Annotated in this window: 50 protein-coding genes, 2 tRNA genes and 1 pseudogene (1 of these 53 only partly in view); 23 read left to right on the forward strand and 30 right to left on the reverse strand. The window is 68.8% G+C overall.

The genetic code is table 11. The features are described 5' to 3' along the window. Window positions 1-103: 103 nt before the first annotated feature. On the reverse strand, window positions 104-1,330 hold the full coding sequence (locus tag ACFVIV_RS28040; protein ID WP_379201329.1) for an Ig-like domain-containing protein: 1,227 nt from the start codon (window positions 1,328-1,330) through the stop codon (window positions 104-106). 346 nt (window positions 1,331-1,676) lie between these two features. Here ACFVIV_RS28040 and ACFVIV_RS28045 point away from each other — a divergent pair. Next, window positions 1,677-1,749 (forward strand) — tRNA-Lys (locus tag ACFVIV_RS28045). Between the two features lie 293 nt (window positions 1,750-2,042). On the opposite strand, the gene ACFVIV_RS28050 is transcribed toward ACFVIV_RS28045, so the two are convergent. The 13 genes from ACFVIV_RS28050 to ACFVIV_RS28110 all read right to left on the reverse strand — a co-directional run bounded on the left by ACFVIV_RS28050 (window position 2,043) and on the right by ACFVIV_RS28110 (window position 14,678). Then, the gene (locus ACFVIV_RS28050) at window positions 2,043-2,522 is read right to left on the reverse strand and encodes a hemerythrin domain-containing protein (RefSeq protein ID WP_379201331.1); all 480 of its coding nucleotides are present in this window, start codon (window positions 2,520-2,522) and stop codon (window positions 2,043-2,045) included. 176 nt (window positions 2,523-2,698) lie between these two features. Further along, entirely contained in the window at window positions 2,699-4,387 is a 1,689-nt protein-coding gene (locus tag ACFVIV_RS28055) for a CocE/NonD family hydrolase (RefSeq protein ID WP_379201333.1), read from the reverse strand. Next, the gene (locus ACFVIV_RS28060) at window positions 4,384-4,662 is read right to left on the reverse strand and encodes a hypothetical protein (RefSeq protein ID WP_379201335.1); all 279 of its coding nucleotides are present in this window, start codon (window positions 4,660-4,662) and stop codon (window positions 4,384-4,386) included. The genes ACFVIV_RS28055 and ACFVIV_RS28060 overlap by 4 nt, the downstream gene beginning before the upstream one ends. A gap of 19 nt (window positions 4,663-4,681) precedes the next feature. Further along, window positions 4,682-6,082, reverse strand: a complete 1,401-nt coding sequence (locus ACFVIV_RS28065) for an ABC1 kinase family protein (RefSeq protein WP_379201337.1) — start codon at window positions 6,080-6,082, stop codon at window positions 4,682-4,684. A 77-nt stretch (window positions 6,083-6,159) separates the two neighbouring features. After that, complete coding sequence (locus ACFVIV_RS28070) at window positions 6,160-6,798, reverse strand: hypothetical protein (RefSeq protein WP_379201338.1); 639 nt, start codon at window positions 6,796-6,798, stop codon at window positions 6,160-6,162. A 42-nt stretch (window positions 6,799-6,840) separates the two neighbouring features. Next, window positions 6,841-7,821, reverse strand: a complete 981-nt coding sequence (locus ACFVIV_RS28075) for an MlaD family protein (RefSeq protein ID WP_379201340.1) — start codon at window positions 7,819-7,821, stop codon at window positions 6,841-6,843. Continuing rightward, window positions 7,818-8,858 carry an MlaD family protein gene (locus tag ACFVIV_RS28080; RefSeq protein ID WP_379201342.1) on the reverse strand — a complete coding sequence of 347 codons (1,041 nt, stop codon included), beginning with the start codon at window positions 8,856-8,858 and terminating at the stop codon, window positions 7,818-7,820. Before ACFVIV_RS28080 ends, ACFVIV_RS28075 begins: the two co-directional genes overlap by 4 nt. Beyond that, a complete protein-coding gene (locus ACFVIV_RS28085; RefSeq protein WP_379201344.1) occupies window positions 8,855-9,952 on the reverse strand; it encodes an MlaD family protein in 1,098 nt (365 codons plus the stop codon). Before ACFVIV_RS28085 ends, ACFVIV_RS28080 begins: the two co-directional genes overlap by 4 nt. Window positions 9,953-9,954: 2 nt before the next feature. Continuing rightward, the gene (locus tag ACFVIV_RS28090; RefSeq protein WP_379201346.1) at window positions 9,955-10,974 is read right to left on the reverse strand and encodes an MlaD family protein; all 1,020 of its coding nucleotides are present in this window, start codon (window positions 10,972-10,974) and stop codon (window positions 9,955-9,957) included. Continuing rightward, a complete protein-coding gene (locus ACFVIV_RS28095) occupies window positions 10,962-11,975 on the reverse strand; it encodes an MCE family protein (RefSeq protein WP_379201347.1) in 1,014 nt (337 codons plus the stop codon). Before ACFVIV_RS28095 ends, ACFVIV_RS28090 begins: the two co-directional genes overlap by 13 nt. Next, window positions 11,972-13,009: an MlaD family protein gene (locus ACFVIV_RS28100; protein ID WP_379201544.1), complete on the reverse strand. Its 1,038-nt coding sequence runs from the start codon at window positions 13,007-13,009 to the stop codon at window positions 11,972-11,974. Before ACFVIV_RS28100 ends, ACFVIV_RS28095 begins: the two co-directional genes overlap by 4 nt. Window positions 13,010-13,014: 5 nt before the next feature. Beyond that, window positions 13,015-13,881, reverse strand: coding sequence for an MlaE family ABC transporter permease (locus ACFVIV_RS28105; protein WP_379201349.1), 867 nt, complete (start codon window positions 13,879-13,881; stop codon window positions 13,015-13,017). Beyond that, window positions 13,878-14,678, reverse strand: coding sequence for an MlaE family ABC transporter permease (locus tag ACFVIV_RS28110; protein ID WP_379201546.1), 801 nt, complete (start codon window positions 14,676-14,678; stop codon window positions 13,878-13,880). The genes ACFVIV_RS28105 and ACFVIV_RS28110 overlap by 4 nt, the downstream gene beginning before the upstream one ends. Window positions 14,679-14,857: 179 nt before the next feature. Between ACFVIV_RS28110 and ACFVIV_RS28115 the strand changes: the two genes are divergently transcribed. Next, window positions 14,858-15,634, forward strand: coding sequence for a TetR/AcrR family transcriptional regulator (locus tag ACFVIV_RS28115; RefSeq protein WP_379201351.1), 777 nt, complete (start codon window positions 14,858-14,860; stop codon window positions 15,632-15,634). Between the two features lie 38 nt (window positions 15,635-15,672). Here the strand turns inward: ACFVIV_RS28115 and ACFVIV_RS28120 are convergent, their stop codons facing one another. The 4 genes from ACFVIV_RS28120 to ACFVIV_RS28135 all read right to left on the reverse strand — a co-directional run bounded on the left by ACFVIV_RS28120 (window position 15,673) and on the right by ACFVIV_RS28135 (window position 20,587). After that, complete coding sequence (locus ACFVIV_RS28120) at window positions 15,673-17,217, reverse strand: carboxylesterase/lipase family protein (protein WP_379201353.1); 1,545 nt, start codon at window positions 17,215-17,217, stop codon at window positions 15,673-15,675. A gap of 30 nt (window positions 17,218-17,247) precedes the next feature. Beyond that, window positions 17,248-18,024 carry an esterase/lipase family protein gene (locus tag ACFVIV_RS28125; protein ID WP_379201355.1) on the reverse strand — a complete coding sequence of 259 codons (777 nt, stop codon included), beginning with the start codon at window positions 18,022-18,024 and terminating at the stop codon, window positions 17,248-17,250. A 39-nt stretch (window positions 18,025-18,063) separates the two neighbouring features. Then, window positions 18,064-18,957, reverse strand: a complete 894-nt coding sequence (locus tag ACFVIV_RS28130) for a M24 family metallopeptidase (protein ID WP_379201357.1) — start codon at window positions 18,955-18,957, stop codon at window positions 18,064-18,066. Window positions 18,958-19,051: 94 nt separating this feature from the next. After that, window positions 19,052-20,587, reverse strand: coding sequence for a class I adenylate-forming enzyme family protein (locus ACFVIV_RS28135; protein WP_379201359.1), 1,536 nt, complete (start codon window positions 20,585-20,587; stop codon window positions 19,052-19,054). A 186-nt stretch (window positions 20,588-20,773) separates the two neighbouring features. Here ACFVIV_RS28135 and ACFVIV_RS28140 point away from each other — a divergent pair, with 186 nt between their 5' ends. The 9 genes from ACFVIV_RS28140 to ACFVIV_RS28180 all read left to right on the forward strand — a co-directional run bounded on the left by ACFVIV_RS28140 (window position 20,774) and on the right by ACFVIV_RS28180 (window position 30,052). Continuing rightward, on the forward strand, window positions 20,774-21,961 hold the full coding sequence (locus ACFVIV_RS28140; RefSeq protein ID WP_379201361.1) for a lipid-transfer protein: 1,188 nt from the start codon (window positions 20,774-20,776) through the stop codon (window positions 21,959-21,961). Between the two features lie 4 nt (window positions 21,962-21,965). Then, window positions 21,966-22,424, forward strand: coding sequence for a MaoC family dehydratase N-terminal domain-containing protein (locus ACFVIV_RS28145; protein ID WP_379201363.1), 459 nt, complete (start codon window positions 21,966-21,968; stop codon window positions 22,422-22,424). Between the two features lie 11 nt (window positions 22,425-22,435). Then, complete coding sequence (locus ACFVIV_RS28150; protein ID WP_379201548.1) at window positions 22,436-22,831, forward strand: MaoC/PaaZ C-terminal domain-containing protein; 396 nt, start codon at window positions 22,436-22,438, stop codon at window positions 22,829-22,831. A 15-nt stretch (window positions 22,832-22,846) separates the two neighbouring features. Further along, window positions 22,847-23,677, forward strand: coding sequence for an SDR family NAD(P)-dependent oxidoreductase (locus ACFVIV_RS28155; RefSeq protein WP_379201365.1), 831 nt, complete (start codon window positions 22,847-22,849; stop codon window positions 23,675-23,677). A gap of 7 nt (window positions 23,678-23,684) precedes the next feature. Beyond that, entirely contained in the window at window positions 23,685-24,836 is a 1,152-nt protein-coding gene (locus ACFVIV_RS28160) for an acyl-CoA dehydrogenase family protein (RefSeq protein WP_379201367.1), read from the forward strand. A gap of 102 nt (window positions 24,837-24,938) precedes the next feature. Continuing rightward, window positions 24,939-26,138 (forward strand): TetR/AcrR family transcriptional regulator, encoded by a 1,200-nt coding sequence (locus ACFVIV_RS28165; RefSeq protein ID WP_379201369.1) that lies wholly within the window; start codon window positions 24,939-24,941, stop codon window positions 26,136-26,138. A 366-nt stretch (window positions 26,139-26,504) separates the two neighbouring features. Next, a complete protein-coding gene (locus ACFVIV_RS28170) occupies window positions 26,505-27,116 on the forward strand; it encodes a DUF4352 domain-containing protein (protein ID WP_379201371.1) in 612 nt (203 codons plus the stop codon). Window positions 27,117-27,236: 120 nt separating this feature from the next. Continuing rightward, window positions 27,237-28,838, forward strand: coding sequence for a serine/threonine-protein kinase (locus ACFVIV_RS28175; protein ID WP_379201373.1), 1,602 nt, complete (start codon window positions 27,237-27,239; stop codon window positions 28,836-28,838). Window positions 28,839-28,924: 86 nt separating this feature from the next. Beyond that, entirely contained in the window at window positions 28,925-30,052 is a 1,128-nt protein-coding gene (locus tag ACFVIV_RS28180; RefSeq protein ID WP_379201375.1) for a diguanylate cyclase domain-containing protein, read from the forward strand. On the opposite strand, the gene ACFVIV_RS28185 is transcribed toward ACFVIV_RS28180, so the two are convergent. Together ACFVIV_RS28185 and ACFVIV_RS28190 are read right to left on the reverse strand one after the other, a co-directional pair. After that, complete coding sequence (locus ACFVIV_RS28185; RefSeq protein WP_379201377.1) at window positions 30,000-30,536, reverse strand: AAA family ATPase; 537 nt, start codon at window positions 30,534-30,536, stop codon at window positions 30,000-30,002. The genes ACFVIV_RS28180 and ACFVIV_RS28185 overlap by 53 nt on opposite strands. A gap of 59 nt (window positions 30,537-30,595) precedes the next feature. Next, window positions 30,596-30,970 (reverse strand): cupin domain-containing protein, encoded by a 375-nt coding sequence (locus ACFVIV_RS28190; protein WP_379201379.1) that lies wholly within the window; start codon window positions 30,968-30,970, stop codon window positions 30,596-30,598. Window positions 30,971-31,047: 77 nt separating this feature from the next. Between ACFVIV_RS28190 and ACFVIV_RS28195 the strand changes: the two genes are divergently transcribed. Both ACFVIV_RS28195 and ACFVIV_RS28200 read left to right on the forward strand, forming a co-directional pair. Beyond that, window positions 31,048-31,494 carry a MarR family winged helix-turn-helix transcriptional regulator gene (locus tag ACFVIV_RS28195; protein ID WP_379201381.1) on the forward strand — a complete coding sequence of 149 codons (447 nt, stop codon included), beginning with the start codon at window positions 31,048-31,050 and terminating at the stop codon, window positions 31,492-31,494. A 133-nt stretch (window positions 31,495-31,627) separates the two neighbouring features. Beyond that, window positions 31,628-32,224 carry an APA family fibronectin-binding glycoprotein gene (locus ACFVIV_RS28200; protein ID WP_379201383.1) on the forward strand — a complete coding sequence of 199 codons (597 nt, stop codon included), beginning with the start codon at window positions 31,628-31,630 and terminating at the stop codon, window positions 32,222-32,224. A gap of 3 nt (window positions 32,225-32,227) precedes the next feature. On the opposite strand, the gene ACFVIV_RS28205 is transcribed toward ACFVIV_RS28200, so the two are convergent. Both ACFVIV_RS28205 and ACFVIV_RS28210 read right to left on the reverse strand, forming a co-directional pair. After that, window positions 32,228-33,079 carry a GNAT family N-acetyltransferase gene (locus ACFVIV_RS28205; RefSeq protein ID WP_379201385.1) on the reverse strand — a complete coding sequence of 284 codons (852 nt, stop codon included), beginning with the start codon at window positions 33,077-33,079 and terminating at the stop codon, window positions 32,228-32,230. Between the two features lie 120 nt (window positions 33,080-33,199). After that, window positions 33,200-33,712: a DUF3995 domain-containing protein gene (locus ACFVIV_RS28210; protein WP_379201387.1), complete on the reverse strand. Its 513-nt coding sequence runs from the start codon at window positions 33,710-33,712 to the stop codon at window positions 33,200-33,202. 66 nt (window positions 33,713-33,778) lie between these two features. On the opposite strand from ACFVIV_RS28210, the gene ACFVIV_RS28215 reads away from it, so the two are divergent. From ACFVIV_RS28215 to ACFVIV_RS28225, 3 genes are all read left to right on the forward strand, one after another. Beyond that, window positions 33,779-34,339 (forward strand): TetR/AcrR family transcriptional regulator, encoded by a 561-nt coding sequence (locus ACFVIV_RS28215; RefSeq protein WP_379201389.1) that lies wholly within the window; start codon window positions 33,779-33,781, stop codon window positions 34,337-34,339. 76 nt (window positions 34,340-34,415) lie between these two features. After that, on the forward strand, window positions 34,416-34,730 hold the full coding sequence (locus tag ACFVIV_RS28220; protein WP_379201391.1) for a hypothetical protein: 315 nt from the start codon (window positions 34,416-34,418) through the stop codon (window positions 34,728-34,730). Between the two features lie 60 nt (window positions 34,731-34,790). Then, complete coding sequence (locus ACFVIV_RS28225; protein WP_379201393.1) at window positions 34,791-35,822, forward strand: crotonase/enoyl-CoA hydratase family protein; 1,032 nt, start codon at window positions 34,791-34,793, stop codon at window positions 35,820-35,822. Window positions 35,823-35,830: 8 nt separating this feature from the next. On the opposite strand, the gene ACFVIV_RS28230 is transcribed toward ACFVIV_RS28225, so the two are convergent. Further along, window positions 35,831-36,550, reverse strand: coding sequence for a hypothetical protein (locus tag ACFVIV_RS28230; RefSeq protein ID WP_379201395.1), 720 nt, complete (start codon window positions 36,548-36,550; stop codon window positions 35,831-35,833). A 130-nt stretch (window positions 36,551-36,680) separates the two neighbouring features. Between ACFVIV_RS28230 and ACFVIV_RS28235 the strand changes: the two genes are divergently transcribed. Then, window positions 36,681-37,322, forward strand: a complete 642-nt coding sequence (locus ACFVIV_RS28235) for a TetR/AcrR family transcriptional regulator (protein ID WP_379201396.1) — start codon at window positions 36,681-36,683, stop codon at window positions 37,320-37,322. Between the two features lie 15 nt (window positions 37,323-37,337). Here the strand turns inward: ACFVIV_RS28235 and ACFVIV_RS28240 are convergent, their stop codons facing one another. Then, the gene (locus tag ACFVIV_RS28240) at window positions 37,338-37,802 is read right to left on the reverse strand and encodes a MarR family winged helix-turn-helix transcriptional regulator (protein WP_379201398.1); all 465 of its coding nucleotides are present in this window, start codon (window positions 37,800-37,802) and stop codon (window positions 37,338-37,340) included. Window positions 37,803-38,098: 296 nt separating this feature from the next. On the opposite strand from ACFVIV_RS28240, the gene ACFVIV_RS28245 reads away from it, so the two are divergent. Then, window positions 38,099-38,401, forward strand: a complete 303-nt coding sequence (locus tag ACFVIV_RS28245) for an excalibur calcium-binding domain-containing protein (protein WP_379201400.1) — start codon at window positions 38,099-38,101, stop codon at window positions 38,399-38,401. Window positions 38,402-38,467: 66 nt separating this feature from the next. Here the strand turns inward: ACFVIV_RS28245 and ACFVIV_RS28250 are convergent, their stop codons facing one another. After that, a complete protein-coding gene (locus tag ACFVIV_RS28250; protein ID WP_067539893.1) occupies window positions 38,468-38,692 on the reverse strand; it encodes a DUF3618 domain-containing protein in 225 nt (74 codons plus the stop codon). A gap of 134 nt (window positions 38,693-38,826) precedes the next feature. Between ACFVIV_RS28250 and bcp the strand changes: the two genes are divergently transcribed. Next, on the forward strand, window positions 38,827-39,300 hold the full coding sequence (bcp, locus tag ACFVIV_RS28255) for a thioredoxin-dependent thiol peroxidase (RefSeq protein ID WP_379201402.1): 474 nt from the start codon (window positions 38,827-38,829) through the stop codon (window positions 39,298-39,300). A 110-nt stretch (window positions 39,301-39,410) separates the two neighbouring features. Here bcp and ACFVIV_RS28260 read toward each other — a convergent pair whose 3' ends face one another. Further along, window positions 39,411-40,691 (reverse strand): hypothetical protein, encoded by a 1,281-nt coding sequence (locus tag ACFVIV_RS28260; RefSeq protein ID WP_379201404.1) that lies wholly within the window; start codon window positions 40,689-40,691, stop codon window positions 39,411-39,413. A gap of 307 nt (window positions 40,692-40,998) precedes the next feature. On the opposite strand from ACFVIV_RS28260, the gene ACFVIV_RS28265 reads away from it, so the two are divergent. Then, complete coding sequence (locus tag ACFVIV_RS28265) at window positions 40,999-41,643, forward strand: TetR family transcriptional regulator (RefSeq protein WP_379201550.1); 645 nt, start codon at window positions 40,999-41,001, stop codon at window positions 41,641-41,643. 18 nt (window positions 41,644-41,661) lie between these two features. Here the strand turns inward: ACFVIV_RS28265 and ACFVIV_RS28270 are convergent, their stop codons facing one another. Together ACFVIV_RS28270 and ACFVIV_RS28275 are read right to left on the reverse strand one after the other, a co-directional pair. After that, entirely contained in the window at window positions 41,662-42,084 is a 423-nt protein-coding gene (locus ACFVIV_RS28270; RefSeq protein ID WP_379201406.1) for a holo-ACP synthase, read from the reverse strand. A gap of 133 nt (window positions 42,085-42,217) precedes the next feature. Next, window positions 42,218-51,577, reverse strand: coding sequence for a fatty acid synthase subunit beta domain-containing protein (locus tag ACFVIV_RS28275; protein ID WP_379201408.1), 9,360 nt, complete (start codon window positions 51,575-51,577; stop codon window positions 42,218-42,220). Between the two features lie 389 nt (window positions 51,578-51,966). Between ACFVIV_RS28275 and ACFVIV_RS28280 the strand changes: the two genes are divergently transcribed. After that, window positions 51,967-52,048, forward strand: a tRNA-Leu gene (locus ACFVIV_RS28280). 364 nt (window positions 52,049-52,412) lie between these two features. Then, on the forward strand, window positions 52,413-53,618 hold the full coding sequence (locus ACFVIV_RS28285) for a glycoside hydrolase family 76 protein (RefSeq protein WP_379201552.1): 1,206 nt from the start codon (window positions 52,413-52,415) through the stop codon (window positions 53,616-53,618). Between the two features lie 21 nt (window positions 53,619-53,639). On the opposite strand, the pseudogene ACFVIV_RS28290 reads toward ACFVIV_RS28285, so the two are convergent. Together ACFVIV_RS28290 and ACFVIV_RS28295 are read right to left on the reverse strand one after the other, a co-directional pair. Beyond that, a pseudogene (locus tag ACFVIV_RS28290) lies at window positions 53,640-54,587 on the reverse strand (RNA polymerase sigma factor); the annotation flags it as partial. A 190-nt stretch (window positions 54,588-54,777) separates the two neighbouring features. Next, complete coding sequence (locus ACFVIV_RS28295; protein ID WP_379201410.1) at window positions 54,778-56,559, reverse strand: ABC transporter ATP-binding protein; 1,782 nt, start codon at window positions 56,557-56,559, stop codon at window positions 54,778-54,780. 53 nt (window positions 56,560-56,612) lie between these two features. On the opposite strand from ACFVIV_RS28295, the gene ACFVIV_RS28300 reads away from it, so the two are divergent. After that, on the forward strand, window positions 56,613-56,616 hold the start of the coding sequence (locus ACFVIV_RS28300; protein WP_379201412.1) for a TetR/AcrR family transcriptional regulator. 563 nt of this gene lie beyond the right edge of the window; 4 of the gene's 567 nt are visible here — the first part of the coding sequence; it begins with the start codon at window positions 56,613-56,615; the stop codon falls past the right edge of the window.

The raw sequence follows: 56,616 nt of genomic DNA on the forward strand, positions 1-56,616 counted from the left end.
CATTGCTGGTACCGGGCCGCTCGTGGGGTTCCAGGGGCGAAGCCCCTGAGGGCTCCTGGGGGTTCGGGGGCGAAGCCCCTGAGAGCCCCGAGAGTTGGTTGGATCAGCGGTTGTCGTCGGCGTTGCCGGCCTTCCACTGCTCCCACGGCACGTTCCAGTCACCGAGGCCGTCCACACCGGACAGCGTCCCGCCGACCGTGTTCTTGATGATGGTGATGTCACCGCGCTTGGCGTTCTCGAACACCCAGCGCGCATCCGACGGGCTCAGGTTCAGGCACCCGTGGCTGGTGTTGTACGAGCCCTGCGCGCCGATCGACCACGGTGCGGAGTGGAAGAAGATGCCGGAGTACGAGATTCGCGTCGCATAGTCGACCGGGGTCTTGTATCCGTCCGGCGAGTTCACCGCCACACCGTAGGTGGACGAGTCCATGATGATCTTCTCGTGCCGGTCGGCCACGATGTAGATGCCGTTGTCGGTGGGCGTGGAGTTCTTGCCCATCGAGGTCGGCATGGTCTTGATCACCTGGCCGTTCTTCTCCACCGTCACCATGTGGGTGTTGTCGTCGGCGGTGAAGACCACGGCGTCGCCGATGGTGAAGCTGGATGTGATGTTGGTATCACCGACCAGGCCATTGCCCAGATCCTTGCCGTAAACGTTCACGGCCACATCGACCTTGGTGCCCGGCGCCCAGAAATGCTCCGGCCGCCAACGCACTTCGCGGTTGTTCACCCAGTAGAAGGCGCCCTCCACGACCGGCGTGGTGGTGACCTTGATCGCATCCTGGGCGGCCTTGCGGTCCGGGATGTTCTCGTCGAACTGGATGGCGATGGGCTGGCCGATGCCCACCACCTCGTTCTCGCCCGGCAGCAGGTACGGGTGGGTCTGGTTGTTCGGCGAGATTGTGGTGAAGCTCATGCTGGTGCTGGTCGCGCCGCCCAGGCCGATGGCTTCCACCGTCAGCTTGTAGGTGCGCCCGAATCCCAACGCCTCGGCCAACTTCCACGACCGGCCGTCGGCGGCGAGGTCGCCGGCCACGGCCCGGCCGTCCGGGTTGGTCAGCGCCACGCTGGTGATCTTGCCGTCCTCGACCTTCAGCTCCAGCGGATCGCCGGGCGAGACGCCCTTCTCCCCATCCTTCACCGGCGAGATCAGCTTCGGCTTCATCATCTCGCTGATCGGGTTGGAATCGATTGCGACCGAGGAGGAATCGCCCGAACTCGAGGAACATCCCACCAGCGCCAACGCCAATACCGACGCCAAGGCGGTGAATACCAGCCATTTCCCGGTATGCCGTCGCCTCGAACGGTCGCGGCCCTGACCATCGCTCATAGCAACCCCACTTCACGTCTCTCGGTGCGTAGTCGGCCCCGGGACTAGGACCCCGACCACGCCTGCTCGACCCACCACGCCCGCGGGGATCGGTCGAGACCACGCTCGTGCCATTCTGCCAGGCAACCCTGCCCCGACCAACGACATTGCGCTCGGCCCCCACAGGGCTCGCCCCCTTCATCCCCACAACCCCTCCTTCCGTTAACACCAATCAGCAAGTTCCCCCATCCCGGCAAAAACCCCGTTTAACCAGCCGATTTCACATTCCCCACCACAGCCTGTTAATGTTCTTTCCGCACCGCAGAGCGGCCAAGCCCCCCGGGCCGGGCCACAACGCAGGTACCACGCGCCATTAGCTCAATTGGCAGAGCAGCTGACTCTTAATCAGCGGGTTCGGGGTTCGAGTCCCTGATGGCGCACAATTTTCACTAATCGAAGCCTGAAGCTTCGTGTCCAAGCACACGCGAACGGGCTCCAGCGTTGTTCCTGCCAGGCAAATGAACACGCATTCTCCGCTTACAGGCTGATTACCTGGGTCAAAGTGCGGGCTTGAACACTGTCCGATGCAGAGGGCATGTGTGCTCGATGGCGCGGTAGTCGCGGCAACGGCCGGTCATACCCGAGCAACCGCAACTAGTACGCGGGGTCTATGGACGGCTGGGATGCTGCTGTCCAGCACGAACTGTTTCCCGGTGACTCATAAACCCTGACGTCAGCCCAGGTGCCAGTCGGTGGTCATCGTCGCGAAGTAGGGGAAGAGGGTTTCCTCTTCGAAGGCGAGGTGGGCGAGTAGGTGGTCGCGCAGGGTTTCGATGGTGCGGCGCGCGCGGGTGACGGCGGGGTGACCGGTGCCGAGGTCGCGGGCGGCGGAGCTGGTTGCGGTGATCAGACCGACGACGGCCTCGTGTTCTTTGTAGAGGCGTTCGATGGCGGGAGCGAGTTCCGGGAAGCGGCGGAGCATGACGGGGAACATGCGGTGGTCTTCCAGGGAATGGTGGCCGGTCAAGATATTGCAGTAGGTCTCGCAGTTGACCCGGAGCTGCCATTCGAATTGCGCGATGGTGAGGCCGCTGATCATGGTGGGGACGGCGGAGGGGTCCGCGGTGGAGTCGTCGAGCAGAGTGAGGGCTCGATCGAGGACCGCGATATCGCGGCGCAGGGAATCGTGCACCGCCCGCAGGTCATCGATCATGCGTCGACCTGCGGGCGTGGCCTGATATTCGTCGGGTGATGCCAGCTGTCGCTCCGTCCCGTGCTGGGGCTGCGAGAGATCGGCTTGCCGGAGTGCTGCGGCAAATTCTATGCCGGAAGCCGGCGTGTGCCGGTTTGCCCCGAGGGGGTGTCACGGGTCGGGTTCGGTGCGCGGGCTCAGTGCGCTGTGTCTGGATTCGCCCGCATGACCGGCAGCGTGAGACCGGATCCGGGATGTATCTCGAAGTCGACCGGGACGAGGGTGGTGGCGGTGGCCAGGGGTTCACCGCTGCCGGTGTTGCGGGCGAAGCGCGGGAAGGACCCGCCGCACACCTGAATTCGCAGGCGATGGCCGGGCTTGAACCGGTACGCGGTGGGCCACAGGGTCACCTCGGCGGTCCGGAGGCCGTTCGCGTCGGCGGGGTGGGTGTCCGGGGTGGTGCGCTGGATGCCGTCGCAGACATTGGTCGAGCGGCCCTGTGGGTCGACGTCACAGAGTCGGATGAAGAGGTCCGCGTGCGGGCTGCTGGTGCGCAGCACGACGCGGGAGGTGACGGGGCCGATCAGCTCGAGCGGGCCCTCGAGGGCGGCGCTGGTGTAGACCAGCACGTCCGCGCGGGCTTCTCGATCGGTCTGGTCCCGGCGACCGGCGTCCCTGGTGTCGATGGCCGCGCCGCCGATGTCAGGGGTGGGGTCGGCCGGGTCGTAGCGGAAGACGCGCGGTTCCCCGGCATCCGGCCGCACCGGCGAGAATCCGCCGGAGGGGTGCAGAAACCATTGCCGTGCTTCGGATTCCGCAGGGGGATAGACATCGTAGGTGCGCCACTCGTCCGCGCCCTGGATGTAGAGCTTCGCTCGCCGCGCGCGCTGTCCGGCGGGGTTCTCGGCCACCGCACGGAACCACTCGACGGCCTCGGTGATGGCGGCGCCCATCATGGCGGTGTCGACATGGGTCCACGGGCCGATGGTGAGCAGTGGATCGCGGCCGGCGGCGCGCATGGTGTGGTAGTCGGTGAGCTGGCTGGGCAGCGCCAGGTCCTGCCAGCCGCCGAGCAGGTGCGTCGGCGCGGTGATGCCGCCGATGCGGTCGCGGCATTCGCGAATGCCGTTCCAGTACGGGTGCTTCCGGTCGAAGCCGACCTCGAGCCAGGTGCGGTAGAACCCGACGGCCCGGCCGGTGTTGACGAGGTCGGAGGTGCCGAGCGGCAGATGCCACTGCGCGCGCCGGGTGCGGCGATCACCGAGGAACTCGATGAGATCGGCGAGTGCGGCGCTGCGTTCCAGCAGCGCCATCCGGCGAATCCACTGCAGGACGAGGCCGGTGAAAACGGTGCCGCCGGGACCGATGACCTCCGAGAGCGAGGAGGAGGTGACCGTGGGCAGCAGCCCGGCGACCCGATCCCCCGCCCCCACCGCCAGCGCGAATTGGGTGTAGCCCACATAGCTGGGCCCGAAGAGGAACAGTTGGCCGTTGTACCAGGGCTGTTCTTCGATCCAGGCCAGGGTGGCCAGGGCGTCCTTCTCCTCGCCGGCGAGCGGATCGAACTCGCCTCCGGATCCGCCGTGGGTGCCGCGCACCGATTGGATGAGGACATTGAAGCCGCGCTGGGCGAACGGCATGGCCGTGGCCCTGCTGGCCAGCCCGACGCGCGCGTAGGGGGTGCGGGACATGACGGTCGGCGCGTTGGGCACATTCGGCTGATACAGGTCGGCCAGCAGCTCGATGCCGTCGGGCATGGCGACGCGTATTCCCTTGGTCACCTTGACATCCCGGGTGAGCACGGGCGGCAGGCCCAGTACCCGGTCCATGATCCGGCCCTCGATATCGCGCAGTACGCGTCCGCCCAGGTTCGTGAGGGGGTTCATTGCGCATCCTTTCGGGTCCGGCGCGCCGGGGTGTTGGCTCGAGGGGGTGTGGCCTCGAGCCGGTCGACGGTGTCCTCGAGCTGTTCGAGGCGGCGCAGCATTGATTTGACCTGCCCGGCAAGGCGGCTCACCTCGTTCGCGGTGGCCATATTGAGCAGGTCGAGCATGGCGTCCTGGGTGTGCAGCGCGGCATCGCGCAGGTCGTTCCCGGTTCGGACGGCGCGCCGGGCCACCGGGTTGTCCATGATCTCATTGAACAGTTTTGTGAAATCCATTGACCGATCCTGTTTTTCGTCAGTGCGTGAGTTCCGGGGCCGCGTGCCAACCGGATTCGGCCTCGAGGCGGCCCAGTTCGGTGGCGGGCGCGTCACCGAACTGCCATTCCCGGGCGATGCGATGCCAGTTGGCGGTGGCGCGCAGCTGTCCCAGTGCCGCGATGACCATGACGAGGGTGCGGATGGTCATGAGCTGGTCGGCGGGCACGGCTTGCTTGCGTACCGCCTCGAAGTCGTCTGAGCTCGGCGTGATCGTCTGCGCGAGAATATGATTGGCGAGATCCTCGGTCACCTCGAGTTCCGCGTCGGTGGTGAACAGGGCCAGGATGTCGCGCATGGTCGGTGCGGCGTTCTCGATGTCCTCGCCGTCGGTCACGAAGCCGGCGGCCAGCAATGCCCGGCCGATGCGTTCGGGGTCGTCGGCGATCAGCGCGCGGTGCAGCTCGAGCTGACGTTCGATGGCTTCGCCGTCGAGATGCTTGTACAGACCGAAGTCGAGGAAGGCGACCCGGCCGTCCGCGCCGAGCAGGAAGTTGCCCGGATGCGGGTCACCGGAGAACTGGCCGTGCCGCAGCACCCCGGCGCCGAAGAACCGGAAGATGCTCTCCCCCAGTCGATTCCGGGTGTCCTGGTCGGTGAGCTTGGCTTCCTCGAAGCCGATGCCCGCGAAGTATTCGGTCACCAGCACCCGCTGTCCGGACAGCGCCGTGACCACTTCGGGCACCACGATGAAGGGATGCCCGCGGTACAGCCGGGCGGCCTGCCGTTGGTTCTGCGCCTCGAGTTCGTAGTCGAGTTCCTCTTCGATGCGGTCGCGGATCTCCTGCGCCATGGCCTTGGCGTCGATGCCGGGCGCGATGAGTTTGAGCGCGGCGGTGAGGAAGGTCAGGTTCTTCACATCGGCCCGCACGGCCTTGTCGATGCCGGGGTATTGCACCTTGACCACCACGTCGCGCCCGTCGTGCAGCCGCGCCCGGTAGACCTGCCCGATGGAGGCCGCTGCGATGGGGATGCGATCGAAGGCCGCGAACACGTCGTCGAGCGAGCCGCTCAGATCGGCCTCGATCACCGCGCGCATTTTCTCGAACGACATCTTCGGTGCGTTGTCGCGCAACCGCGCCAGGGCGGCCTGGAATTCCTCGCGTCCCTCATCGGGGATGATCCCGCCGTCCACCACCGACAGCGCCTGCCCGATCTTCATGGCCGCGCCGCGCATCGTGCCGAGGCCGTTGACCAGCGCCTTCATCGCTTCGAGGCGACGGCGGTCCATGACCTCTTTCTTCTTGTCCGCGCCCCGGCCCGCGGTCGCCACCTTCGCGCCGGCATGCCGCAGCGCCTGTCCGGCCGCGACGCGGCCGAGTTTGGCGGCCCGGCCCGCGCGTGAGGTCGACAGTTTGTCTGCCCTGTCGGAGTTCGGCATGGCTGGTTCTCCCCGTTGTCCGGGAGGCGCACTGTTCCCCGTACGCCTCCGAGTTTCTGAATACGTTGTGCGCGTTGCTATTTGAGTGGCATCGCGCCGTCGATGCCGCCGACGTCGGTGATCTTCCACCCGTCGTTCGCGTCGAGGGTGACGTTGTAGGTGACGGTGGTCTGGCCGCCGTCGGGGGTCTGCGCGCTGGTGGAGCTCACGCTCAGGAAGACGTCGACCCGGTAGACGCCGTCGTCCTCGGACATGACCTTGGCCGCGACGGGCGTCGCACTGGACTTCCACTGCAGCGGCACGAGGATGTCCTCGAGCTTGGGAGCGGTGGCGTCGAACTTGGTGGTCAGCTGGCCGGAGGTGCCCGCCTTCAATTTCGCGATCCAGGCATCGAGGTCGGTGTAGTCGATGGTGGAGGCGCCGACCGCGTACTCGGTGGCGGCCTGCTCGGCGTGCTGCTGGGCGGCGGCGGCCGCGTCGCGGTCGGCGAGTTCGCCGCGCGCGGCGATCAGCAGCCAGGCCAGGACACAGACGGCGGCGATCAGGGCCGCCCCGGCCGCCGTCCAGCCCGCGACGGAGATCGGAATCGACACGGCGCGACCGCGTGCGGGCCGCCGTGCGGCACGGGCCGTGCGCCGGTCGGCGGATCCGCCTGCGCCCGAACGGGTCTCGGTATCGGTATCGGAGTTGGTCTCGGTCTCGGTGCTGGTGATCATTGGTGCTCCAGTCGTTTGCTGCCCGGCGCTGCGCCGATGCGTCTACTTGACAGTGAGGCGCAGTCGCAGCGCGCCGTCGTCGGTGGTGGCCTGCAGGGCCTGTGTGATGAGGCTGCTCAGGTCGAGCGGCTGCAGTGCCGCGGTGGCGGTGTCGGTGAGCGGGCGCAGCAGCGGACCCAGCTGCGCCAGATCGGGTCCGGCGCGCTCGAGCCAGTCGGTCACCGCGTGCAGGAACGGGATGAGCCCGGTGCCGGTGGTGTAGTCCTCGGGCATTCTGCCGGTGCGGATCACCCGGGCGACGCCCACCGCGACATCGTTGATCTTGGGACCGAATTCGCCCCAGGGACCGGCGGCCTCGGTCATGGCGGGCCCGACCCAGTCCAGGTCGTCGGCGTGCACCTGCAGGTCGGTGAACAGTTCCTGCAGCAGCCGGGTGCGGCTGAGCAGGGTCGAGGCCAGCAAGGTGGTCGATCGCGCCAGCGTCGGCACCACCGCCGCACTGCCGGCCAGCCCCTGTGTCAATGTCGCCACGAGCGATTTCACGGTGTCGGGATGGAGTTGGTCGAGAATCCGGGTGACCTGCTGCGCGAATTCCGGAATGGAGGTCGGCAGCTGCACCCGGGCCGTGTCCACCGCCTGTCCGTCGCGCAGATACGGTCCCCCCGCGGCGGTGGGACGGAATTCGATGTAGGGCTCGCCCAGCGCCGAGAGCGTCTCGATGCGCACCGAACTCGTCAGCGGAATCCGAGCGGACTCCCGCACGCGGAATCCGACGACGACACCGCTGCCGGTATTGCGCACCGAGGTGATCTGCCCGATCTCGATGCCCGACAGCAGCACCGGCGAGCGCGGCATCAACCCCGCCGAATCAGGGATCGTCAGGGTGGCGCTGGTGTAGCGGGTGAGCCAATCCACGTGCGCCACACCGAATGCCAGGTAGGCGCTGCCGACGATCAGCACCAGGGTGATCGCCGCCCACGAGGCGATCGAGCCGGGTTTGACCGCAGTGGGCCGGATTCTCATCGAACCATTCCGATCATGCGCAGGGTCGCGGCGAGAGCGGCGGTCTCATCGCCCGCCGCGCCCTCGATGCCGACGTGAGTGATCTCGACCTTCGGACCGCGCTGCAGGAAGGGCACGAGCCGGTCCCGCACCAGCGCGACGGCGCTGCTGAGGTTGGACGCGGCGTCCAGGTCGAAGGGCTGCGCGGTGAACAACAGCGGCACAATCGCTTTCGCCGCCGAGTCGCCCGCCCGCACCAGCGGCTCCAGCCAGGCGATGGCGTGTGAGATGACACCGAGCGAGCCGATCAGGCCGGTGGTGTCGACCAGTGACCGCGCGTTCGCGGTGATGATGGCCGTCCCCTCCTCGGTCAGCAGTTCACCGAGGGCGGCGCGATTGTCCAGCACCGCACCGATATCGGTTTCGACGGCGCTGAGAAAGGCGTCCAGGGTCGCCAGGTTGCCGGAGACGTCCCGCATGTCCGAGGCGATGGTGGCGGCGATGCGCGTGGTTTCCGCCGGGTCCTGCGGCAGCACCGCATTGGCGCGGTCGACGATGTCCTGCATGGTGTGCAGCGCGCCGCCGGAGATGAAGGTCGAGGCCGCCGCCATCAAATCCTCGATTTGCAGGGCGGGGCGGGTCCGGGCGAGCGCAATGGTGCCCTCGGGTTGCAGGAGGGTGCCGAAACCGTCCGGGGGCGTGACCAATCCGACGAAGATGTCGCCGAGCACGGTGTTCTGCCGCAGCTGCGCCGTGGTGGTCGCGGGCAGCCGGACCCGATCGGCGATATCGACGTCGAGCCGGATATGCCCGGGTGCGGCGGCGGACGGATCGACCACCGTCACCGCGGACACGGTGCCCACGAGCGCGCCGTTGGCCATGACCTTCGCCCCGGTCGGCAGGTTGAGCGCGCTGGCCAGTTCGATGTGCACCCGATAGGTCGGGCCCGACACCGACGCGCCCGGAACGGGGCCGGCCGACGGATCGAATCCGCACCCGCCCAATGCCAGTACGGCAGCCGCGATGGCGATGCCCGCCGTCAGTCGCGGAGATCTCATCGCGCACCCACCGATCCGAGTAGCAGTCCCAGTACGTCGAGTCCGGCCACGCCGCCCGCCGCGTCGCATCGTCCGGGCGCGAGCGCGTCCACGGCGGCGCAGACGCGTGCCGTATCTTCCGGCGGCAGTGCCACTTTGGGTGCCGCGTAACTCACCCGGATCGTGCCGGTCGCCGGGTCGACGGACTGTTGAAAGGCGGTGGCGGTGGCCGGGATCATGCTCAGCAGCTGTTGCAAGCCGCCGATGTGCGCCACCGCCAGTTTCAGCAGCGGGACGGTCGATTCGAGGCCGTCGAGCAGATATCCGCCGTACTTGCCGGTGATTCCATTGATCCAGGGCAGCACCACCAGCAGTGAGTCCACGAATTGCACGACGGTGTCCCACACCTGGTTGATCAGGTGCACACCGGGCCCGAACTGGGTGAGCATGACCTTGATATCGGACCAGTTGGTGGTGACGCTGTTCGCCAGCGCGGCCAGCGAATCCACCAGGGAGCCGATGTGCCCCACGGCCTGGTCGGGGGCTTTCAGTACCGAGCCGAGCTGGTCGAGCAGCGCGTCGATTTTCGGCCCGGTTCCCGCAGTGGCGCGGTCGAGTGCGGCCAAACCGTCCTCGAGCCGATGCTGTTCGCCCGGTACGCCGCCACCGCCGAGCTGGTCGGCCAGCCGGGAGAAGGCGGTCAGCGTCTCGCTGATGCTCTTGGGGGTGAACGTCTCGGTGATGCAGGTGCCCTGATTCCACGGCGTGGTCGACGTATTGTCCGGCAGCACAGCCAGATTGCGGTCGGCCACCACGGTGTCGGCCACCGTGCTCGCCCGCACCTGTCCGAGCAGCCGGTGCTCGGCGTCGAGTGAGAACTCGACGCGCACGCCGACGCCCTCGGCGCGGATGTCGGTGACGGTGCCGACCGGAATGCCGCGCAGCGTCACATGATTGCCGCGGTACAGGCCCACCGCGTCCGGCATGATGGCGCAGTATCCGAGGGTCTGCCGCAAGGGTTTCGCGACAATCAGATAGGCGCCGACGGTGAGGACCGCGATCATCGCGGCGGCCGCCACCGACACGAAACCTCGGGATGCGAGCAGGGATTTCACGTTCAGCACCCCTTTCCAGGCACCGGGACGCAGATGCCGTCGGCGGGAATGCCGCCCTCGGGCGTGATGGTGCGCCGCAGGCCGTCGGCCGAGGCGGCGAACGAATCCACGGCGGTGCCCAGCTTGTCGGCCAGTTCCCGCAGTGCGGGCGCGGCCGCCGCGAGCTGCTCGGCCAGCGGCTCGAGGCTTTCGCGCCAAGCCGGTTCCAGCGCCGCGATTCGGGACAGCAGTTGCGCGGTGAGGTCGAGGACCGTGAGGATCTCGGCACGTTTGTTCAGTCCGACGGTGGCCAGCAGACCGACCTTGCGCACGAAGGTGCCCAGCAGCGCCTTGTTGGCATTGATCTGTGCGAGGTATTCGTCGGCGATGGTGAGGGCCCGGGACACATCGGTGTTCTGCTGGTCGAGGACGGTCACCAGCGATTGCAGGGCCTGCCCCATCCGGCGGATCGCGTCCGGCTGCTGGTCCAGGGACTCCTGCAGGGCGCCGAAGTTCTGCCGCACCGTGTCACCGTCGACCTGTGCCAAGGGTGTGGCCGCGTCCTGCATGGAGCGAATCAGACTGTAGGGCAGGTGAACTCGGTCCGTGGGAATGACATTCGAGCCGAGCGGCGCGGTGCCCGCCGGCGACAGGGCGACATAGTGGCCGCCGATGATGGTGAGCAGACGGATATCGAGGCTGGTGCGATCTCCGACGAAGGTGCCGCTGTCGACGGTGAATGTCATGCGCACCCGATCGGGGCGCAGCTCGAGCCCGGTCACCGAGCCGACCTGAATGCCCGCCAGCCGCACCTGGTCGCCCACCTTGATCGACTGGGCTTCGCTGAGTTCGGCGGTGTAGGTGGACTTTCCGACGGGCGCGACGTAGATGACGCCCGCGGCCACCAGCAGCAGGGCCAGGAACATGGCTCCGGCCAGTCCGAGCCGCAGTTCGCGGCGGCCGAGTGCGGCGGGGTCGAGCACGGGCCGATCCCCATCCAGTCTCCGCACCCGGGCGACGATGCGGCGTTTCAGCTCTTGCATACCGCAATCCTTTGTCCGGCAATGAGTATCGCTACCGGCTGCGGTAGCTCCGCTTTCCCCTGCGAGCACACGCCCGGCGTCGAGGCGCCGGCCGCGGGGTCCGGGATCAGCGCGGTGAGCGATTGGATCAGTCCGGGCAGTGCGGCGAGCTGATCGACCGCGGCCCGCGGATCCGGGAACAGCCGCCGGAGGGCGTCCTCCAGGCTGGGGTTGGTTTCCTCGGTCAGCCCGAGCGTGGTGATCAGACTGTTGAGCGGGCCCAGCACGGGGGGAGCGTTGAGGGCGTAGTCGATGAGCCCGTCCACGCGCTCCTGCAGGGCGGCGAACACATCGCTGATGCCGCGCAGCAGTGTGATGAGATGCGGTGAGCGCCCGCCGATCTCGTCGGAGATGGCCTTCAGATTGCGGAACAGCGTGGCGATGACCAGTTGCCGGTCGGTGACATAGCCGCTGAGCTTCTCGACGGCGTCGAGGGCGGGCCCGATGCCGGCGCCGTCACCGTCGATGACGGCCAGCACGCTCTGGGTGAACTGGTTCAGCGCCGCGGGCGAGAACTCCGCGAGCACCGGTTCCAGGCCGTTCACCAACGCGGTCACATCGAAGGAACCCTGCGTGTGGGTGACGTCGACGATGCTGCCCGCGGGCAGCGTGTTGCCGGGCCGATCCGGTTGGCGGACGTCGATATAGCGCTGACCGGTGAGGGTCTGGAATCGGATGGCCAGCGTGGCGGCGTCGTAGAGCGGGCGGTCGCGCTGCACCGTGAAACGGACGCGCGCCTGGTTGCCGTCGAGGTCGATGGTGTCGACCTTGCCCACGGCGACGCCGAACATGCGGACGTCGTCACCGGTCTTCAATCCACTCACATCGGTGAAAATCGCGGCGTACGTATCGGTTTCGCCGGATACCGGCCTGACGATGGCCTGGGCCACGGCGAACAGCAGCAGCGCCACCACCGAGGCGAAGAGCCCGAGTCGCCACAGCGCTCCGGATGTCGATGTCATCGGTTCCCCTCCCCCGCCGGCAGGCCCAGCAGCGGCACCGCCAGTCCCGGCATGGCCCGCACCGTGATGTCCAGCCCGAGGACCGGTCCGTCCGGGGTGTCGGCGAAGGCGCGGTGCAGGCGATCCAGCAGTTCGGTCGTCTCCGCCGCGGAGCGGCCCGGCGTCGGCACCGTGTGCGCGACGGCTTCCAATAGCGGAGTGAGCATTTCCAGATATCCGGTGAGATGTGATCGACCGGCATCGCCGATCTGGGCGACCGCCGGGAACACCTGGCCCGCGATCATGGAGATGGCCGCGTCGTAGAGCGGGCGGTCGTTCTTCAGCACCTCGATGCTCACCACACCGTCGAGCAGTTTGAAGGTCGAGGAGGTGAGCGTGCCCGCGCCCGCCAGGATCGCGCCGTACCGCTCGATCAGATACGAGGGCGCGTAGCGCTGGGTGTCGGCGACCGTGCGCCCGAGCATGACCACCGCCTCCAGCAGCGGCGCGAAAGCCGTCAGGCCGCTGTCGACCTGCCGTATGGCCTCGGCGAATTCGGGTGTCAGCACCTCACCGGAGGTGGCGCCGAGCCCGCGCAGCAGGCTGCCCATGGTGGCGTCCACCACCGCGCCCGTCGCGGACAGATCGATCATCGCGCCGTCGTGCAGTGGGGCGCCGCCCGCGGCGCGCCGCAGCGTGAGCGTGCTGATGCCGAACAGGTTCGCGGGCGCGTACTGCACGGTGAGCCGATCGGTGAGCCCGCTCAACTGCGACCGGTCCAGATCCAGGGTCAGCACCTGATGGCCGCGCTCGCCGGGGGTGATATCGGTGATCCGCCCGACCGGGACGCCCTCGAGGCGCACATCCGTGCCGACGATGATGCCGTCGCCGATCTGGGTGGTGGACAACCGGATTCGGAAGGGATCGGGCCGGGTGACGGCCCGGTACCCGTTCCATGCCAGCACGGCGATGACCAGGGCGACCAGCGCGAATGTCCCCGCGCGCAGCGCGGTGCGGGGTGTGGCCCGCACGCCCGGCATGACATAGTTCGGCATCGCGCTCACCCCGTGAATTCGATCGAGGAGCCGACGCCCCACAGCAGCAGGGTGAGCACCATGTCCAGGCCGATGATGGCGACGAAGCTGGCGCGCACGGCGCGCCCGGAGGCGATGCCGACTCCTTCCGGGCCGCCCGCGGCGAAGAATCCGTGGTAGCAGTGGATCAGGATGATCGCGACGGCGAACACCAGGATCTTCAGCACGGCGGCGAGAATGTCTCCGGCACTGGCGAATTGGCTGAAATAGTGGTCGTAGGTGCCGCCCGCCTGCCCGTGCAGCAGCACGATCACGGTCTCGCAGGACAGATAGGACAGGATCAGCGCGATCAGGAAGGTCGGCACAATGGCCACCGCGCCCGCGATGATGCGGGTGGTGACCACGAACGGCACCGAGCGCAGGCCGAGGGATTCGATGGCGTCGATCTCCTCGGAGATGCGCATGGACCCGATCTCGGCGGTCATGCGGCAGCCCGCCTGCGCGGCGAAGCCGATGGCCGCCGCGATCGGCGCCAGCTCACGGGTATTCGCGAAGGCGGACACCACGCCCGCGACCGGGCCCAGCCCGATCATGTCCAGAATCGGGAAGGCCTGGATCGCCACGCCCGCCCCCATCGACACGCCCAGCACGGTCAGCATCGGCACGGTGCCGCCGCCGACCAGAATCGAGCCGCGGCCCCAGGTCATGTCGGTGATGGTGCGCATGGTCTGCGCGCGATAACGGCTCAGCGTCAAGGGAATCGAGGACAGCGCCTGCCAGATGAACAGCAGGGTGAAGCCGAGACCCTCCACCCCGCCGCGCGCCGCGCCGCCGAGGCGTACCGCGGGGCGAGCGAGGACCATCGCTTTCGGCCGGTACGGTGCCGCCATCACGCCAACCTCACCGGAACGAACATCGAAACAATCTGAGTGGCAACGAGATTCACCACGATGATGGCGGCCACCGACAGCACCACCGCGGCATTGACCGCATCGGCCACTCCACGCGGCCCGCCCTTGGCCTCCAGTCCGCGCTGGCAGGCGATGACCACCACCAGAAAGCCGAAGATCAGGGCCTTGCCCAGCGAGATCCAGATATCGGTCAGCGTCGCGAAGGAACCGAAGGTGGCCCAATAGCTTCCGGGCGTCACATGCTGCGCGCCGACCGCCACCGCGTACCCCGCGACCACGCCCACGAAGATGATGAGCACGTTCAGCAGCGGCGCCACCAGCATCATCGCCGCCAGGCGCGGAATGACCAGGCGGTGCACCGGACTGATGCCGAGGGTGCGCAGGGCGTCGATCTCCTCGCGCACCGTGCGCGCCCCGAGATCGGCGGCGATCGCCGAGGCGCCCGCGCCACCCAGCAGCAGGCCGGTGGTCAGCGGCGCGGCCTGCTGGATCACCCCGAGGCCGCCGGCCGCGCCGAGCAGCGAGTCCGCGCCGAGCTGGTGGATGAGATTGCCCACCTGCACGGAGATGACCACCCCGAACGGCACCGCCATCAAGACGGCGGGCACCGCGCTGACGGTGACCAGATACCAACTCTGGGAGAGCATCTCGCGCCATTGGAAGCGCGCCGTCGCGATATCGGTCACCGCCCCGCGTGCGCTCTCCAGGCTCAGATCCACTACTCGCCCGAAGGTGCGCAGGCTGGATGTGGCGGTATCGGTGATGTTGGTGCGAATGATCTGTGCGGCGGTGACGTCCGTCTCCGCGGCCGGATCCCCCTGGACTGACACGACGAGGTCCTCCCTGCAATCAGTGCGAGATTATCAGAATGTGATTCTGATGTCAGTATGTGATTCTGGTTTTTAGAAGGACATGGATAGCAGAATGACGTTCCACCTTCAGTGGTTATGATCTGGCCATGGCATCGACCGACACACAGCCGTCCACGCGACAGGACCGGCGCAAGGCCCGCACGCGCGGGGTGATCCTGGACGCCGCCGAGGAACTGTTCGCCGGCGGCGACGCGGTCACCGTGGAGCAGATCGCCGAGGCCGCCGATGTCGCGATCGCCACCATCTACCAGCACTTCGGCGGTAAGGACCCGCTGTACCTGGCGGTCGTGGAGCGTGCGCTGGAAGCCAATGAGCGGCACATGGTGGCCATCTACGAGTCCGACGCCGAACCGGTGGACCGGCTCATCGAGGCCGCGGGCGCGTATCTGCGGTTCTTCCTCGAATCGCCGCACCTGTTCCGCATGATCCAGTTGCAGCCCGGGCATCTGGCCGCCGATCAGGCCGCGACCCTGGTGGCCGAGCGGATCAACCGCATGAACGCCGCCCTGGTCGCGCTCATCACCGACGGCATTCGCGAGGGCAGCCTGCGCAAGGTGGGCGCGGTCGATACCGCTCGCTTCCTGTGGGGCACCATGAACGGCGTCATCGGGCTCGCCACTCGCCCGGATGCCTTGCGGCTCAGCACTTCCGAACTGCGCGCCACCACCCTGCAGGGGATGGAACTGCTGCTCGAGGGGCTGCTCACCGACCGGCACCGCGGCGCGGACGGGCGTGTCGCGCGCAGGGTGCGACTGCGTCTCAAGCGTGTGGTCGAGGCCGCGACCGATCTGCCGCAAGCGGATTCGCCCCAGCCGAAGCCCGAGCCGACCGCGCCGCGCAGACGGGGCCGCACCACCGCCTGAGCGGCGGGCCGGGTGCGCGGTCGGCTCCGGCATCGCGCCTACCCGGTCCGGTCCATCGGCGTGCGGTCACGGTACGGGCCGGCGTAGGACAGCAGCGCCGGTCGGATGTGCGCGTACGGATCGTCGGCGACGCGCGACACCGCGTCGAAGAGCATGGTGCTGCGGGTGGGCGCGGTGTACGCGGGCCAGTCGGGTCGCGGTGCGCCGGTGCGCGCGAAATGCAGCCAGTGCCCCTGCATCGCGGTGCTCACCCGCTCGATCGCGGCCCCGTCACCGGCCACCAGCGCCCGCGCGATCGGGCGGCGATGCACACCGAACAGGGGCACCAGGTCGAAGCCGTGGAAGGCGCCGATACCGAGCCGGCGCAGCAACGGCGAGGCGTAGTCGAAGCGATACAGGTAGGCCGGGGCGACCGACCGGTGGCCTTCGATCGCGGCCAGGCTGGGCCGCAGGAAGAACAGATCGGTGCCGCACTGCGCCGCGGCACGCGGCAGTCCCGCGTACGCGGCCAGAACCGCTTCGCGCGCTTCGGGATTCGTCGCCGTGAACAGCCGGTCGAGGCGGGCGTCGCTGGTAGCCAGGACGGGTGCGCGGCCGTGCAGGAACAGCTCGTCGCGGTTGGTCCCGATGATCAACGGCACCGGCAGGCCGCGCCCGGCGGCGAGCACGTCGACCGGATTCTCCGGCACCAGGTCGCCGTCGATCACCGGACCGAAGATCATCCGGCTCGGCACCTCCCGCATCAGCGGGATCAGCAGTTTCAGCGCCGCCGCGCTGATGGCCCGCCCCGAGACGGTATCCAGCACGGCGGCAGCGGTTTTCGCCGTCGCGCCGAGATTGCGTACGCAGCGCTCGGCGATCTCGGCCGCGAAGGCGGGCGACAGCGCCGCGTCCACCGGAGCGCTCTGGGCGATGGCCCGATGGAACAGCCCCGCGGCGGCGGGCATGCTCAGCATGGTGGTCACCGACCCGGCGCCCGCCGATTCCCCGAAGATGGTGACATTGTCCGGGTCGCCGCCGAAGGCCGCGATATTGCTCCGCACCCACCGCAGGGCGGCGAGCTGGTCGCGCAGACCGACATTCGTCTCGAAGGTCCGTTGCGGGGTGGAATAACCCGAGAAGTCCACGAATCCGAGGCCATTGAGCCGGTAGTTGACGGTCACGAGGACCACTCCCCCGCGCCGGACCAGCGGTCGCGGATCGTAGAGCGGCCAGCCGGAGCTGCCCTCGAACCATCCGCCGCCGTGGAAGAACACCATCACCGGCCGGGGAGCGTCCGAATGATCCACCGGGGCACAGACATTCACGGTGAGGCAGTCTTCGCTCTGTGGCTGCCGCCGGGCCAGGCCGCGCGGCGCACTGAAGGGATGCGACAGCGCCGCGTACCGGAACGTGGTCGCGTCCCGGACGCCGGGCCACGGCCGCGGCGGGCGGGGTGCGCGCAGTCGAAGCTCGCCGACAGGCGGTGCGGCATACGGGACGGCGTGCCAGGTCAGCACATCACCATCGCGACGGCCGCGCAGCCGCCCCGATTCGACGGTCGCCTCGTCGTCATCGAACCGTCGAGACCTGTTGTCCGGCACTGGTTCTCCTCTGATCTTCGTGGTGTTCGGCTAGGCCGCGGAGCGCGAGCGCCCGCCCAGCGCACCGAGGGTCCGTTCGACGATTCGGCACACCTCGGCATCGACACCGAACTCGCAGTGCGCCGCCGCCACCTCGATGGGCTCGGCTCCGGGGTGGATGGCGGCGCGCGAGGGCACCGTCCAATCGAATCTGCCGAACAGGCACACGCAGGGAATATGCTGGGCCACAGGCTGTTCCAGCTCCATGGCGGTGGCTTCCCAGCAGCCGCCGGCCATGCAGTCGCGGGGCGGCAACGGCAGACCGCGGTCGGCCATGGCCACCAGCAGTTCGGCGAAACGGGTGCCCCCGCGCGAGAGATCGAAGATTCCGCGGATCGGTGCGCCCAGCGTGATCACTCCCGCGACCAGGTCGGGATGGCGTACGCCGAGCATTCTCGCCTGGAGTCCGCCCAGGCTGTGGCCGACCAGCGCCACGGGCCCGCCGGAGCGTTCGGCGCACTCGGCCAATCTGCGCGCCAGCTGGTCGGTCTGTGCGCGCCAGCACTTTTCACGGTGGCCACGCCGGGACGCGAAGGTGCGGTGGCCCCGGGCGCGCAGGTGGCGATGCATGCGGGCCATGCTCCAGTCCGGAGCGGAGCACCCGGGAATCAGCAGTGCGGCGGGCGCCGGCTGCGGCAGCCCGCCGGCCGCCCGCGGCGTGCGGCGCAGCGCTGCCGCGCAGATGCGGCCGATGCCGCACAGCTCGCGCAGCGGTGATCCCGCTACTGCGGGATAGGCATCCGTCGGCACCGAATTGTGTTCGGCCACTTCGATTTCTCCCTGTCGACGTCGTTGTCGCAACAGCTGTCAGGCGTTGATGACGATGCGGCGCTGGCTCAGGTCGTCGAGCCAGTAGGCCCGGTCGTCCTCCACCACCAGCAGTTCCTCGAACTTGGCGCCGAAACCGTCGGCGCGCACATGCGGTTCGATGGCCCAGATGCCCGTCTTGGGGCCGGAGTGCTGTGGGCCGAGCACTTCCGGGAACAACAGCCGGCTCACCGCGGTTCCGAGAAACCCGAGGCCGTGCCAGCTGGGCACGTAGCCCACGATCGGTTCGGGCAGGAACCATTTCAGGCTGCTCGCCACACGGCCGTGATGGTAGACGCGATGGCCGAGTACATGATTCGGGTATCCGGCGGCGGCATTGCCGTAACCGGCGGCCCGGATCTCGTCATCCACCCACTCGAACACGTCGGAGGCCAGTGCCGGATCGGCGAAATGCGCGGGGATGGCCGCGCGCAGATCCGTCAGGAAGTCCTGCGCCCGTTCGAGTTCGGGGTTGTGACCCACACTCACGGTGTAGGCGATGTCGCCGGTGTAGCCCTCGACCACGGGTGCGCAATCGAGGATGACCACGTCCTGCTCGCGCAGGGTCGCCCCGGCGCCCTTGGTGACCGGGCCCCACTCGCCGTCCGGGGCGAGGGTGCGCTCGTGGAAGACCGCGATCGGCTTGTGCAGCATGGTTTTCACGCCGTGGTCGTAGAGCCATTCGATCATCCAGCTACCGGTCTGCGCTTCGGTCCAGCCGGGGCGCAGGTGCTCGGCGACGGCCTGCGCGCAGCGAAAGCCCAGGCCCTGTGCGTGCCGGAATCCGGCGACGTCGGCCGGGCCGAGCAGCCGGGCGGAGGCGGTGCGACGGCCGGAGAGCCAGTCGGTGAGCAAGCCTGCCCGTCTGGGCAGCTTTTCGGTGGTGTGCGGCACGATCGGTCCTTCTCTCGCCGGGGGCTTGTCCGCCGCCCCGGGTGCGCTTCACTATACGATTCGCGCTATGAAAATAGAATCATCTTCTATTAATTTAAGGTTGCTCGATCGCCGTGAGCCGATCACGCAGGTCGCGCTTGAGGATCTTCCCGGACGGATTGCGCGGGATGGCCCCGACGATGACCAGGTCATGGGGCAGCTTGTAGCTCGCGATGCGCTCGGCGCAGAACTCGCGCAGCTCCTCGAGGCCGAGTTCCGCGCCCTCGGCGAGAACGACCACGGCGACGATGCTCTCCCCGTACTCGGGGTGGGAGCGCCCGATGACCGCCGAGTCGACAATGGCCGGATGCGCGGCGATGGCGTTCTCCACCTCGATGGAGTACACATTGCGGCCGCCGGTGATGATCAGGTCCTTGAGCCGGTCCACCAGGGTCATATAGCCGTCGGCGTCGAGGCGAGCCAGGTCGCCGGTGTGCAGCCAGCCGTCGCGGACAGTCTCGGCGGTGGCCTCGGGCTTGTTCCAGTAGCCCTTCATGACGGTTTCGCCGCGCAGGATGAGCTCACCGACCTCACCGGCGGCGACATCCCCGCCATCCGGATCGACGACGCGCGCCTGCATCATCACCAGGGCTTGCCGCCCGCTGGCATCGGGCCGCTCACGCACCTGGTCGCGGGTGCTGAAGATGCCGCCCGGACCGGCCTCGGTCTGCCCGCACAGCTGCAGGAAGTTCACCTCCGGCCAGGTCTCGATCAACTGCTCCACCGCGCTGGCGGGCATGGGCGCGGCGCCGAACATTCCGGTGCGCCACGCGGACAGGTCGCGCGCGGCGGCGTCGGGCCGGCGCAGCAGGAACTGGTACATGGTCGGCACGCCGAAGAACATGGTGATGCGTTCGCGCTCCATGGTGTCGAGCACCTGCGCCGGATCGAATCCGTTGTGCACCACGTGCGTTGCCCCGATCAGGGTGCCGGGAATGAGCATGATGCACAGCTCGGCGGCGTGGTACAGCGGTGCGACGTGCAGGAAACGGTCGCCCTCGGCCATCCCGCAGGTCGCCATGCAGCTCAGGGCGACCCACAGCGCCCGATGGTGATCGAACAACGCGCCCTTGGGATTTCCGGTGGTCCCGGAGGTGTAGAGGATCTGCGCGTCGTCGGATTCGGCGATCTCCACCTCGATCGGAGCGCCGTCATGGGCCGCGGCCAGCGCGAAAAGGTCGGGGAACCCGTCGATTTCGCTCATGCCGAAGACTCGGATCGCTTCGGGCAGCCCGTTCTCGACCGCCTTGCGCACCACCGGCGCTACCGCGGCGTCGAAAACCAGTGCGGCGGCGCCGGAGTCGCGCAGCAGGTAGTCCAGCTCCGGCGCGGCGGAGGCCGGATTGATCGGCACGAAGAGGGCGCCGAGCCGGTGGGCGGCATAGAAGACGATGACGAAGCGATCGGAGTTGGTGGCCATCAGGGCCAGCCGGTCACCCTTGGCGATGCCGTGCTCGGCGAGCACTGCGGCAACCCGATCGACCTCGGCGTCGAGTTCGGCATAGGTGTAGCGACAGTCGCCGAATACCAGCGCCGTGCGATCCGGAACCCGCTTCGCCGTCGCGCGCAGCGTTGCACCGATGGTCGCCATTGATCCTCCGTTGGTTCGGTGATGTGAATCGCGACTAGTGTAACTACGCTCACATATCTTTTGGCAAGCCCCGATATCACGTCCGGCAATCGGAATAAAATTGCAGTTAGAACGCCAACTCTTGCATTGGCAGACTCGATCCGCTTCACTAAGTGAATCACCGCTAGCTAGAAGATGGGACGAGTCATGAGTGGACGCGCAGTGGTCGCCGGGGTGGGGATGGTTCCCTTCACCACGCCCAGCCGATCCGAGACCTATGACGTGATGGGCACCGCCGCGGCACGGGCCGCGCTGGCCGACGCGGGGATCGGATACGAGCGGATCCAGCAGGCCTACGCCGGATACGTCTACGGCGATTCGACCTCCGGGCAGACCGTGATCTACGGTCTCGGCCTGACCGGCATCCCGGTCGTCAATGTCAACAACAACTGCTCGACCGGTTCATCAGCACTGTTCCTGGCCCGCCAGGCCGTCGAGTCCGGGGCCGTGGACGTGGCCCTGGCCGTCGGCTTCGAACAGATGCAGCGCGGTGCGCTGGCCATGGCCTACACCGATCGGCCCAGCCCCTTCGACCGGTTCGACGCGGTCATGGACGAGATCCAGCAACGCGACGAATCACCGTTCGCCGCACAGATGTTCGGTGGCGCGGGGCGGCAGTACGCCGAAAAGTACGGCACCGCACCGGAAACCTTCGCCAAGATCTCGGTGAAGTCGCGCGCACACGCCGCCCACAACCCGTACGCGGTCTTCCGCGATCCGCTGACGGTTTCGGAAGTGCTCGCCTCGCCGCACATCTACGGGCCGCTGACCCGCCTGCAGTGCTGTCCGCCCACCTGCGGCGCGGCCGCCGCAGTACTGGTGAGCGAGAAGTTCGCCAAGGCCCACGGCCTCGACGCGTCGATCGTGATCAAGGCGCAGGCCATGACAACCGATCTGCCGTCCACCTTCGCCGACAGGGATATGACCAAGATCGTCGGCTACGACATGTCGAAAGCCGCCGCCCAGCAGGTATACGAGGCATCGGGGGTGTCCCCCGGCGATATTCGCGTCGTGGAGCTGCACGACTGCTTCACCGCCAACGAACTGCTCAGCTACGAGGCCCTCGGACTCACCCCCGAAGGCACCGCGGAGAAGTTCGTCAACGACGGCGACAACACCTACGGCGGGCGCGTGGTCACCAACCCCTCCGGCGGTCTGCTGTCGAAGGGGCATCCACTCGGCGCGACCGGCTTGGCGCAGTGCGCCGAACTGGTGTGGCAACTGCGCGGACAGGCCGAGGCCCGGCAGGTCGAGGGCGACCTGAAGGTGGCGCTACAGCACAACATCGGGCTCGGCGGCGCGGCCGTGGTGACCCTGTACGAGAAAGTGAGCTGAATCAATGCCCTTGGATCCCAGTGTGATCGGCACCCAGTTGCCGCCCACCACCCTGACCGTGGACGCGGGCCGGTTGCGGTTCTTCGCCAAGGCCATCGGCGAGACCGATCCGGTCTTCACCGACCCGGAGGCGGCGCGAGCGGCCGGATACCCGAATCTGCCGGTGCCCCCGACCTTCCTGTTCGGCATCGAACTCGAGCAGCCGGACCCGTTCGAATGGCTGGCCGGCCTGGGCGTGGACCTGCGCCGCGTCCTGCACGGCGAACAGTCGTTCACCTACCACGCCACGGCGGTGGCCGGTGACGTGCTCACCGCCGCCCCCGTCATCGGGAACGTCTACAGCAAGAAGGGCGGGGCGCTCGAGTTCATCGAGAAGACCTCGACCGTCACCCGAGCCGACGGCGAGCTCGTGGCCGAACTGAAAAGCGTTCTTGTCGTGCGCAATCCGGAGGTAGCGAAGTGACCGCGGCAACCATCGAGGTCGGCACCGAACTGCCCGCCCTGACCCTCGCCCCGATCTCGCGCACCACCCTGGCGCTGTTCGCCGGGGCATCGGGCGATCACAACCCCATGCACGTCGACATCGACGTCGCGAAATCCGGGGGGCTCGACGACGTTTTCGCGCACGGCATGCTGTCCATGGCCTATCTGGGCAGACTGCTCACCGACTGGGTGGGGCCCGCGGGCCTGCGCGAGTTCCGGGTGCGATTCGCCGCCCTCACGCCCGTGCTCGGGCAGCCCAGCGCGACAGGGAAAGTCGTCGCCCTCGACGAGGTGGACGGCCAACGCCGCGCCACCGTCGAACTGACCGTCGCGCTCGACGACGGCACCGTCACACTCACCGGCGACGCCGTCGTCGTGCTGCACTGAAAGGTCTGATACGCCATGGGAAATCTCGAAGGCAAGGTCGCCATCGTCTCCGGTTCGGGGCGCGGCATCGGGCGTGAGATCGCGCTCAAGCTGGCTACCGAAGGGGCCCGGGTCGTGGTCAACGATCTGGACGCCGATCCGGCCAAGGACACCGTCGCCGCGATCGAAGCCGCAGGGGGGCAGGCGATCGCGTGCACCGGCAGTGTCACCGACGACGACTTCGCCGAGCGTTTCGTCCAGACGGCGGTCGAGGGGTTCGGCGGACTGGACATCATCGTCAACAATGCCGGATACACCTGGGACTCGGTCATCCAGAAGATGACCGATGAGCAGTGGGACGCCATCCTCGACGTCCACCTCAAGGCCCCGTTCCGGATTCTGCGGGCCGCGCAGCCGGTGATCGCGGCACAGGTGAAGCGCGCCAAGGACGCCGGGGAGCCGATCCCGTGCCGCAAGGTCGTCAACATCTCCTCGCTCGCGGGCACCGGAGGCAATGCGGGACAGGCGAATTACTCCTCCGCCAAGGCCGGTGTGCTCGGTCTGACCAAGACGCTGTCGAAGGAGTGGGGCCGCTACAACGTCACCGTCAACGCGGTCGCGTTCGGATTCATCAAGACCCGTCTCACCGAGGCCAGCGCGGCGGGCGACAGCACCATCGACGTGCAGGGCCGCCAGCTCAAGGTGGGCGTGAACCCGGACCTGCTCTCGGCCATGGAACGCATGATCCCGCTGGGGCGCGCCGGTGTGCCGAGCGAAGCAGCGGGTGCGGTGTATCTGTTCTGCACCCCCGAATCCGATTACGTCAGCGGGCAGACCCTGGTCTGCGGCGGCGGATTCAATTTCTGAGGTGCGCATGACCACAACCGAGCACCGGTCCCCCTGGCTCGACGACGAGGTCGCCGCCCTGCGGGACATGGCGACCAAATTCTTCCAAGCCGAACTGCTCCCGCATCAGGAGCGCTTCGCCGAGCAGAAGTACGTGGATCGCGAATTCTGGTACAAGGCAGGCGAACTCGGACTGCTGTGCACCTCCATTCCCGAGCAGTACGGCGGCGGAGGCGGGACCTTCGCACACGACTTCGCGGTATTCGACGCTCAATATCGACTGGGCGACACCGGATTCGGCAATATGGTGCACAGCGGACTGGTCGCGCACTACCTGCTCGCCTACGGCACCGAGGAGCAGAAGCTGCGCTGGCTGCCGCGCATGGCCGGCGGTGAACTGGTCGGGGCCATCGCCATGACCGAGCCGGGTGCCGGCTCGGATCTGAAGGCTTTGCGCACGAGCGCGATTCGCGACGGTGACCACTATGTGATCAACGGCGCCAAAACCTTCATCTCCAATGGCAAGCACGCCGGATTGGTGATCGTGGTCGCCAAGACCGATCCGGCGGCGGGAGCCAAGGGGATCTCGCTGCTCGTGGTCGAGACCGCCGACGCACCCGGCTATCGGGTGGGCCGGGTGCTCGACAAGGTCGGGATGAAGGGCCAGGACACCGCCGAACTGTTCTTCGACGATGTCCGGGTTCCCGCGGCCAACCTGCTCGGGGACGCGGGCGCGGGCTTCGGCTACCTCATGCGGCAGCTGGCCCACGAACGCCTGGTCATCGCCGTGGGCGCGGCGGCGGCCACAGAAGCCGCCGTCGCGCTCACGGTGCGATACACCAAGGAGCGCAAGGCCTTCGGCGCACCCCTGTTCGACATGCAGAACACGCGATTCGAACTCGCCGAATGCGCCACCCTCGCGCGGGTGTCACGAGTCTTCGTCGACGACTGCGTCCACCGGCATCTGCGCGGCGACCTGGACGGCGCGACGGCGTCCATGGCCAAGGCGTACAGCACCGAGATCCAGGGACAGGTCGTCGACCGCTGCGTGCAGCTGTTCGGCGGCTACGGCTACATGCTCGAATACCCGATCGCGCGCATGTACGCCGACGCCCGGGTGCAGCGCATCTACGCGGGAGCCAATGAGGTCATGAAGGAACTCGTCGCCCGCTCACTGTGAGCACGAATGCCCCTCGCCGCTCGGGGGGACGAGGGGCATTCGGTAGCGTGCCACGAGGCACCGGCCCGGCCGGTGACCGCGAGGACTGGAGGTAGCACCGGAATGGCAAAGGCGGCCGGCGAGCAGGCCCTCATCGCCCCCGCGCGTGGCACCCGACCCGGAAACCGGCGTCAGCTCATCGTGGCGGCGGCCGCGGATCTGTTCTACCGCAAGGGCTATGCGGTGGTGAGCATGGCCGAGGTGGCCGACGCCGTCGCCATCGGACCGTCCGCGCTCTACCGCCACTTCCGCGGTAAGCAGGAGCTGCTGGCCACGGTCGTGCTGGCGGCCCTGGAGAACACGGACAGCGCCCTCGCGAGCGCGTCCGCCGCCGACGTCCAATCCCGGCTTGCCGCGGCTGCCCTCGAACACCGCTCGGTCGGTGTGCTGTGGCGGCGCGAGACGCGCAATCTCTCCCCCGACCAGCGCGCGGCACTGCGCACCGTCACCCAGCGGATCGGAGCCAGGCTGGCCGAACTGGTCGGCGAGCGCCGTCCGGACCTGCGCCCCGCCGCAGCCGACCTGCTGGCGCGCTGCGCCCTGGCCGTGGCCAACAGCGTGTCGTTCCACAGCCTCTCGCTCCCCGAACCCGGCTTGACCGCACTGCTCGCCGAATTGGTCGGCGCGACCATCGACGCACCCGTCGACCTGCCGGACGCCGCGGCACACTCCCCCGCGCGCACGGGACTCACCGCGACCGGGTCACGCCGTGAAACCATCCTCACCGAGGCCGCGAAGCTCTTCGCGCGCAACGGTTTCACCGCGGTGGGCATCGACGACATCGGTGCGGCCGTCGGCATCGCCGGTCCCAGTCTCTACAACCACTTCGCCACGAAGACCGACATCCTGCTGGCCGCCGTCTTCCGCGGCGACGCCTGGTTGCGCATGGACATGACCCGCGCCCTGGCCCGCGCCACCGACCCCGCCGACGGTCTGCACCGTCTCTTCGACAGCTACCGCGCCTTCGCCTTCGAAAACCCCGACCTGGTCCAGCTTCTCGTCACCGAGGCCGTGCACCTGCCCGAGGACGCCCGCCACCGCGCCCGCGTCGCCCAGCACGCCTACATCGCCGAATGGGTCGACCTCGTCCGCAGCGTCCACCCCGACTGGAACCAAGCCACCGCCCGCATCCGCGTCCAAGCGGCGCAGACGATGTGCAACGAGATCGCCCTGACCACCCGCGCCACTCCGCCACCCGACCTCATTTCACCACTGGCCACGATCGGCGACCGCCTCCTCGGCATTTCTCAGCCGAATCGGTGAGCGGGGTGCCCGACCGAAGCTGAGGCAGAACGAGACCGCACTTGACCGGCCCCGATCCGAGGGCTAGCGTCAGGCGCATGAACCCCTACAGCCAGTCTGTAGGCGGACAAAGTGTGACAAAGTCCCTGATGGCGCACTTCAAGACCAAGAAGAAGGCCCCTCGGCACCACGCCGAGGGGCCTTCTTCCATGTTGCCCACCGAATGCTCCCGAGCCCACCTCGCGCCGGCCAACCGCCCCTCATGGCATCGAACCGCGAATCCGACTGGTGCATAACGATTTAGCAACCGTGGCCCGGATCGCGCCCGGGAAGTGCCGACAGCGTGACGCACGTAACACGTCGATGCGATCTTGCTATCACACGGTTATGACCTACCAGCAGCCCCCGCCGGGGCAATATCCCCAAGCTCCGCCCCCGCCGCCCCCACGCCGCAGCAACGCGGTCCTGTGGGTCGTACTCGGCGCGATCGGGGGCCTCATCCTGCTGTGCGGAGGATGCCTCGGGCTGGTCGCGGTGACCATGAAGGACACCGCCATAAACAACGCCCCAGGCAGTTCCGCGCCGGCCGCCGAAGACGACACGGCCCCCGCCGGCACCCCGGTGCGCGACGGCAGATTCGAATTCCTCGTGACCGGCGTCGACCGCGATGTCCCATCCGTCGGAGACAACCCCTACCTCGCGAAGACCGCCCAGGGCGTCTACGTCCTGGTGCACGTCAACATCACCAATATCGCCACCGGCCCGCAAAGCTACCTCGGCAACAATCAGAAGCTGATCGACGACCAGGGCCGCGAGTTCACCAACGACACCGGCGCAGAGGTCAATCTCAATGCCCCCGACCTCCTGTTTACCGAGATCAACCCGGGCAACACGATCTCGGTCCTCATCGCCTTCGACTTACCGCCCGGAACCGTCCCCACCGCAATCGAATTCCACGATTCGATGTTCTCCGAAGGCACCCGAGTCGCACTGCCATAAGACCGCCCAGCAGGTAATGGTGCACGACGAGGGGTGCACCATTACCTGCTCGGCTGCAGGGCCTTTCAGGTTGGAGACGGACCCCTCGCGCGGGGGTGGGGTTGGTCATAGGCTGGCGCGGTGGAATCCGGGCGGACGGTGGTCGACGGGCGGTTCGAGGTGCTCGAGGCGCTGGGTAGCGGTGGGATGGGGACGGTGTGGCGGGCCTATGACCTGGTGCTGCATCGGGAAGTGGCGTTGAAGGAAGTGTTGGCGGCGGAGGGCGGGACGGGAGGGGCGGGGGCGGCGCAGCGGGAGCGGGTGTTGCGGGAGGCTCGGGCGCTGGCGCGGATTCGGCATCCCAATGTGGTGGCCGTGCATCATATTGTGGACAGTCCGGCGTCGGCGCATCCGTGGATCGTGATGGAGTTGGTGCGGGGGCGGAGTCTGGCTGATCGGCTCGAATACGGGCCGATGAATGCGGTCGAGGTCGCGCAGCTGGGGCGGGGGATGCTGGCGGCGCTGCGGGCCGCGCATGCGGTGGGGGTGCTGCATCGGGATATCAAGCCGGCGAATGTGCTGTTGCGCGAGGATGGTTCGCCGGTGCTCACCGATTTCGGGATTGCCGCTGTCGAGGGGTTGCATGGGCTCACCTCGACCGGGAGCGTGGTCGGGTCGCTGGATTATGTTGCGCCGGAACGGCTCGACAGTCGGGAGGGACATCCCGCCTCGGATCTGTGGTCGCTCGGGCTGCTGCTGTATGTCGCGGTGGAGGGCTATCACCCGCTGCGGCGGGAGACGACGGCCGCCACGCTCGCGGCCGTGGTGCGGGGGGATGTGCCGCCGCCGCGGCAGGCCGGGCCGCTCACCCCCGTGCTACGGGCGCTCCTGGTCACAGACCCGGATCGACGGCCGTCACTCGAGCGGGCGGACGCCATGCTCGCGCAGGCGGCCGGGGCCGCCGCGCCGTTGCCGTCGACGCCTGCCGAGTCCGCGCCTTGGCCTTCGCCCGGCGGGTCCGCGCCCTGGCCGGCGCCTGCCGCATCCGCGCCGATTTCGTCCGCAGCCGAACCGAGGCAGGTCGTTCGCCCGAGGGTAGGCAAGCGTTGGGTGCCGGTTGGGGTTGCGGCTGTTGTGGTGGTGGCGGGGTTGGTGGCGGCGGTGGCGTTGTGGCCGGATCGGTCCGGGTCGCAGGCGAATCCGGGCCTGTCCCCCGAGACCAGTCAGGCGCCGGGTGGTCGGCAGCCTGCGGGTGCGGTTGTCACCACGGCGGCGAAATCGGGGAATGCCGTGGATCTGCTTACGCCTGATGGGATTCGGCAGGTGGTTGCGGCGTTCGAGAATGCGTCCGGGGTGCAGGAATTCAGCGAGGTGACCTTCTATCCGGAGTATGCCAATGCCGGGATGCCGATCTCGGCGGGGTCGAAGCGGTATGACAGCTATACCTATCGGGATGGGGGCGTGAGCAAGCAGGGGCCGGGTGGGACCTTGTCGGGGAGCGAGACCACGGTGGTGTTGAGTTCGATCGATTGGGGTGTGCTGCCGGGGTTGCTCGAGGCGGCGGATCAGCAGCTCAATGTGCCCGATGCGACCATGCGGTATGTGATTGTCGATCCGGCGTGGACCTTCAATGACGATCGGCCGACCATCATGGTTTATCTGATCGATGCCTACAGCGGCGCGGCGTATCTGGCCGCCGACCTGGACGGCACCGTGGTGAAGGTCTATCCGAGGGAGAGCTGAATCCGCCCTGTAATCGAGATCACAATAGCGGCGGGTTAGCCTGCGACTTACCGTCGAGTAGTACGCCAACGGACGTGAGGCGCTCGATGACAGCTGGTCGATCGATGTTCCGGGCCTGGTGGCGAGACCGTGTCGACTACCGCGGCTTGGTCAAGACCTTCGAATCCCATTCGGCGCTGAGCAGATTCAAGTTCATGCTCGGCGCCGGCGGCATCGTCATGCTCGCGATCGCCCTGCTGGCAATGGTCTCCCAGCACGAGCTGACCGGCCGGGGCGGGGTGGCGCAGGGGCTGCTGGAGGCGGCCGTCGCGGGCATCTGGACCTGCCGGTGGTGGTTCCTGCCGTGGCCGCGCGAGTTCGAATCGCTGATCTGGATCGCGCTGTTCGATCTCGACGCGATCGTCAACAGCCTCGTGGTGCGCGACCCGGTCATCGGCGTGCTGGGCCTCGTGCTGCTCGTGGCGATGGGCGCGTACGTGACGGTGTTCCACGGCCCGCGCGTGCTGGCGATCCATATCGGCGCGGCCCTGCTGGCGAGCACGATCCTGGCGGTCCGCATGTTCACCCTCGCCGAGGGCATCGCCGTGGTCCTGGTCATCTTCGTGGTCGCCGGGGTCATGCTGCCGTTCATGCAGTTCAGCCACTGGCTGCTGCGCATGGACGCTCTCACCGATCCCCTCACCCATCTGCTGAACCGCCGCGGCCTCGACTCCTATCTGTTCGCCCACATCGACCGCTGCCACCGCCGCACCGCCTACGTCGCCACCCTCGACCTGGACCGCTTCAAATCGGTCAACGACACCTTCGGCCACCCCTTCGGCGACGAGGTCCTGGTCCGCACCGCCGACCGCCTCCGCACCACCGCCGCACCCAGAACCCTCATCGCCCGCACCGGCGGCGAGGAATTCGTCGTCGTCGGCTACTTGCGTGAACCCGCCGCCACCGTCGGCGAACAACTCCGCCGGGCGGTCGAGACCATGCCCAACCTGCCCACCCCCATCACCGCCAGCGTCGGCGTGGCGGTCTTCGACGCCTCCCACCCCGGCGCGAACTACACCGAGGCCACCCACCGCCACCTCATGCGCGCCTCGGATTCGGCGATGTACCGGGCGAAACACCTCGGCGGCAATACGGTGGTCATAGCCCCGCCGCCCCCGGTGGTCATAGCCCCGCCCCGTCGGCGGCATGCCGAATCCGATTCACCAACTCCATAATTCCGACCGGACGGCCCGTATCCACCACAACGACGGGGCAGACCCCGAGCGGCGCACCCCACACCGCCCACCGCTCCCAATCCTCGGCCAGCCGCCGGCCATCGGCATGAATCGCCGCCCGGCGGCGCCGCGCATACCGGGTCCTCGCCACCTCGGCGGGCAGGTCACACCACACCTCCACAACCCGCTTCGCCCCCGAGATGGCGATACCCGCCCTCGCGAACTCCAGATCCCGCGGCTTGAACCACCACGAATCGACGATCACCGGCTCGGCGATCTCCCGAGCCAGCGTCCAGATGATGTCCATGGCCCGACCCCCCAGCGCCGCCGCATCGACACGCTCATCGGCACGCCCCGCCAGGGCCTCCTTCACATCATCCTTCGATAACAGGCAGCCCCCGAGCACCACCGCCAACGATCGCCCCAGCGTCGTCTTCCCCGACCCCGGCAATCCATTGACCAGCACCAAGAGCTGCCCCACCACAACATCATCACCCCACCGGCGAGATCGGCGAGCAGGTTATGGCGCAGGCGAATCGGGCATCAGTTGACCCAGGGCGGGTTGACGATGGTGCCGTCGGCCAGTTCACCGGTGAAGCCGACCGAGGTGGTGACCAGGACGGTGGCGGGGTGGTCGGTGGGGTTGCTCAGGCCGATGGCGGAGCCTGCCAGGGCGACGGCGGCGTCGCCCGGGGACAGGGTGGAGTGTTCGCCGTCGATGGTGATGACAGCCGAGCCCTGCAGCAGGACGAAGACCTCCTCGCGGTGGATGGTGTGGGGGACGCCCTCGGTGCCGGGGGCCACCTCGACGCGCCAGGTGCAGAGTTCCCTGCTGCCGAGGGACGGGCGGACGAGGGAGGTGAAGCGGGCGTTGTGCAGGTCGAAGGATTGGGCGTCGGCGGAGCGGGTCATGGGCATGTTCGAATCCTTTGGTCAAGTAACTTGTCTATATAGTCAAGCTTGTTGACTTTCTTGTCAAGTGTCAAGATTTGGGCATGACCGGTTTCGCTGGGGATCTGCCACTGCTGTTGCTCGCGGCCGCGGCGGAGGTCACCGATGCCATTCACGCGGGCGTCGTGGCGGCGGGGTTCACCGATGTGCGGCCGGCGCACGGGTTCGCGTTCGTGCGGATGGCGCCGGACGGGGCGACGGTGGGTGAGATCGCCGAGCATTTGGGGGTGACCAAGCAGGCGGCCAGTCAGTTGGTCGAGGAGCTGGTGAAAAAGGGGTATGCGGAACGGAATCCACATCCGCACGATGCGCGGGCGCGATTGATCACGCTGACCGAGCGAGGGTGGGCTTGTACGCGGGCGGCGGATGCGGCTGTCGCGCGGTTCACCGACCGGTGGGCGCGAACGCTCGGACCGGACGCGGTGGTGGGACTGCGCAATATGCTGACGCACGTGGTGACGCCGGGGCGGGTGCGGCCCGCGGCGTGGTGAGGACCCCGGACAGGTGCGGCCGATCGTGATCAAGCCGTGCGGCGCGCCGCCGTGCTCAGCGCGGGGCGGTGACCAGCGATTTTGCTAGCTTCGCGGGGTGGACCCGAATCAGGTTCGGCCGCCGGAGGAGTCCGTGTCACCGCGCACCGCGCGGTGGGTGATCGCGCTCTGCATGGTCGCCTTGATCGGGTCGCTGGCGGGGATCGGGTATCTCGGATTCACCGAGTTGCGACAGGGGCATGACGACCAGAGGCGAGTCTCCAGCGTCGCGGCCGGAATGAGCTTCGTGCCGCCCGACGGATGGGAGGCGGTGCCACAGGACGGGGACGACAATCTCGTCTTCGGGCAGGCCGCACTGCAGCCGACGGGTGAGGATGCGGACGGGATGATCCTGCTGGGGAGGCTCGACGAATCGCTGTTCGCCGCCGCGGAATCCGATAACGGGCGGGCGGCGTGCTTTCTCGCGTCCGGGATGGGCGAGTTCTTCTTCCCGGACACCGGCCGCCGGGTGAACAACGAGACCGAGGACGTGAAAGGCCGTGCGGTGAGCGGGAAGTCATGCTTCTACCGTGTCGAGTTCGAGAGTTCGGCCAGCGCGCAGGCGGAGGTGTACGCGGCCGTGGTGCAGGACGGCGACCAGCGGTGGTGGATCACCTGGCTCGGGAATTCCACAGCGCCCGTGGATCGGTCGGCAGCCTTGCGGCTCGCCGAATCCATTCGTCCGCTGTAGAACTCAGCCCAGTTCGAGGGTGGTGACCCCGAAAACCTTTTCCGTACAGTGTGTTCGAGTCGGACCGGTGTACATCCGCGCGGTTTCGAAGCTCGGGGTCAGGCCGGCTTCCCGCATGAGCCAGACGGCTCGATCATTGGACAGCGGCACATCCACCGCCAGTGTGACCCCTCCCGCCAGCGCCGAAAGCAGCTGGCGCGCATCGGTATCGGAATCGGCGAACAACGGACCCACCCGCACCTCGTCCCGCGCCGGGCGGGAGGTCGCGAAGCCGGTCAGCGTGCCGTCCACGATGCGCACGACCGTGCGATGACCGGATTCGGCGAGCCAGGCCGACAGGAATTCCGGCCGATCGGCCGGCAGGCAGGCGGAGTCGTAGCGATGCAGGGCCGGAATATCGCCGGGCTCCAGCGCGCGCACGGTCGAATCCGGTGGCGGCAGATCCGGAATGCCCACGAATCGCGCACTGTGGTAAGCGAGTTCGAATCCGCTCCGCCGGTAGTTGTCCTGTTGATCGGGCACCCCGTCGAGCCCGACGACCCGGTGACCGGCGTGCTCGAGACCGGCCTGCCAGGTCACCATGCCGAGCCCCAGCCCGCGCAGATCGGGCCGCACGAGATAGAACCCCAGGAAGGCGTAGTCGCTCCCGTAGTTGACCACCGAGATCGCGGAGACGGGCGCGCCGTCCACATATCCGAGGAAGAATCCCTCCGGATCCTGGGCGAAGAACGCGCCGGCGTCCCGCTCCCCCGGATTCCAGCCCTCCGCGGCAGCCCATTCCTTCACGGTCGCCCATTCGGCGGGCGTGGCCCGGGCGATGACGAGGTCCGCGGGTCCGATTCCGGTGTCCGGCATACGTTCACGGTAGCCGCAACCGGGCCGCAATCGCCGCCACTCGCGCCAAGTCGGCCGCGCATCGCCCGGGACGGTGCTGCCGCGTCGGGCCACGCGGCAGCACCTCCCCTCCCCCCGGGCCTATCCGGCGATCGACGCGCTGCGCGCGAACGACGATTGCGCGGCCAGTCCCGCACCGGCCGCCAGGGCCAGGCACAACGGCGCGTAGACGGCCAGCTCCAGCGTCCAGTAGATCTCGTCGAACCCGGCCGCCACGGCCGAGCCGGCACCGGCCACGCCGCGCGCCCCGAGGACTCCGGCCACACCCCACGCGGCCAGGCGCGGCAACCGGCGGTCGTCGACGGTGGCCGCGCCCACCGCCCCCGCGGCGGCGACGAGCAGCCCGGCGACCACGTAAGTCAGTCCGGCCGAGGGGAGTTCGGAGTTGGGACCGACGACGCGCTGGGCGAGGGTGGCGTCGTCGTGGCCGGGCCAGCGCCAGCCCAGCGCCCAGGCGAGGTGAATGCCCGCGATACCGGCCAGGGCGGCGGCGCTGGTCCAGCCGGCGCGGCGGGCGGTGCGGGGGTCGGGCCGCCACGCGCGGCGGCGCAGCGCGAGATCGGACCACAGCGTCTTCTTGCGGATTGTCGTCATTGGAATCTCCGGCTGTCTCACCATACGCTACCGTATGGTCGCTGCCCATACGGTAGCGTATGGTTCGTGGCATTGTCGAGAGAGAACTGGATCCAGGCCGCCCTGCTGGCCATTGCCGAGAACGGGACCAAAGGGGTCGCCGTCGAGCCGCTGGCCACCCGGCTCGGGACCACGAAGGGCAGCTTCTACTGGCATTTCTCCAATCGCGAGGCCCTGCTCACCGCCACCCTCGAGCATTGGGAACGCGAGATGACCGATGCGCTCATCGAGCAGCTCGGGACCCTCGGGGATCCGGTGGAGCGCCTGCGCAAGCTGCTGGTCGTCGCCATGGACGACGAGGATCCGGTGCGTCCGGTGGACCTGGCGCTGGTCTCCGCGGGCAGCGATCCCGTGGTGCGCCCCTACCTCGATCGCGTGCAGCAGAAGCGACTCACCTTCCTGGAACGCTGTTTTCGCGAGATGAAGCTCACCCCCACCCAGTCCCGCCATCGCGCCCGCCTGGCCTATGGCGCCTACCTCGGCTGGTTCGAGCTCACCCGCTCCCAGTCCGGCGCCCCGCCGTCCCGCCGCGATCTGATCGGCTATCAGCGCACGGTCATCGACCTGCTGACCCGGCCCGACCACTAGGCCCGGCCGGAGGTGTCGGCCCGCTGCGGTAGGGTCGGGCACCAGAACGAACCACTTTGACCTGCGGGGTTGCGATATGGCCGACTACGCACACTCCGATCACGCGAGCCGCAGCCGTGCGGAGAAGGCCCGACGACTGGCGGCCTACATCTGGGCGCGCGGCATTACCGGCCCGGAGCTGCTGGAGCTGCCCATGCCGCAGCGCCGCAAGCTGGCGCGCGCGGCCGACGCCAATCCGCCGAGCACCGACGAGACCTGGCAGGCGGTGGCGCGGCTGCTGGCCGAGAAGGACGCCTGGGCCGCGCGCCACCCGGACCATCCGGCGGCGCGGCGAGAACATTCCGACGAGAAGATCCTGTGGGTGAAACCGCCGGTCAAGCCCTGGGAGTAGGGCGAATCGCGGGGCGCCCGGCCCTTGACAGCAAGAAATGAACCGGGGTTCACTGCTTGAGTGTCACCCGATTACGAGAACCACGCCGGGACCCGGCCGGCCGCCTGGCGCGATGACCTGACCGGCGGGGACGACTCGCTGTTCGCCGACCGCCCCGAGCCGGCGGGCGAATTCACCGGCCGCACACTGACTTACGAGGTGACGGGCCGGATCGCGCGAATCACCTTCAACCGCCCCGAGCAGGGCAATGCCATCACCTCGGACACCCCGGTCGAGCTGGCCGCCGCGGTCGAGCGGGCCGATCTGGACCCGCGCGTGCACGTGATCGTGGTCAGCGGGCGCGGTAAGGGATTCTGCGGCGGATACGACCTGTCGATCTTCGCCGAGAACGGCTTCGAGCCCACCCCGGGCGCACAGCCGGCGGAGGGCACCGTGCTCGACCCCGTCGTCCAGGGCCGCAATCACAATCCCTGGGGCACTTGGGATCCCATGGTCGACTACGCCATGATGTCGCGCTTCAACCGCGGTTTCTCCAGTCTGCTGCACGCCAATAAGCCGACGGTGGCCAAGGTGCACGGCTTCGCCATCGCGGGCGGCACCGATATCGCCCTGTTCGCCGATCAGATCATCTGCGCCGAGGACGCCCGCTTCGGCTACCCGCCCACCCGCACCTGGGGCATTCCCGCGGCCGGCATGTGGGCGCACCGCGTCGGCGATCAGCGCGCCAAACGCCTGCTCTTCACCGGCGACAGCCTCAGCGGCACCCAGGCCGCCGAATGGGGCCTGGCCATCGAGGCCCCGCCCGCCGAGGACCTCGACGACCGCACCGAGGATCTGCTGCACCGCATTTCGCAGGTCCCCATCAACCAGCTCGTCATGGCGAAGCTGGCCCTCAACAGCGCGCTGCTGAGCCAGGGCGTGGCGACCTCCGGCATGATCAGCACGGTCTTCGACGGCATCTCCCGCCACACCCGCGAGGGCTACGCCTTCCAGATGCGCGCCGCCACAGCCGGTTTCCGCGAAGCCGTGCGCGAACGCGACGAACCGTTCGGCGACTGGAAGCGCGCCCAGTTCAGCAAACCCGCGGAGTAGGCGGGCGCTCAGTCGAGAGTTCGCTTCGTCATTCCGGCGCGCTTGTGGCCGGAATCCACCACGTCGTCGGAGATCCCGGCCAAACCCACGCCGGGATGACGAGCGGCATCACCCGCCTCACTCCACCGGTCCAGCGCCGAACGCGCGTTACCGGTCCGATTCCACTCGTCCAGCGCGGAACGCACCCGCCGCTGATCCAAGGATCCGCGAAGTCGCTGTCGCGCAGCCGGAATGGGCTCCAATGCCGATCCCGTCCGCACGACGCGCTCCGGCGCGAACGGATAACCGGTCGCCAGCCCGCGCAGGCCGAGCGTGAGCGCCTCACCGAGCAGGCTCACGCCGATGGCCAGCTGCATCGGCCGCACGTCCTCGTGTGCGCCCAAGTGCGCGCTCAGAATGCTCACGCCCGCGTTCACCGCGAGCGAGACCATCCAGACGGCCAGCGTCCACACCGTGTATCGCTGCCACAGCACGCCGTCGCGGGTGAGCAGCCGGATGGTGGTGCCGCGTGCCGCGCCGAATCCGAACCCGATCAGCGATCCGGCGATGATCCACGCGAGGTCCGCGCCGGTCGGGTGGTGCTGTATCAGACCGTGAATCCCGATGGCCAGCAAGACGATCGGCGGCACGGCGGTGTCCCTGGCATTGAGCGGCTCGCCCGCGAACCGCTTGACGATCACGTAGATCAGCAGACCGGTCCCGATGGCGATGATCAGCGGCGTACTCATCGGGCGACCCCCCGCGATTCACGAAATAGCACGGACATGCCATTTAAAATAGCTTGTGCGTGCTATAAAAACAATCGCACCGGGTGCCGACCGGATCCCCGGCCCGAGCGAGAACGTAGGATCGCTGCCCATGCCCAAGATCGTGGATCCGACCGAACGCCGAAAGGCCGTCGCCGACGCGGTATTCCGGGTCGTGGCCCACGAGGGCGTCGAGAGCGCCTCGCTGCGCCGCGTCGCAGCGGAGGCCGGGCTGGCCATCGGCTCGGTACGCCACTATTTCGGCAGCCACGCCGAACTGCTGAGTTTCGCACTCGCGGAACTCGATTCCCGGGTGACCGACCGGGTGCTGCGCCATCTCGCGGAGTTCTTCCCGGACAGCGGGGCCGCGCCGCCCAGGGTCCCGGGCAGCCACGCCGAACGCATCCTGCTCGAACTACTCCCCCTCGACGAGCCCCGCTTCGAGGAATCGGCGGTGTGGCTGGCGTTCACCACCGCCGCGCGCTCGCGACCGGAGCTCGCCGAACTGGCCGTCCGGCCGCTGACCGGCGTACGGTCGCTGGTACACCGCGTGCTGTCGGCAATGGCCGGCGCGGGGGTGCTGCACGGCGCGACCGGCGACCTCGAACGCGAGACCGACCGGCTGGCAGCGCTATTGGACGGACTCGCCCTGGCCGCGGTGGTCGATCCCGATCGCCGCGATCCGGACGCCATGCGGGCCGTACTCCGGCTGCATCTCGCGAGCCTGACCGGCAGCGCTCAGCCGTCGCACTGATACCCCGGGCGGATATCAGACCCCGCCGGGCAGGTCCGTCCGCTCGACCTCCGCCACGACCTTCTCCCCCAGCGACCGCAGCGCCGCCGCCTCGCGCTCGGTCATATCGTCGATGAACAACCGCCGCACCAGCAGAACATGGTTCGGCGCAGCGGTTTCCAGCGCCAGGCGGCCCGCATCGGTGAGGTGCACCTCCCGGCCCCGGGCGTCGTCGGCGGCCTGGCAGCGGTCGACAAGACCGCGCGTGGCCATTCGGGTCAGATGCTTGGACAAGCGGCTCTTGTCCCAGCAGATCTCCGCGCCCAATTCCTTGGCGCGCATGGTGCCGCCGGCCGCCGAGAGCGCCACCAGTACTTCGTAGTCGGACGGCGAGAGCCCGTCCTCGGCCAATCCGGCGGCAATGGCGGCGTCGAGGCGCTGCCGGAGCCGGATGTACGCCTGCCAGGTCGTCTGTTCCTCATCGGTCAGCCAGCGCGTCATGGAATACATCTTAACTACGCTTGGTTGATATGGACACCAATGGTGGAAACGGAACGACCGCCGCGGCGATATGAATATTCGAGCCGGACGAATGGGACATATTCCGGCAGAACATATTCCAAATCAGCATTAGGTCATTTACCAGGATAAATAGCCCATCCGGTTGACAATGCAACGGTCCGCCAGAACAGTAGACGCCGGACCCGGACCGGCCACCGTGCCGAACCTCCGCGCAGCGGTGGCATCCGCGCCGAACCGGGCCGCTACCAACCTATTGCGCCGACATTGAGGAATACATGAACGTTCGCCGGCTTCTCGTCACCGCCAGCGTCGCGGGACTGACGACCCTCGCAGCCCCTTCCGCCATTGCCTTCGCCGATGTTCCCACCGGTTCGTCCGGCACCGGCTCGTCCACCATCGACACCGGTTCCGGCGCCACCGGGTCGGCGAACCTGGCTCAGACCGGTTCGGCCGGTGGGTCGTTCAAGAACTGCGACGAGGCCCGGGCCGCCGGCCGGGCTCCGCTCTTCCGCGGCGAGCCGGGCTACGGTCCGCACCTGGACCCCGATGGCGATGGATTCGCCTGCCCCACGGTCTAGTTCGTCCCGAATACGAAGAACACCCGATGTCCTGATGGACATCGGGTGCTTCTTTTCTCGCCGCGCTCAGCGGCGGAAGATCTTCACCAGCGTCAGCAGGACGATCAGGGCGCCCGCGCCGATCAGGCTGTACTTGATCTTGGGCTCGTTCACCTTCGCGACCAGGGCGTGCTTGGTGTTGTCGGCCAGCCGCTGCGGGTCGGCGCGCACCGCCAGCTCGTCGAGGGTGCTCGCGAGCCGGTTACGCGCGGCCTCGATCTCCCGTTCGATCGCCTCGGTATCTCTCGCCACGTCACACTCCTGTCTGGAAGCCGCCTCGCACGGGCGGCATTGTCGTCTCGAGGTCGCTCGCCGTCATCCACGGGCCGACCTGCACTGGAGTGTATCGCCCACACCCTGTCCGGCCCGTCCACTACGGTGTCGGCATGACCGAGAACCACCGACTCAGTCCCGGCGATACCGCGCCCGCCTTCACTCTCCCCGATGCCGACGGCAAAGAGGTGTCGCTGTCGGACTACCGCGGCCGCAAGGTGATCGTCTACTTCTACCCCGCGGCGAGCACGCCGGGCTGCACCAAGCAGGCCTGCGATTTCCGCGACAGCCTGGCCGAACTGAACGGGGCCGGGATCGAAGTCATCGGCATCTCCCCCGATAAGCCCGCCAAGCTGGCCAAGTTCCGGGACAACGAGCAGCTCACCTTCGAACTGCTGTCGGATCCGGACAAGGAAGTGCTGCTCGCCTACGGCGCGTTCGGCGAGAAGACCATGTACGGCAAGACCGTCACCGGCGTCATCCGCTCCACATTCCTCATCGACGAGAACGGCAAGGTCGAGGTCGCGCAGTACAACGTGCGCGCCACCGGCCACGTCGCCAAGCTGCGCCGCGAGCTGTCGGTCTGATGACGGCTGAGTCCCGGCCCCGTGCGGGGCCGGGACTCGAATCTCGGCTGTGCCCTGAACGGCCGAGACTCCGACTTCTCCCCGCACGGGCGGGGAGCACTCCGTACCCGCTAAACGCGCGGCAGCATCTCGGCGGCCCACTGCAGCATCATGCGCCAGTGGTTGTCCCACCACTTCGCGAATTCGGGGGTGCCTAACGGCGGGGGCGCCGTCTCGCCCGGGAACAGCCCGGACTCGGTGGGCGACCCGACCGGGTGGGTGGGCGCGGGAATGATCGACTCCGGGTGGTGCGCCGTCTCGCCTTCGGGCTGCGATCGCAGCAGCGGCTTCGAGGGCGCCACTTCCGCACTCGGATCCGGGCCCCAGTTGAGCGTCGCCGGATCGATGGTCACGATCTCCGGCTCGGCCACCGGCAGCGGCTCCTCCACCGGCGTCTCCGCATCGGTGGGCGCGGGTTCCACACCCGGCAGACCCTCGACGATGTCACCGGCGGAACCGGTGTCCGGCGCCACCGGATCACCGATGGGCCGCTCGGGGGCGGTGGTCGCATTGGCGGAGACCCGGGAGTCGGCGAGCACCGGCTCCGGCACCGTCTTGGAGTTATTGCTCGCCGCGTACACGCCGCCGGTCACCAGCCCGCCCGCCAGCACGCTCGCGGCCGCGAACAGGGCGGCGGTGCCGCGCGCCCGGCGAATCCGCTCGGCGGCCTCGCCGGCGAACTCGGTTTCGGGCAGGGCGGTGAGCGCCGCGCCGATGGCCGGTGCGCTCGCGGCGACCGAGCACGGGATGACGGGCGCGCCGAAGCCGGCCTCGAGGGCGGCGACCACGGCGGGTTCGCTTGCGGCCGAACCGATCAGCACCACCGCGTCCGGCTTCACCCCGGCGGCGTCGAACTGGTCCCAGGCGGCGGTGACGGCGGCGCGCATGGCCTCGTCGGTGGTGGCGCCGCCGGTGAGGGTGACCGCGGCGAGCACCCGCGCGCGGTCGGGATCGATGAGCGAGAAGGCCTGGAAGCCGGGCACCACCTCGCAGATGGCCAGATCCTCGAACTCGTCCACCCACGTCATGGCCCGCGCCACCGACAGGTGCGCGGACTTGGCGGACACCAACGAGGCATCGTGCCACGGCCCGGCCGCCAGCCGCGTGACAATGGCGCGGCGCTCGGCGGCATCGCGATACGCGACGGCCGCGCCCACGATCTCGCGTTCGGGACCCATCTTGTCGGCAATGCCCTCCAGCGCGGCCTCGACCGCCGCCGCCAGATCGGCCTTGGTGTCACCGGTGACCTTCTCGACGCGTTCCAGCACCACGCGCTCGGGCAGCTTGTCGCCCTCGTCGGCCAGGGCCACGGCGCGCACGGTGCCACGCTCGGTGGCGACACCGATGGTCACCGCGGATCGAACAACAGCAGAAGCAACCACAGATCAGCCTTCCAACGTCGTCGCGTACAGTCGTCGCGCTCGATGAGATAAAGCCCCCTGGGACGTGCGGCCAGGAAGCAGCTGCGATGGAAGTTCGTCACCGCGACCGGCGCGGATGGGTACAAAAACACCCAGATAGACGGACACACGAAGTACCGCAGCGTGTCATCCGCGTGTCGCTACCTCTAGGCTGTTGAACGTGGAAGCGCGCACGGGAGCCAGGTCGACCAGACGACCGGACCCTGCGTTGGAGCTGCAGGACGATCCGCAAGAACTCATGCCCCGTCGCCGCCCGACGCAGGAACGGAGCAAGAGGAAATTCGACGCCCTGTTGCACGCGTCCCGAGAACTGCTGGTGGAGGTCGGTTTCGAATCCTTCACCTGTGAAGAGGTCGCCTCCCGTGCGGAAGTCCCGATCGGCACGCTGTACCAGTTCTTCGCCAACAAGTACGTCATCGTCTGCGAGCTGAATCGCCAAGACCTGGTTGCGGTTTCCCAGGAGCTCTCCGAGTTCCACGGCGAGATACCGTCCATGGACTGGCTGCGGCACATGAACGCGCTCGTCGACCATCTGGCCGATCTGTGGATGACCGACCCGTCCCGGCGCGAGGTGTGGCTGGCCATGCAGTCCACGCCGTCCACCCGGGCCACCGGCGCGATCCACGAAAAGGAGTTCGCCGAAGCGGTTTCGCAGATGCTGCGCCCGCTCATGCCGCGCACGCCCCGCGGCCGGCGCTCGATGATGGCGCAGGTGCTGGTGCACGTGGTGTATTCGATGCTGAATTTCTCCGTGCAGGACGGCCTCAGCCACGAGGACGCGGTGGCCGAGCTCAAGCGGCTGATGGTCGCGTATCTGCTGATCGCCGAGAAGGAATCCCGCTCCGGCGGTCAGCGCACGACCTTCGAACCGGATGCGAACTGAGCCCGGCGCGAACCGAAATCAGCCCTCGATCAGATCGGCTAGTTCACCGGGATCCTCCAGCACCACCATGGCGGCCGCCGTGTCGCCATCGTGGGTGAGCGACAGGTGAACTCGCACCCGGGGCAGGAATTCCGCTGCCAGCCCGTGCAATTTGATGCTGGGCCGGCCCCAGGCGTCGTTGACGACCTCGATCAGCGGGTACGGATTGTCGCCCACCTGCGGGCTGCGCGCGAAGCGAGACGACGCCCACGCCTTGATGACCGCTTCCTTGGCGGCCCAGCGGGCGGCGTAGCTGCGCGCCGGATCGGTGCCCTTGCTCTGGCAGTAGCGCCGCTCTCCGGCGGTGAAACTCTCCCGGATCATGGTGGTGCCGGTGCGTTCCAGCTGTTCGGCGAATTCGGAGATGGACACCAGATCCAAGCCGATACCAAGGATCGTCACTGTGCGGGTTCCTCCAACTCTCGGGACTCTCGGGCGCTCTCTCGGGACTCTGGGGAGCTGGGCACGAAGGTACCAGCGGAGCCTACGGTTCCGTAGGCTCCGCTGGTACCGGGTTCGGTTGTGCCTGTCCGGCTTACCGGCAGGCCGGTCCCTTCGGGACGGCCACGTACACGCCGTCGTTCAGGCGGGCCTGCGGCGAGAGCAGGGTGTCGGCTTCGAGCTGACGCACCTGCTTGGCCGGGGTGCCGTCGCCGCCCAGGCGGCGGTCGGCGGGGCGCTCGTACATCGGGGCGCCGCCGCACATGGCCTCGGCGAGGCGCTGGCGGCCGTTGAGCTGACGCTCCTCGGCGCGGCGCTGGTACTCCTCGCGCTTGCCCGGCTCGATGGCCGCGATGAAGGCCTGCGGGTGGACCACCGCGAGCAGGCCCGACACGTGGCCGAAGCCGAGCGAGGTGACCAGACCGGCCTTGAGCGGGAAGCGATCTCCCAGTTCGAGGGCTTCGCGCACCCACACCAGGTGCGGGTAGGCCCGCATCTTGTCGTCCACGCAGTCGAGGCTGCGGTTGGGCGGGATGACGCCCTGCTCGAGCACCTGGCACAGGCCGATGAGCTGGAAGGCCGCCGCGCCGCCCTTGGCGTGACCGGTGAGGGTCTTCTGCGAGATGACGAACAGCGGAGCGCCTTCCGAGCGTCCGATGGCGGTGGCGAGGCGCTCGTGCAGCTCGGACTCGTTGGGATCGTTTGCCGCGGTGGAGGTGTCGTGCTTGGAGATGACCGACACCTCGTCGGGGCTCACGCCCAGCTTGCGAAGCTCCTTGGCCAGCTTGGACTCCGGCCCGCCGCGGCCGGCGCCCAGCGCACCCAGGCCGGGGGCCGGGATGGAGGTGTGCACGCCGTCGGCGAAGGACTGGGCGAAGGCGACCACGCCGAGCACCGGCAGGCCCATGTCCAGGGCCACGCTGCCGCGGGCGAGCAGAATCGTGCCGCCACCCTGGGATTCGACGAAGCCGCCGCGGCGGCGATCGTTGGCCCGGGAGAAGTAGCGGTCGCTGATGCCCTTGGCGGACATGGCGGCCGAGTCGGCGGTGGCGGACATGTCGCCGAAGCCCACGATGCCCTCGATGCCGAGATCGTCGTAGCCGCCGGCGACCACCAGATCGGCCTTGCCGAGCCGGATCTTGTCCACGCCCTCCTCGACAGACACCGCCGCGGTGGCGCAGGCCGCCACCGGGTGGATCATGCCGCCGTAGGAGCCGACGTAGCTCTGCACCACATGCGCCAGAGCGACGTTCGGCAGCGCCTCCTGCAGGATGTCGTTGGCGCGCGGCTCACCGAGCAGGTTGTCGATGTAGAGCGAGCGCATGGAGGACATGCCGCCCATGCCGGTGCCCTGGGTGTTGGCGACCAGCGCCGGGTGCACCCACTGCATGAGCTCGGCGGGGCTGAAGCCGGAGCCAAGGAACGCGTCCACGGTGCAGACGATGTTCCACAGCGCCACGCGGTCGATGGAATTCGCCATATCGGCGGAGATGCCCCACTTGGTGGGATCCCAGCCGGTGGGGATCTGACCGCCGACGGTGCGCGACAGCTTGGCCTTGCGCGGCACCCGAATCTCGGTGCCCGCCTTGCGCGTCACCTGCCAGTCGCCGGAATCCGCGACCGGCGTGATGACCGTCTGCTCCGGATTGGCGGCGAAGAAGGCGCGCGCCTCGGCCTCGCTGTTGACCACGAAGGACAGGTCCTTGTCGAGGAACACCGAGGTGAGCAGTGGCGCGGTGTTGTCGAGCATTGCGCCGTCGTCGCCGTAGCGGCGCACGCCGCAGCGTTCCACCACGGTGTCGTGGTAGCGGTCGGCGAGCTCGGATTCGTCGACGTAGTCCCCGGTTTCGGCGTCGTACCAGCCCGGCTTGGGATCGTTCTCCCAGGTGACCAGGCCGGTGGTCCACGCCAGTTCCAGCACGCCCGCGGCGGAGAGCCGGTCGGAGACCTCCATCTCGAAGCGGGTGCGCGCGGAGCCGTAGGGGCCCAGCTCGCCCGCGCCGACGATGACGACCATATCGTCGAGTTCGGCTGTCACCGAACCCCATTCGGGAACCGGCAGGGCGGAGGTCAGGGTCGGCGGGGCGGGCAGGGCGGCGATGGTCGCGCCGTCGATGCCGTTGTCGCCTTCGGCTTGCGCGCCCTCGGCCGCGGCGTGCGCGTCCTTGGCGAGTGCGGACAGGTCCAGCTTGGCGCGGGCCAGGCCGCCGGTGAGGTCGATCTGCTGCGGTCCGGTGGCGGTGACGATGCGGGCCCGCATGGTGCACCACTTGAGCAGCTCGTCGGCCATCTCCTGGGTGGACCAGGTGTGCACGCCGGCCTTCTCCACGGCCTCGACCAGCGGATCGTTGTGGCCCATGAGCCCGGTGCCGCGCACCCAGCCGATGAGCGCGTGCACCAGGGTGACCCGCTCGGCCCAGGACTTCTCGGCCCGCCACTTGGTGACCACGGCGTCGAGGGCGGCCTTGGACTCGCCGTAGGCGCCGTCACCGCCGAACAGGCCGCGGTTGGGCGAACCCGGCAGCACCACATGCAGTTTGGCGTCCACATCGTGATCGGCGCCCAGCTTGGACAGGCCGCCGATCAACCGCTCGACCGACCACAGCAGGACCCGCATCTCCATTTCGGCGCGGGCGCCGGCATCGGCCAGATCGCCGGCCACGCGCGGGGCGGCGAACGGCATGAGCAGCGTCGGGGTCATCGCCTCCTTGACGAGAACCTTTGCGCCACCGGCATTGTCGACCTGCTCGTTGCCGACCCAGTCGATGAGGGCGTCGATATCGCTGTAGGAGGCCATGTTCGCGGGCACCACCCACAGCGCGGCGCCGTGGCGGGCATTGTCGCGGTACAGCTTCTTGTAGAAGCCGAGCCGGTTGTCGTCCAGCTTGGAGGTGGTGACGACGACCGTGGCGCCGCCCGCGAGCAGGCGTCCGGTCGCGGCGGCCGCGATGGAACCCTTGCTCGCGCCGGTGATCACGGCGATATCGGAGGACCAGGCCCCGGGCTCCTCGCTGCCCAGCGCGGCCTCGGCGATCCGGCCGTACACCCCGGCCAGCACCGAGCGGGCCTCGCCCTTGGCGCGCTCGCGCCACCAGTTGGCCTGCGTGGCAACGGCTTCACCGGCGCCGAGGTATCCGTCGACCGGGAACTCCGCCAGCTCGGCGTCCTCGCCCAGCCACAGCCGCGCCAGATCCTCACGGGCGCTGGCCCACCGGTCGTCGATGAGCACGGCCTTCTTGGCGTCGAAGGCGGGCGCGACCAGCCGCGGCCAGTCGGTGCCCAGTTCCGCGGACACCAGATCGACGAGGGTGTCGTCGGTGGCCTCCGGGGCGGACGCCTGCTCGGTCAGGCCGAGCTGCTCGAGGATGACGCGGGCGGTGGTGGCGAGCACGCCCTGCTGCCCGGTGATCTGCTCGGTGAACTCGCCCAGCGCGGCGGCGTCCACGGTGGCTCCGCCGCCGCCACCGGCGGACGGCATGGCGACCGCGACCCCGCGGCGCGCGGCCACGGCCTGCACGGCGGCGTCGATGGCGGCGTCCACGGCGGCGCCGTCGTTCAGGCCGCCGGAGACCAGCCCGCCCAGCTCGCCGCCGCGCACGCTGGCGCCCTCGCGGGTGCCGAGTGAGACCTCGGCGGTGACGTGGCTGGCCCAGCCGTCGCCCAGGCCCCAGGTCTTTTTGACCCGGTCGGCAATGGCGGCGGGCCGCTTGCCGGACGGGCCGAACACCTTGCGCAGGTGGTCGCCGATGGCGTCGGAGAGCACCGAGCCGAACGGCTTGTAGGTGCGGGCCAGACGTTCCACGGTGGCGGACAGCGCGCCCATATCGGCGTCGGCCGCACCGTCGATGGCGCCCAGGGACAGTTCCGCGCCGAGGTCGACCAGCAGCTGGTTGCGCCGCGAGGAGACGCCGTCGCACAAGCCCTCGATGGTGTCCACCGGGCCGATCTGGTCCAGGCGCAGCTTGGTCCACAACGCGATGAGCACGCGGGTGGCGTCGGCGGCGGAGAACGCGATGTCGTCCGGACGCGGGCCGCCGGCGGGGGCGGCCGGAGCTGCGGCGGGCGCGGCGGCGGCCGGAGCTGCGGCGGGCGCGGCGGCGGCCGGAGCTGCGGCGGCAGTGGAGGTTTCGGCCGGAGCCTCCTCCACGTCCTCGACCGGAGCCGGATCGGTGTCGGTCGAGTACACGATGCCGGCTTCGCGCTCGATATTGAGCACCTCCACCGTGGCATCGGCGAACTGCGGCAGCTTGAGCGTGTTGGACGCCAGGTTGGCCACGGTCGGCGTTGCGGCCAAACCGATTTCGACGAATCGCTCGACGCCGACGCCACCGTGCTCGACATCGGTGAACAGCAGGTCCTGGGTCTCGATCCAGCGCACCGGGCTGGCGAACTGCCAGGCCAGCAGCTCCACCAGCACCACGCGGCACAGCTCGGTGGGCTTGGCGGACCACTCGTCGAAGTTGGCGAGCACCTCCGCGAGCGGCTCGGAGGGCACCAGTTCCGCGATCTCGGTGATGAAGTCGCGCTCGAGCGAGAACGGCCGCGGCACCAGGTTCGGAATGTAGCGTCCGGCAAGGATTTCCGGATGCAGGTCGGACGGCAGCAGCTCCTGCAGCTTGGCGCGGAACTCCGGCACGCCGGCGCGCAGCACGGTGGAGTGGAACGGCACGTCGATGCCCGGGATGAGCACGAAGGCCCGCTTGCCGCCGAATTCGGCACGGCGCCGCTCGATTTCCTCCTCGAGCGCCTCCAGGCCCTTGACGGTGCCCGCGATGGCGTACTGCGCGCCGCGCAGGTTGAGGTTCACGACCTCGAGGAACTCGCCGACGCTCGCGCCGACGCCGGTGACGAAGTCGATCACGTCGTCGTCGGCCACGCCGATCTGCGAGGGCCGGATGGCGGCCATCCGATAGTTGCTGCGGCCCTGGGCATCCCGGGGCACCAGTTCGTGCATGGCGGAACCGCGCTGGAACACCACCTCGAGCGCGGCGGCCATGGGCAGCACGCCGGCGACGGCGGAGAGGGCGTTGTACTCGCCGACCGAATGCCCGGCCAGCATGGCGCCCTCGATGAACGCGCCCGCCTCCCGCAGCTCCGCGACCTGTGCGACGCCGAGGGTGGCCATGGCGACCTGGGTGAACTGGGTCAGGTGCAGCACGCCCTGCGGGTGCCGGTATTCGACGCCGCGGGCCTTGAGGTAGGTCGGGTTGTCGCGCACGACAGCCAGAATCGAGAAGCCGAGGGCCTCGCGGGTGTGCTTGTCGGCGCGGTCCCAGACCTCCTTGGCGGCCTTGGAGCGGGTGCGGGCGTCCAGACCCATCCCCTTGGTCTGAATGCCCTGGCCGGGGAAGGCGTAGACGGTCTTGGGCGGTGCGATGCGGCCGGTGGCCGTCATGACCAGATCGCCGTCGATGCGGCAGGAGACCTCGACGATCTCGCTGCCCTGGTCCACGGCCACCCGCTCGACGCGCACATCGATCTGCGCGCCGAGGCGGACCATGCCGAGGAAGCGGGTGGTCCACGCGGTCAGGGTGCGCGGCGGCACCTTGTCGCCCAGATCGATCGCCGAGACCGCGTGCTGGGCGGCGGCCGACAGCCACATGCCGTGCACGATCGGGCTGCCCAGGCCGGCCAGCTTGGCGGCGGAATCGGAGGTGTGGATGGGGTTGTGGTCGCCGGAGACCTGCGCGAAGGCGGCCATGGCGCGGGGCGCGGTGATGGTGACGTCGCGGCGTCGGCGGCGCGGGGTGTCGGAAGCCTTGTCCGACAGGCTGCCCGCGGCGCGCGGCGGATCGGTGAGCTCGCCGGCTCCGGTGCGGCCGCGAATGGCGAAGCGCTCCGTGAGGGTGGCGATGGTCGGCATGGACATGCCGGTCTCCGGCTTGTCCAGCATGCCGGTGATCTTCACCCGCACCTCGACGACGCGGCCCAGATCGGTGTCGAGGGTTTCCCCGGCCTCGGCGCGGACGGCGAGAACGCTTGCGCCGTCGGGGAGTTGGCCCACGAGCGCGATCTGATGGTCCAGGTGGACCAGGTCAAGCATGCCCTCGATGACGCTGGCGCCGGAGTCGGTGCGGGTCGCGCCGAGCACCGCGAACACGGCGGGCCAGCAGGCGCCCACGAGCACGTCGGGCACGGTGCGGCCGATGGTGCTGAGGGTCTCCGGGAGCCCGGAGCCGGTGACGCCGGCGTGATCGGCGATGAGGTCCGGGGTCCAGGCCAGGTTGATGTGGGCGACCTTGGCGCCGTCGACGGTCTTCACCTCCGGCAGCGACTGCCCGGCGGCGACGGCCAGCAGGGCCGACATGGCGGCCTCGGCATCGTCCTCGGTGATGACCGGGGCGCCGCCGTTGTAGACGCTGACGGGGACGGTGATGCGGATTCGGACCGCATCCTTGCCGAGCAGCGGCACCCTCAATTCCACATAGGCGTGGTCGGTTTCGGGCCCCTCCGTGGCGCTCAGGGTGGCGCCCGTGGGCGGGTGGATCGCGCCCTTGCCGTTCATGGTCCACTCGGCGAGGTCGCCCAGGCGGTGGATCGGGTTGACCGTGGTGCGGCCGGCCCACTGCACATCGGGGGCGGCGAGCACGGTGTCGATGGCGCCGGAGGTGACCTCGGCGCGGCGGCGGCCGTCCACGGCGGCCGGGACGACGCCCGCGCGCACCAGCGAGTACGCGGTGTCCTGTTCGAAGCGGTCGAGGAGTTCGCCGACCGGCTCGTCCACCCGGGTGATGCCCGCGACGGCCACCGTGCCCGGAATGACGCAGACCTGATCGGCCGAGTAGCGCGGATCATGGGCCTGCCACAGCGAATCCGAGCGCCACCAGCGGCGCACGTCGCCGTCCACGACGGGCACGAAGTTGACCGGCTTGCCGGGGGTCTTGCACAGCGCGACGAAGAACGGGACGTCGGCCGGGTGCAGCACGGTGTGGTCGGCGGCCGGGTAGGCCTCCTTCAGCGCGCACAGCGCGCGCACCGGCTCCTCGAACTCGGCGTCGTCCGCGAACAGGGTCGCGATCTCGCCGCGGTCGGCCGGGTTGAGGCGGGATTCGGTGCGGCGCATCATTTCCGCGAACCGGTCGCGCCAGGTGATGTCCAGCCACACCGAGCGGGTGGCCTCGGCGATGGCATCGCCGAAGTCGCCGCCACAGTCGAAGTCCTTGCGGCGGTCCAGGCCGACGGCGAGTTCGACGTAGCGCTCCAGCCATTCGGTGTAGGTCATGGCGGCGACATCGCCGAAGTACGGCTTGGCGGTGCGGTCGAGCGCCTCGATGATCTCCGCGCGGCGCGCGGCCACGGCCTCGGCGTCGCCGGCGACCTCGTCGAGCAGGCGGCCGGTCCGCGAGGCGGCATTGTCGATCTCGTGGATGTCGGCGCCCAATTGGCTGCGGCCGGAAGCCATTCCGCCGGTGGCGGTGCCCGCGGCGACCCAGTCGGGGGTGCCGGGGGTGTCCACGAGCAGCTGCTTGACCTCGGGCGCGGTGGTGGCCTCCAGGGTGGCCATGGCGGCGGTGCCGACCAGCACGCCGTCGAGGGGCATGGCCGGGTAGCCGTGCCGCTGCGACCAAGCGCCGGTGAGGTATTCGGTGGCGCGCTCGGGGGTGCCGATGCCGCCGCCGACGCACACGATGACGTTCTCGCGGCCGCGCAGTTCGGCGTAGGTCTCGAGCAGCAGGTCGTCGAGGTCCTCCCAGGAGTGGTGGCCGCCGGCCTTGCCGCCCTCGACGTGCATGATGACCGGGTAGTCCGGGGCCGCGTCGGCAATGCGCAGCACGGCGCGGATCTGCGCGACGGTGCCGGGCTTGAAGGCGACGTGGGTGATGCCGATCTCGGTCAGTTCCTCGATGAGGGCGACGGCCTCCTCGAGCTCCGGAATGCCGGCGGTGACGATGACGCCGTCGAACGGGGCGCCGGCGGTGCGGGACTTCTGCACCAGGCGCTTGCCGCCCAGCTGCAGCTTCCACAGGTAGGGGTCGAGGAACAGCGAGTTGAACTGCACGGCGCGACCCGGCTGCAGCAGCTGCTTCAGCTCCTCCACCCGGTCGGCGAAGATCTGCTCGGTGACCTGACCGCCGCCGGCCAGCTCGGCCCAGTGCCCGGCATTGGCCGCGGCCGCAACGATTTTCGCGTCCACGGTGGTGGGGGTCATGCCCGCCAGCAGGATGGGCGAGCGGCCGGTGAGGCGGGTGAAGGCGGTCTCGACCACGATGCGGCCATTGGGCAGGCGCACCGGCTTGGGCGCGAAAGAGGCCCAGGCGGGGGCGATCTCGGGGGCGGCGCCCGGGGTGAACAGGCTGCGCTGGCCCGCGCGGGTGGAGGCGGCGAGGACGCCGACGCCGGTGCCCTTCAGCGAGCCGGAGGTGAGGCGGGACAGCAGATCTCCGGGACCGAGGTCCAGAATCCACTGCGCGCCTTCGGCAACGGTGTCATCGACGGTGGCGACCCAGTCGATGGGGTCGACGAGGACTTCCTGGGCCAGCGATCCGGCCAGCTCGGCGTCGATGCCGCACTGCCCGGCCCAGCCGCGCACCAGCTCGACGGTGTCGGCCAGCGCCGGGTGGTGGAAGGCCACCTCGACCGGGATGTCCTCGAACACCGGCGCGAAGATCGAGCCGCCGCGCTTCTTGGCCTCGCGCTCGCGCGCCTGCTCGTCGTGGATCTCGGCGCAGCGCCGCCGCACCCGGTCCAGCTGCGCCACCGGGCCCGAGAGCACCGCGCGGCGACGGCCGTTGCGAATGGAGAGCACCGCGGCCTTGTCCGGGGCGACATCGGCGGACAGCTGCTCGACAACCGCCCGCAACTGCTCGGGATCGACATTGGAGACCGCCACCATGGGCGAGCGCTCCCCCACCGGCATGAGCCCGCGCCGGCGCGCGACCAGACCGGCCGCGGCGCCCACGAGCTGGGCGATGGCCAGCAGTTCGGCGTCACGCTGCCCGTGCGCCTGCGCGGCGGTGGCGGCAATGCGGCCCTGCGAGTGACCGATGACGGCGACCGGAGCCTGCGCCACGATGTCCAGGCCCTGCAAACGCAGGGCACGCAGCGCGGCGACCTGGGTCAGGAACACACCCGGCATGGAGACCGCGGCGGAACGCAACACCTGCGCTGTGGGCGCCGCCGACACCTCCCCCTGCTCGGGATCGGCGAGTTCTTCCTCCAGCATCCAGGCGATGGGGTCGAAGCCGACCGGCCGCACCACGAGTAGCTGTGCCGCAACGGGTTCCAGCAGTTGCGCGGCTTCGTTGACGAGTGCCGTCAGCTCGGGTTCGAGCGCGGAATCCCGCCCGATCTCCTCGAGCTCGGACAGCCACCGGGCCCCCTGCCCCCCGAACGCCAACGCGTACGGCGCGCCTCCCAGCAACCGATCCAGCAGCGACGACCTGACTCCTTGTTCCCGGTTCTTTCCAGCCGTCTCGGCCTTGGCTCCGGTCCCGGTGCTCTCGTTGATCGTCAAGACTTCGACTTCCTTCTCCTGGCGTCCCCATCCCCACAGGACTGGGCCGCGCTCACGGTGCGCAGGTGTTCCTCCGGCCAACTGGCCCTGGTAGATGGCGAGGATTCCACAAAATCATGAGGATCTCCTCATGTTTGGCATCGCCTAGCACCGCTACTACCGGGTATTCCGAGACGCCCGTACCAGAAGAATCCGAAACATGACCCTCCCTCATGTTTGAAGCCGCTGGTGAGGCCGGTTACACCCATGAAGGAAACGTGAGCCCCCCTCACGTTGCCCGTTACCGAATCGTTATAACCCCAGGTAGGGTTACCGACCAGTACGCCACACCTCCCCGGTGCTTCGTGATCCCCGTTCGGCCCGGTAAAGTTTGGACGGTCGTACCATCAGCGCGAGTGGCGAAATTGGCAGACGCGCCAGATTTAGGTTCTGGTGTCCACGGACGTGGGGGTTCAAGTCCCCCCTCGCGCACAACGTTCCACATCTCGGCGGGACACCCCGCCGAGCCCCGGATCCGTCCGTTTCGCCCGGCGAGCACGCGTCGGAATCACATCGTCGTAACTCTCCAGCAAACGCCACAGTGCATTCGCGCACCGGGCGTGCGCACGCCCGGACCGGCGGCCGATACGGCGGCGCGTCCTCTCCCGTTGGGCGCACCCTTTCCCGTTGATCGGCGGGCTGGTGCAATGGGTTGACACCTTCGAGAGCGCCTACTCCGCCAGACGTTCTCGTGGCGCACGGGAGCAGTTCAGTGTTTGTCCATCGCCGCACGCGAGGCTGGGGGCACGGTGTACCTGTTGCGGTGGTCGATGATCAGGTCGAGGAGTCCGAGGGGATGGATCGCCGGGACAAGGAAATCAGTCGGCGGAGTGTGTTGCGGGCGGCCGGGGCGGCGGTCGCGCTGACCGCGCTGGCGCAGCCGACCACGGCGGGGACGATCGCCCGGCAGTGGACCGCCGGACCCGAGGATTCCGGGGTGCGGGCGGAGTTGGCGGAGCAGGCGGTGGTGCGGCGGCATGTGCGGGCGCTGTGGGGGCATCCGGGGTTGCGGCTGGGGACGCTGGTGTGGCCGGCGACGTTGTTGCAGCAGTCGTTCGTGCGGTGGTGTTACTGGTGGCAGGCGCATCTGCTGGACTGTGCGGTGGATGCGGCGCAGCGGGCGCGTACGCCCGAGCGGATCGATCGGGTGGTGGCGCTGGCGCGGGGGATTCGGGCGCGGAACATCAGCGGGTGGACGAACCGGTATTACGACGATATGGGGTGGCTGGCGATCACCCTCGAGCGGGCCGATCGGCTGCTGGGGGTTCGGTTCGGGAGTGCTGTCGAGGATCTGCGGGAAGCCTTGCTGGACGGGTGGAATCCGGTTGTCGGCGCGGTGCCCTGGCGGGCCGGGGACCAGTACTACAACACCCCGGCGATCGGTCCGACCGGTATTGCGTTGGCGCGGCTGGGGGATCTGCCGCGCGCGGGGCGGCTCGCCGATTTTCTGCACAATCGATTGCGCGACAACGGCAGTGGCCTGATCTTCGACGGGGTTCATGAGCCCGGCGGGCGGGTGGATCGGGTCGTGCTGACCTACTGCCAGGGCGTGGCCATCGGTTTGGAGACCGAATTGGCGATGCGCACAGGTGAATCCGTTCACCGTGACCGCGCGGCGGAGCTGGTGGCCGCGACCGGGAAGGGGCTCACCGAGGACGGGGTGATCATCGGGGCTGCCGGGGACGACTCGGGGTTGTTCATGGGCATACTCGCCCGGTATCTCGCCGAAGCCGCACTGTCCCTGGGCGATACCACCGCGGCGGAGATCGTGCACGCCTCGGCGCGGGCGGCTTGGCGGCATCGCGCCGAGGTGGACGGCTTGCCGCTGTTCGGCGCGGACTGGACCCGCCGCGTCGAAGTGCCGGACCGCCCGGGAAACCTGCTCCGGCTGCCGGATTCGTCCGCCGCCTGGTCGGCGAACCTGAGCCGCGACCTGTCCGTCCAGGTGAGCGGGTGGATGCTCCTCGAAGCCGACCACCGGCTCACCACCGCGGGACGCTGAGCCCGCCGGGAGCGGACCGGGTCAGTCGAGGTAGCCCTGCAGCGACTGTGAGCGGGACGGATGGCGCAGCTTCGACATGGTTTTGGACTCGATCTGGCGGATTCGCTCCCGGGTGACGCCGTAGACCTTGCCGATGTCGTCCAGGGTGCGGCACTGGCCGTCGCTCAGGCCGAAACGCATGCGCACGATGCCGGCCTCGCGCTCGGTGAGCGAGTCGAGCACCCGGTCCAGCTGGGCCTGCAGCAGGACGAAGGCCACCGCGTCGACCGCGACGACCGCCTCGGAATCCTCGATGAGATCGCCGAATTGGCTCTCGCTCGCGTCGCCGATCGTGCGATCCAGCGAGATCGGCTCACGCGCGAGCTGCCGGATCTCCAGCACCCTCGCGGGCGTGATGTTCAGTTCCTCGGCCAGCTCCTCGGGGGTGGGCTCGCGGCCCAGTTCCTGGAGCAGGTCCCGCTGCACGCGCCCGAGCTTGTTGATGATCTCCACCATGTGCACCGGGATCCGGATGGTGCGGCCCTGATCGGCCATGGCGCGCGTGATCGCCTGCCGGATCCACCACGTGGCATAGGTCGAGAACTTGAATCCCTTGCTGTAGTCGAATTTCTCGACCGCGCGAACGAGACCCAGATTGCCTTCCTGGATCAGGTCGAGAAAGGGCATGCCGCGCCCGGTGTAGCGCTTGGCGATCGACACCGCCAGGCGCAGATTCGCCTCGAGCAGATGATCCCTGGCCTTGACGCCGTCCCGGGCGAGCCAGGCCAGGTCGCGCCGGCGCCCGGCGGCGATGCCGGTCGGCGCCGCGACTTCCTCGCGCAGCTTCTCCGCCGCGTAGAGCCCGACCTCGATCCGGATCGCCAGATCCACCTCTTGCGCCGCGGACAGCAGCGGAACGCGGCCGATCTGTTTCAGATAGGCCCGTATCGAATCCCCGCCGGCGGCGAGCTCGGCGGCCTTCCGCTGCTGATCCGATGACCGATGACCGGCCGTATCGCTTGCGGTAATTGCCACATTCGCCCTCTCCGGAGCTTTGGGCGGCATCGCGACGAGAAGACGACCCGAGAGGCCTGATGGTCCTCGGCTGTCACCGAAGCCACTGGCCAGTGTACCCGGCCTGCGACAACGGGCGGCCGCCCAGCAGCGTCGGCCCGCGCGTTCACATGCGAGAGGGCACGGCGTGATCCGGTGCTTCCGCGGACGAGATCCGCAGGGCCCGAACCAGTTTCCGGTACAGCTCGTCGGTGGCGAGCAGTTCCTCGTGGGTGCCGGTGGCGCGGATGCGGCCCGCTTCCATGACGACGATGGTGTCCGCGTCGATCACCGTGGACAGCCGGTGGGCGACGGTGACGACCGCCGATTCGGCGGCGCGGCGGCGGATGCAGTCGTGGATGGCGGCCTCGGTGAGGCCGTCGAGCTGGGCGGTCGCCTCGTCGAGGAGCAGCACGTCGGGGGTGCGGAGGATGGCGCGGGCCAGGGCGATTCGCTGCCGCTGGCCGCCGGAGACGGCGGTCGAGCTCAGTGGGGTGTCCAGGCCGTTCTCCAGGGCGTCGACCTTGTCGGTCAGGCGCACCTCCGCGAGCACGCGGCGCAGGTCCTCCTCGGTGGCGTCGGGGCGCGAGAGCAGGAGGTTCTCGCGAATCGTGCCGGGCACCAAGGGGGTGTCCTGTTCCACGTAGGCCAGGCGGGACCGCACCTCCTCGTGGGTGAGCTCGCGGTACGGGCGGCCGTCGAGAAGCAGTTCGCCCGTTTGGGTTTCGAGGAACCGCAGGATCAGCGAGAGTGTCGTGGTCTTGCCCGCGCCCGACGGCCCGACGATCGCCGTGTGACCGCGGCGTGCGATGGACAGGTCGACATTGCGCAGGGCGGGTGCGGTGTTCGGCCCGAATGCCGCTGTCACGCCGCGCAATTCGAGCACCGGTCCGTCAGCAGCCGGACGGGCGACGCTCGGGCCCGCAGTGACGGCATCGGTTTCCAGCTCCAGCCCATCCATGTCGCGAATGCGCCCGGCGGCGGCGATGCCGGCCTGCAGTGTGGTCAGGTGCTGGCTCAGCATGGTGATCGGATCCAGCAGGCCGATGGCATAGAGCAGGAACGCGATGAGCGTGGAGACCTGCAGCAGGCCCTCGCTCACGCGCCAGGCGCCGATGCCCAGGATCAGCAGGATCGCCAACTGCACGCCGCTCATGCCGGCGCTCCACGCGATCGCCTCGCGTCGGACCGCGCGGATACCGTGGGCGGCCGATTCGCGGGCGTCGTGCAGGATCCGTTCGGTCTGGCGGGTCTCGGCGCGGCTCGCCTTGACCGTCCGGATGGCCCCGAGCGCGCCCTCGAGCATGCCGCCGAGCCGGCCCACATGCTCCTGGGCCTGCTCCTGCGCCTTGGCGATGCCGGGCATGAGCGTCGCGAACAGCGCGACGCACACCAGCACCGCGGCAACCGTGACGCCGAGCAGGACCGGATCCAGCACGGCCATCAGGATCAGCGTGCCGACCAGCATGATCGCGCCATTGATCAGGCCGATCACGCTGGAGGAGGCCGCCTCGCGCAGCAGCACCGTATCGGAGGTGACGCGGGCGACGAGCTCGCCCACCGGGCGGCTGGTCACGGCCGGCAGGGTGGCGCGGAAGAACCTGCGCACCATGGATTCCCGGGCTTCCAGCACCACCCGCTCGCCGAGCGAGCCGAGCAGGATCCACTCCCACGCCTGGACCACCACGCCGACCAGGAACAGTCCCAGCAGCACGAGCATCGGCCACAGCAGTGAGGTGGAGGTCCCGAGGGAGTCGAGCACCCATTTGGTGACCATCGGCGTCGCCAGCCCCATGGCCGAGACGGCCAGCGCCAGGACCATCCCGAGGCCGATCGTGCGCAGGTGCGGACGGGCGAAGGACCACAGCACCCGCAGCCGAGGCAAACGATTGGTTTTCGGAACACTCATTCCTGAATTGGAACATCCTGTTCCAATTTGGTCAAAGGATTATCGTATGACCCATGA

The organism is Nocardia sp. NPDC127526, from assembly GCF_042672265.1.
In the GTDB taxonomy this organism is placed as follows: Bacteria; Actinomycetota; Actinomycetes; order Mycobacteriales; family Mycobacteriaceae; genus Nocardia.

Excerpts from the sequence above, each read along its gene's own strand:
- ACFVIV_RS28100 (WP_379201544.1), bottom strand. The coding sequence starts at position 13,009 with ATGCCGAACTATGTCATGCCGGGCGTGCGGGCCACACCCCGCACCGCG.
- ACFVIV_RS28245 (WP_379201400.1), top strand. The coding sequence starts at position 38,099 with ATGAACGTTCGCCGGCTTCTCGTCACCGCCAGCGTCGCGGGACTGACG.
- ACFVIV_RS28295 (WP_379201410.1), bottom strand. The coding sequence starts at position 56,559 with ATGAGTGTTCCGAAAACCAATCGTTTGCCTCGGCTGCGGGTGCTGTGG.
- bcp (WP_379201402.1), top strand. The coding sequence starts at position 38,827 with ATGACCGAGAACCACCGACTCAGTCCCGGCGATACCGCGCCCGCCTTC.
- ACFVIV_RS28285 (WP_379201552.1), top strand. The coding sequence starts at position 52,413 with ATGGATCGCCGGGACAAGGAAATCAGTCGGCGGAGTGTGTTGCGGGCG.
- ACFVIV_RS28180 (WP_379201375.1), top strand. The coding sequence starts at position 28,925 with ATGACAGCTGGTCGATCGATGTTCCGGGCCTGGTGGCGAGACCGTGTC.
- ACFVIV_RS28055 (WP_379201333.1), bottom strand. The coding sequence starts at position 4,387 with ATGAACCCCCTCACGAACCTGGGCGGACGCGTACTGCGCGATATCGAG.
- ACFVIV_RS28040 (WP_379201329.1), bottom strand. The coding sequence starts at position 1,330 with ATGAGCGATGGTCAGGGCCGCGACCGTTCGAGGCGACGGCATACCGGG.
- ACFVIV_RS28155 (WP_379201365.1), top strand. The coding sequence starts at position 22,847 with ATGGGAAATCTCGAAGGCAAGGTCGCCATCGTCTCCGGTTCGGGGCGC.
- ACFVIV_RS28060 (WP_379201335.1), bottom strand. The coding sequence starts at position 4,662 with ATGGATTTCACAAAACTGTTCAATGAGATCATGGACAACCCGGTGGCC.
- ACFVIV_RS28230 (WP_379201395.1), bottom strand. The coding sequence starts at position 36,550 with ATGAGTACGCCGCTGATCATCGCCATCGGGACCGGTCTGCTGATCTAC.
- ACFVIV_RS28065 (WP_379201337.1), bottom strand. The coding sequence starts at position 6,082 with ATGCCGAACTCCGACAGGGCAGACAAACTGTCGACCTCACGCGCGGGC.
- ACFVIV_RS28205 (WP_379201385.1), bottom strand. The coding sequence starts at position 33,079 with ATGCCGGACACCGGAATCGGACCCGCGGACCTCGTCATCGCCCGGGCC.
- ACFVIV_RS28080 (WP_379201342.1), bottom strand. The coding sequence starts at position 8,858 with ATGAGATCTCCGCGACTGACGGCGGGCATCGCCATCGCGGCTGCCGTA.
- ACFVIV_RS28090 (WP_379201346.1), bottom strand. The coding sequence starts at position 10,974 with ATGCAAGAGCTGAAACGCCGCATCGTCGCCCGGGTGCGGAGACTGGAT.
- ACFVIV_RS28195 (WP_379201381.1), top strand. The coding sequence starts at position 31,048 with ATGACCGGTTTCGCTGGGGATCTGCCACTGCTGTTGCTCGCGGCCGCG.
- ACFVIV_RS28160 (WP_379201367.1), top strand. The coding sequence starts at position 23,685 with ATGACCACAACCGAGCACCGGTCCCCCTGGCTCGACGACGAGGTCGCC.
- ACFVIV_RS28140 (WP_379201361.1), top strand. The coding sequence starts at position 20,774 with ATGAGTGGACGCGCAGTGGTCGCCGGGGTGGGGATGGTTCCCTTCACC.
- ACFVIV_RS28135 (WP_379201359.1), bottom strand. The coding sequence starts at position 20,587 with ATGGCGACCATCGGTGCAACGCTGCGCGCGACGGCGAAGCGGGTTCCG.
- ACFVIV_RS28265 (WP_379201550.1), top strand. The coding sequence starts at position 40,999 with ATGCCCCGTCGCCGCCCGACGCAGGAACGGAGCAAGAGGAAATTCGAC.
- ACFVIV_RS28170 (WP_379201371.1), top strand. The coding sequence starts at position 26,505 with ATGACCTACCAGCAGCCCCCGCCGGGGCAATATCCCCAAGCTCCGCCC.
- ACFVIV_RS28210 (WP_379201387.1), bottom strand. The coding sequence starts at position 33,712 with ATGACGACAATCCGCAAGAAGACGCTGTGGTCCGATCTCGCGCTGCGC.
- ACFVIV_RS28220 (WP_379201391.1), top strand. The coding sequence starts at position 34,416 with ATGGCCGACTACGCACACTCCGATCACGCGAGCCGCAGCCGTGCGGAG.
- ACFVIV_RS28235 (WP_379201396.1), top strand. The coding sequence starts at position 36,681 with ATGCCCAAGATCGTGGATCCGACCGAACGCCGAAAGGCCGTCGCCGAC.
- ACFVIV_RS28190 (WP_379201379.1), bottom strand. The coding sequence starts at position 30,970 with ATGCCCATGACCCGCTCCGCCGACGCCCAATCCTTCGACCTGCACAAC.
- ACFVIV_RS28075 (WP_379201340.1), bottom strand. The coding sequence starts at position 7,821 with ATGAGAATCCGGCCCACTGCGGTCAAACCCGGCTCGATCGCCTCGTGG.
- ACFVIV_RS28070 (WP_379201338.1), bottom strand. The coding sequence starts at position 6,798 with ATGATCACCAGCACCGAGACCGAGACCAACTCCGATACCGATACCGAG.
- ACFVIV_RS28050 (WP_379201331.1), bottom strand. The coding sequence starts at position 2,522 with ATGATCGATGACCTGCGGGCGGTGCACGATTCCCTGCGCCGCGATATC.
- ACFVIV_RS28095 (WP_379201347.1), bottom strand. The coding sequence starts at position 11,975 with ATGACATCGACATCCGGAGCGCTGTGGCGACTCGGGCTCTTCGCCTCG.
- ACFVIV_RS28240 (WP_379201398.1), bottom strand. The coding sequence starts at position 37,802 with ATGACGCGCTGGCTGACCGATGAGGAACAGACGACCTGGCAGGCGTAC.
- ACFVIV_RS28115 (WP_379201351.1), top strand. The coding sequence starts at position 14,858 with ATGGCATCGACCGACACACAGCCGTCCACGCGACAGGACCGGCGCAAG.
- ACFVIV_RS28145 (WP_379201363.1), top strand. The coding sequence starts at position 21,966 with ATGCCCTTGGATCCCAGTGTGATCGGCACCCAGTTGCCGCCCACCACC.
- ACFVIV_RS28165 (WP_379201369.1), top strand. The coding sequence starts at position 24,939 with ATGGCAAAGGCGGCCGGCGAGCAGGCCCTCATCGCCCCCGCGCGTGGC.